The sequence below is a fragment of the Phenylobacterium sp. genome, from assembly GCF_030680185.1.
Classification (GTDB): domain Bacteria; phylum Pseudomonadota; class Alphaproteobacteria; order Caulobacterales; family Caulobacteraceae; genus Phenylobacterium.
Genome location: NZ_JAUXVZ010000007.1, coordinates 1 through 50,346 on the forward strand (window position 1 = coordinate 1; position 50,346 = coordinate 50,346).

Here is a 50,346-nt window from a genome sequence, read left to right on the forward strand (position 1 = left end):
TCTCGTCCTGGGTCAGGACGACATAGCGCCCCTTCTCGATCTCGAAGCCCTTGACGATGTCGGCCCGGTCCACCGGCCCGCTGTCGGGATCGGTGGGGATCATGCGGATGCGGTTGTGGGTGTCCTTGTGCAGCATGTTGAAGCTGACATCGCCGCCCCGGCTGGTGGCGGTATAGAGGGCCACGGGACAGCTCACGAGGGACAGGCGCAGATAACCCTGCCAGGTGGGACGGGCGGCCATGGGAGGAACTCCGGCGAATTGCTCAAGTCAGCTCAACGCCCTGGCCGGTGATTCGTTCGGGGGTTGGGGATTCAGGAAAGAGGGGACAGATCTCCCCCCTCCACCGTCATCCTGGGCCTTGTGCCCAGGATCCCTGTCTCCGCTCGCGCCCGCCTCGACGAGGGACCCTCGGGACGAGCCCGAGGGTGACGGTTGAGAAGGTTTCGCCTACTTCGCCGGCAAGCCGAGCGTCGGCAGGGTGAACTGTTCCAGGGCGTCCAGCTGGCGGCGGGCGAAGCCCTGGCGCACGGCGGTCTCGGCGCCGAACTCCAGGAGCTGGTCGGACACCGGGTCATAGGCCGGCCAGGCCTGGTCCTCGCAGGACGGCGCGCCCGTGCTGGCGAAGGCGACCCAGCAGCCGTGCATCAGGGTCGCCATGGCCCGGTCCTCGTCGCTGACCACGCTGTCGGGCGTCCGGCGGCCCCAGTATTCGAAGACGTACTGGATCTCCGCCGCATGATGGGCGCGGTCCAGGACTCGCCGGAACCGGTCGCCCACATAGGAAAAGTGATAGAGGAAGACCGGCGCCCCGTCGGCGCCCTGGCCGGCGATCCAGCGGGCCGGCGCCCCAAAGGCCCGGTCGGTGAAGACCGCCCGACCAAACGCCTCATCCCCTTCGGCGGCGGCCTCCTCGTAGAAGGCCCTGGCCATGGGCGGCAGGCTGGCGGCGAACTTCGCCCCGCCGCCAGGGCCGCCCAGCAGGCTGTCCTCGCCATTGTTCCAGCCGATGATCATCGGCACATCGATCTCGGCGCCGGCGGCGAAGGCCTGGGTGGCTGTGCGTGGCAGAAGCCGCCCGTCGGGGAAGGGTCCGAACTCGCCGTCCACCTTTGCAATCAGGGTCTCGGCGGGGACGGCGCGTAGCTGGGCCACGGTCGCCTTGGCGAGCAGGCCGAGCTTCTCGGCGGCGGCGAGGCCGACCTTCTCCTGGTCTTTCAGGCTGTCGGGCTCAAACCAGCCGCCGCCCGACTGGACGATGGCCTTGTGAAACAGCCCTTTGGCCTGGGGCGTCGCCAGCAGGGCGAGCGTGCTCATGCCGCCGGCGGATTCCCCGAACACAGTCACATTGTTCGGATCGCCCCCGAAGGCGGCGATGTTGCGCTGGACCCATTTCAGCGCTGCGATCTGGTCCATCAGCCCATAGGACCCCAGCGGGGCCCTGGCGCCGGCGGTCTTGGTCAGCGCCGGATGGGCGAAGTAGCCGAGCGGCCCCAGCCGGTAGTTGATCGACACCAGCACCACGCCGTCGCGGGCGAAGTTCTGGCCGTCATAGACCCAGCCCGCGCCCGTGCGGTGCGATCCGCCGTGGAGCCAGACCATGACGGGGGCCGGCTTGGCGTCAGGCCGGTAAAGGGGGGCGAAGACGTTGAGCTGCAGGCAGTCCTCGCTCATAGGCCCATTGGCGCCGCCGGCGTTGGGGGCGCCGTCCTCGCGCATGGGCTGGGGACAGGAGGGGCCGGCCTCGACCGCCGGCCGCGCGCCGGTCCAGGGCTTGGGCGCGGCCGGCGGCGCCCAGCGCAAGGGCCCGACCGGCGGCGCGGCATAGGGGATGTTGCGGAAGATCCGCGCCCGGTCGGTGGCCTCGCCGGCGAGAATGCCGCTCTCGACGCTGGCCCGCACCGTCTCGGCGCCTGCCGGCGTGGCGGCCAGCGCCAGGGCCGCCGCCATGATCCAAGCCCGCATCCGTGAAGCCTCCATCCCTGTTCGGTAGCGGAGGAGACGGGGCGGCAGGGCCAAGGTCAAGGGAAGGCTGTGTGACATGGGGCGCCTGCGCCGCCCCCCGGCAGCCGCCGCAGTTGTCACGAGATGTGGTAACCAGAAATCCCGGCGCCGCCTTGGCGCGGCGGCGGGCCGACGTGCATCGGCCAAGGTTGCTACCGCTCACCTGATCCGGTGGCTGGGCCGCGGTTTCCGAAAAGGGCTAAGGAATGCATGTCGATGGCTGAGCCGAACGCCCCTGTTTGGGATGAACGGCGCCTGCGGCTCGGCGTGACCGCCGCCGGGGTCGCCCTGTGGTCTTGGAACGTCGACAGCGACGCCCTGACCATGGACGATATCGGCTACGGGCTTTGGACCGTGGCCCGGGACGTGGCCGTCACGTTCGAAGACCTGTCCGCCCATATTCACCCCGCGGACCGCGACCGGGTGCGGGTGGCCTTCAACGCCACGCGCGGCATCGTCGGCCCCTATGAGATCGACTTCCGAATTCTGGTCGGGGACGACGTGCGCTGGATTTCGGCGCGGGGGCGGGGGGATGACGAGGATATCGAGGGCCGCGTCATGTACGGCGTCTTTCTCGACGTCACCGGCCGCAAGCAGGCCGAGGAGTCCAACGAGCTGCTGGCCGGGGAAATGAGTCATCGGGTCAAGAACCTGATCACCATCGCCGGCGCGTTGACCTCGATGACCTCGCGATCTGCGGAGACCAAGGAGGACATGGCGCGGGAGCTGATTCTAAGGCTCGCCGCCTTGGGGCGGGCTCACGACCTGGTCCGCCCGGTGCCGGGCCAGACCGATGAGGCGACCTTGCTTGGCGACCTCTTGTCGGTGCTGCTCAACCCCTATGACGATCTTGGCGCCTTCAGCGGACGCATCCGGGTTTCAGTGCCCCGGATTGGTATTGGCGAAGGCGCCGCCACGGCCCTGGCCCTGGTGATCCACGAGCTGGCCACCAACGCCGTCAAGTACGGCGCGCTCTCGGCGGCGGCCGGATTGCTCGATGTGTCGTGCAAGATCGTACAGGACGAGGCGGTGATCGTCTGGACAGAGCGCGGTGGGCCGGCAGTCAGCGCCCCGAACCCAGGGTCGGGATTTGGCGGACGCCTCCTCGACCGTGTGGTGGAACGTCAGCTGCGCGGGTCGGTGGAGTACCTGTGGCCCGTCGAAGGCATGATCGCGACCCTGAAGTTCAAGGCCGACCGCCTGGCGACCTGAGGACCGCGCCCCCTCAATGAAAGTCCCGGCTGCGGATCAGGCGGCCAGTGACGTTGGAGGCGGCGCGGATTTCGGCCTTGTCCTCCCGCAGGCGGGAGAGCTGGGGGGTCAGGTCCTCGAAGCGCTCGGCGACCACATGGATCACCTCGCCGGCCTTCTGCAGCCGGCCGTGGACCAGCAGGAAGGCCGAGGTCATGACCAGGCGGCGGTTCGCCTCGAAGGCGTCCTTCCAGATCACCAGATTGGCCCCTCCGGTCTCGTCCTCCAGGGTGACGAAGGTGACCCCCTTGGCCGTCCCCGGCCGCTGGCGGACCAGGACGAGGCCGGCCACGCAGACCTTGGCGCCGTGCCGCAGGCTAGCCAGCTGGGCGGCGGGAACTGCGCCCCGGTCCGCCAGCCCCCGGCGGAAGAAGCCGCAGGGGTGGGCCTTCAGGGACAGGCGCGTCGTCCGGTAGTCCTCGGCCACCTGGTGGGGCAGGCTCATCAGGGGCAGGGCGGCCTGGGTCTCCGTCGCGCCCAGGCCGCCCTGGCGGGCGAACAAGGGGGCGGTGTCCTCCACCCGGCCCTCCCCGGTCAGACCCTTGGCCAGCCACAGGGCGGCGCGCCGGTCGAGGGCGAGCGACCGGCAGGCGTCGGCCTCGGCCAGCAGCTCCAGGGACCGCTGCGACAGGCGGGCCTGACGGGCCAGCTGCGGCAGGGTGTCGGCGCCGGCCGCCCGGGCGGCGGTCAGCCGATCCATCTCCTCCCGGTTCAGGCCCTTGATCATCCGCAGGCCCAGGCGCACGGCCTTCAGCCGGCCCTCGGCGTCCGGGGTTTCCAGGGTGCAGTCCCAGGCGCTGGCCAGGATGTCGGGGCCGCGCACCTCCACCCCGTGGTCGCGGGCGTCCCGGACCAGCTGGGCGGGCTGGTAGAAGCCCATGGGCTGGCTGTTGAGGAGCGCTGCGCAAAAGACGTCGGGCCAGCGCTGCTTGACCCAGGCCGAGGCGTAGACCAGCAGCGCGAAGCTGATGGCGTGGCTCTCAGGGAAGCCATAGGAGCCGAAGCCTTCGATCTGGGCGAAGCAGCGCCTGGCGAAGTCGGGGTCATAGCCCCGGGCGACCATGCCCTCGATGAACTTGACCCCATAGTCCCCCACATTGCCGTGGTGGCGGAAGGTGGCCATGGCCCGGCGCAGGCCGTTGGCCTCGGCGTCGGTGAACTTGGCCGCCTCGATGGCCAGGCGCATGGCCTGTTCCTGGAAGAGCGGCACCCCCAGCGTCTTGCCCAGCACCTGTTTCAGTTCGTCGGCCGGGCCGTGGTCGGGATGGGGGGCGGGGAAGTCCACCGGGTCCTTGCCTTCCCGGCGGCGCAGATAGGGGTGGACCATGTCGCCCTGGATGGGGCCTGGCCGCACGATGGCCACCTCGATCACCAGGTCATAGAACCGCCGGGGCTTGAGCCTGGGCAGCATGGACATCTGGGCCCGGCTCTCCACCTGGAAGACGCCGACGGAATCGGCCCGGGACAGCATCTCATAGACCGCCGGGTCCTCCTGAGGGATGTCGGCCAGGTCATGCAGGTGCTGGCCGTGGTCGGCCCGCAGCATGGTGAGGCTCTTGCGCAGGGCGCTCAGCATGCCGAGCGCCAGGACATCGACCTTCATCAGGCCGAGCGCATCGATGTCGTCCTTGTCCCACTCGATGAAGGTGCGGTCCTTCATGGCCCCGTTGCCGATGGGCACGGTCTCGTCCAGCCGCCGCTTGGTGAGGATGAAGCCCCCCACATGCTGCGACAGGTGGCGGGGAAAGCCGATCAGCTCTGTGGCCAGCGTGGTGGCCCGGCGGATCTGGGGGTTGTCCGGGTCCAGGCCCGTCTGGCGGACATGATCATCGGGCGTGCCGGTCCCGTAGCTGCCCCAGACCGTGCCGGCCAGCGCCGCGGTCACGTCCTCGGTGAGGCCGAGCGCCTTGCCCACCTGGCGGATGGCCATGCGCGGGCGATAGTGGATGACGGTGGCGCAGATCGCCGCCCGGTCGCGCCCATAGCGGCCATAGACATACTGCATCACCTCTTCCCGGCGCTCGTGCTCGAAATCCACGTCGATGTCCGGGGGCTCGCCGCGCTCTTCGGAGATGAAGCGGGAAAACAACAGGTCCTGGTCGGGCTTGGTGGGGTCCACCGCGGTGACGCCCAGACAGAAGCAGACGCAGGAATTGGCCGCCGATCCCCGCCCCTGGCAGAGGATGCCCTGGGCCCTGGCCCAGGCGACGATGTCGTGGACGGTGAGGAAATAGTTGGCGTAGTCCAGCCGCTCGATCAGATCGAGCTCGTGGTTCAGCAGCCGCCGCACCTTGTCGGGCACGCCCCGGCGATAGCGCTGGGAGGCGCCGCGCCAGGTGATGTCGCGCAGGTGGGCGATGGGGGTCTTGCCCGGCGGCACGGGCTCGTCGGGATATTCGTAGCGCAGCTCGGACAGGTCGAAGTCGATCAGGCCAGCCACGGCTGTCGACTGCGCAAGGGCCTCTGGGAAGCGGGCGAACAGGCGGGCCATTTCGGAGGGCGACTTCAGGTGCCGCTCGGCGTTGGCCGCCAGGCGCCAGCCGGCCTGATCGATGGTGGTCTTTTCGGCGATGCAGGTCAGGACATCCTGCAAAGGCCGCCGCTCCGGCCCGTGATAGAGCACGTCATTGACCGCCGTCATGGGCGCGCCGCTGGCGCTCGAGAGGGCCTGCAGATGGGCCAGTCGGGGCAGGTCCCGGGCGCCATAGCCCCGCGCTGCCGCCAGCCAGACCTGGCCCCGAAAATCGCCCGCCGTCCTGGCCAGGGCCTGAGCAAAGGCCTCATGCAGCCGCTCAGGCGGCACGACCAGCGCCACCTGACCCTCCGCATGGGCGGCGAAGTCCTCGTAGAAGAGTTCGCAGCCCCCCTTCTTGGCCCGCCGTTGGCCGAGCGTCAGCAGGCGGGTCAGGCGGCCATAGGCCTCCCGGTCCTTGGGGTAGCAGACCAGGCTCGGCGTCCCGTCGGCGAAGTCCAGCCGGGCGCCGGTCAGGACCCTGATGTTGCGCTCGCGCCCGGCGCTCCAGGCCCGCACGACGCCGGCCAGGCTGTTGCGGTCGCAGACGCCGATGGCCGAAATCCCCAAAGCCTCGGCGGTGGCCACCAGCTCCCAAGGGTGCGAGGCGCCCTTCAGGAAGGAGAAGTTGCTGGCCGCCATCAGCTCGGCATAGGCGGGGGAGGGGGTAAGCGACATGGCTCGCCTATCCGAACAGGCCGTGCAGCCACCACCTGGCCGGGGCGCCCGCCTCATAGAGACCGGCGCGGAAGATCCAGAAACGGCCGCCCGCCTGGTCCTCCACCCGGTAATAGTCGCGCACATGGGTAGCCGAAACCGCCCCGATGGGGGCCTTCCACCATTCCTCGGCGATCCGCTCAGGTCCCTCGGCCAGACGGACCCGATGCAGCTGGCCCCGCCAGCGGAACTGCACCGGCGGGTCGTCGGGCACGGGGGCGGTGGCCTCGATGGGTTCGGGGCGCCGGAACAGGCGGATAGGCCTTGGCTGCGCCGGGTCCCAGCGGGCCGGGGGCTCGGGGGACAAGGGCGCCCGCCTGGCCACCGCCCGCTCGGGCACATGGCTCTCCACCGCCTGGCTGGTCCAGACCCGTTCAGCTCCCAGGCGGTTGGCCAGGCGGTCTACCAAAGGCGCGATCTCGATACCGCCGCCCGCGGCCTGCTCCGACGCCAGGGCCGCCTGGCTGGCGCTCAACGCCTCCACCTCGAAGGCCGCGAGCGTCACCTGCTCCACCCCAAAGCCCGGATCCACCTGGTCGAGCCGGGGCAGGAAGAGGCGGGTGATGCGCGGCGCCTCCCGGGCGCCCACGGCCAGGCCCACCTCCACGGTCTGGGGGCGGCCATCCACCCGGTGATAGGCGATCTCGAAACGCCGGGCGCCCTGGCCCTCGGCGCTCAGCCGGGCGCAGAGGCGCTCGACGATGTCGCCGCACACCCGGGCCAGGTCCTCTGGCGTGCTGATCGGCTCGGCCAGGGCCAGGCGGTCAAACCAGGGATTGGCCGGCCGGCGAAAGGCCAGGGCCTCGGGCGCCTCGCCCATGGCCTGATCCAGGCGGGTGATCAGCTCCAGGCCGAAACGCCGGGCCAGCTGGCTGCGGGGCAGGCGGCGGACCTCCCCGATCCTGCGCAGACCCAGGCGCTCCAGCTGGGCGCAGGCGGGCTCAGAAATCCGCAGAGCGCTGGGCGGCAGATGGTCCAGCACCTCGCCCTGTCGGCCAGGCGGGCAGAGGCTGGCGCCGTCCCCGTGGCGAGCCAGGGCCCAGGCCGCGCCGGGCGTATCGGCCACGCCGCAGACCACGGGCAGGTCGTTGCGGGCGAGACGCCGGCGAAAGTCGGCCACCAGGGCGGCCTCGCCCCCCCACAGATGAGCCAGGCCGGTAATGTCCAGGAACAGGCCGTCCGGGGGATCAGGCGCCACGGCCGGCGAAAACCGCACGCACCAGTCGACCAGGGCCCGCAGGGCCTGGGCGTCGGCCTCGGGCTCGGCCTCGGCGGTGACGAGGTCTGGGACATAGGCCAGGGCGTCGGCGGCCTTCTGGCCGGGAAACAGGCCCAGGGCCGCGGCCGCGCGGCCCACCGCGGCCAGCCGGCGGGTTCCGCGGCTCGTCTCCACCAGGGCCAGGGGCGGTTCAGGCGCGGCGGCGACGGGCGGCGTCCTCGCCCCCGACGGGGAATCGGATGGGCGGGCTTGCGGGGCGGGCGGGTTGCGCCGGCGCCAGTTGTCGATCGCCCAGCTCGGCGACCAGGCGCAGAGGATGCGCGTCATCCTGGATCTCCGTATCTGAATAGGCCCCGGGACTTTCAAACAGCCAGGCGCCGGGACGCCCGCCGCGACAGCGCTCCAAGCTCGCCCGCCATCGCGGCGGGCCGAGTCCTGGTCGCCCAGGGGCTGGCGCGCTGGGGGCCGAGGCGATGGACCAGCGGGTGGCCGCCGCCGATCCGCCGGCGATCCCTGGAGCCCCGCCGCCGAAAGGCCGCCGGGCGATCAGGAAGCCGGTGGCCCGCCCCTTCTCGCAGGCCAGTTGCAGCCTGCGGCCCGCCGTCAGGTCGCAGGCCTGGGCCTCCACGATCACCGCCCCTACCCCGGACGCCCCCAGGGCGTCCTCGGCCGCGGCCAGGGCCTGGGCCTCGTCCCGGACCCAGACCTCGATCAGCCCGCCTGCGGGAAAGCCCAGACCCGCCAGGCCGGGCGGGTGCAGGTCGTCCTGCCGGGCGATCCAGACGGCCGGCCCCATCTTCAGCAGAGGCCTGGCCAGCAGGGCGACGAAGGCGGCCGGCGCCGCGGCGGTCTCGGCCTCCATCCCCTCGCCCCCCAGCTCATGCCAGCGGTGAAGGGGCAGGCCCCCGCCGCCGGGGAAGCAGCGGTCGACCGACACGTCGCCGAAGGAGAGTGACTCGGAGTCTCCCCGTCCGCCCGTCTCCAGGGCGGCGATCTTCGCCCGCACGGCGTCCAGACGCCCGCTGCGAAAACCGGCCATGGCTCCTCATCCTCTTGTTCTTCTTTTGTTCTAGTCCGGAGTCCGCCAGAGTCAATCAACCCAGAATGAGTCCCGGGTCTGAGCCCTCGCCGGGGCCGACGAATCTGATACCCCCAGGGACCGCGCGGGCGCCGTCTGGATCGAGAACCGGAGCCCGCGCCCCGCGTTGCGTCCTCATCCAGGCGCCGCATCGCAAGGAAGGGCGCGCATGCTGCGACGATTCATCGACTGGTGGCGGGGGCCAGCGCCAGCCCCCCAGACGCACGAGGCGCCGACCCGTCAGGCCGGGGCCGTGCCCTATCGCGTCACCGACAAGGGCGTCTCAGTCCTGCTGGTCACCTCCCGGCGCACCGGACGTTGGGTCTTTCCCAAGGGCGGGCTGATGAGCGGCCGCACCCCCTGGGAATCCGCGGCCCAGGAGGCCCTGGAGGAGGCCGGCGTCGAGGGCGAGGTGGAGGATGTGGCGCTCGGCGCCTATCCCTCCGTCCGCATCCGCGGTGATCGCCGCGAGGATCTGGAGGTCAGCCTCTATCTCCTGCGGGTGACCCGGCAGCTGGATCGCTGGCCCGAACGCGGCCAGAGGCGCCGCCGTTGGATGACCCTGCCGGAGGCCGCCGCCCGGCTCGGGGATCCGGGTCTGGTCGACCTGCTCAACCGGGCGGCTGAGCGTCTGGAGACTCTGGCGGCGCCGGCGAAACCCGCCAAGGGCCGCCGCAAGGTCAAAGCCGCGTCAGGACGCTGAGCAGACCATACATGCCCGCCGCCAGCAGGCCGGCGGCCGGAACGGTGACCACCCAGGCCGCGGCGATGCTCCAGGCATGGCGCCGGCGCACCAGGCGACGCTTCTCGGTCTTCTCCCGTTGCCGGTCGGTGAGTTCGGTGGGGGGCTGAGGCAGGCTGGGGTCGGTCGGCTCGGGCGCCGCCCCGTTTGGCCGGCGGCGCACCCCCCGATTGGTCAGGATCTCCCGCAGCAGACCCACCCCGAAAATGCCGCCGATGGCGATGTGGGTGGAAGACACTGGCAGGCCCAGGGTCGAGGCGCCCAGCACGGTGATGGCTGCAGCCTGGGCCACGCAATAGGCCCGGATGGCGTCCATCTTGGTGATCTTCTCCCCCACCGTGCGGATCAGGCGAGGGCCAAACAGGGCCAGGCCCAGCGAAATGCCCAGGGCTCCGATGGCCAGCACCCAGAGCGGCAAGGCGACATCGCCGGCCGTGGTGGCCGACCCGGTCTGGGCGGCGCTGACAATGGCCGCCAGGGGCCCCACGGCGTTGGCCACGTCATTGGCCCCATGGGCGAAGGACAGCAGGGCGGCTGCGCAGATCAGCGGCAGGACGAACAGCCGGCTGACCTCCTTGCGCCGGTTCTCCATCACGGCCGACCGGCGGGCCACCCAGGGGCGGGCGGCCAGCCATCCCCCCAGGCTCAGGGTCACGGCCAGGATCAGCGTCGTCTGACCCGAGGGGCTCCAGACCCGGCTCAGCCCCTTGGTCAGCATGTAGAGGGTGAAGACCCCGCTCATCAGGGCGATCAGCAGGGGGACCCAGGTGCGGGCCGCAGCGATCCGGTCCTGGCGGAACAGGATGGTCACCTTGATCAGGCCCAGCAGGCCTGCGGCCACCAGTCCCCCCAGGACGGGCGAGATGACCCAGCTGGCGGCGATGGCGCCGAGCGTCGGCCACGCCACCACCCCGAAGCCGGCGGCGGCGACGCCCGAGCCCAGCACCGCGCCGACGATGGAGTGGGTGGTGGAGACCGGCGCCCCGATCACCGTGGCCAGGTTGATCCAGACCGCGGCGGCGAACAGGGCTGCGGTCATCACCAGGATAAAGTTGACGGTTCCCAGATCGGCGGGCGGGGTGATGATGCCCTTGGAGACGGTGGCGACCACGTCCCCGCCGGCCAGGATGGCGCCGGCGGCCTCGCAGATGCCGGCGATGACCAAGGCCGCGGCCATGGGCAGGGCCTTGCTGCCCACCGCCGGACCCATATTGTTGGCGACGTCATTGGCTCCGATGTTCAGGGCCAGATAGCCGGCGACCACCGCGCCGATGATCGCATAGATCGCCAGGGGCCCGTCGGCCACTACCAGGGTGGCGAAGATGGTCACGGCCACAAGGAACAGGATCGACAGCCCCGGCAGGGCGATCTGACGAGAGATGTCCTGGGTGGCGCTCTGCAGGCGCGTGACCTTACCGAGGTCCTTGTCGAGTGTGGTCTTGGCCAATGGCGGCGTCCGTGGGGCTGATCGTCCGTGGACGGCGCATTACCACAGGCTGGCGCGGGAAACAGGCTCGCCGGCGCCGCATCAGGCTCTTAAGCTCTAAGTCGTGAACGCGCGGCCCATCGAGAAACCGAAGGCGCCCTCAGGGACTATGCGTCGGCGTCGGTCTTGATCCAGTCCGGCTCAGGGGTCTCGACGAAGCGCACGGCGGCGATGTGGCTTCGGCCCTCCAGCCAGGCCTTGGCCAGCCGGTGGCCGCCGTCCATCAGCTGGCCCTCGGCGTTGAGGATCACCGGATAGGAGAGCTCAGCGTTGAAGATCCGCTGCGCGTGGCCCGCCACCTCACGAATGCTGGGCGTGTGGCGACCCTGGAACCAGCAGTCGACGTCAAACTCAGGGATGTCGGAGAGGGCGACCTGCTGCACGGGCAGGTCGGCGGCCAGCGCCCAGAGGCGCTGCGTCCACCAATAGCCGCGGCCGCCAGGTAGGGTGCGGGAGTGTTTTTCGTCAGGGGGGCCGGCCATGGCGGCAGCGTCGCTTTGACGCCGCCGCCTGGCAAGAGGGCTAGAAGCGCAGGGTGCGCGCTTCCTTGACGTGGGGCAGGGCCTGGATATTGGCCATCAGCTCATCGCTGGGGACCTGATCGACGCCGACCAGGGCGATGGCGTCGTCCCCGGCCGAGACGCGGCCGAGGTTGAAGGTGGCGATGTTGACGCCGGCCTCTGCCAGCATGACGCCGAGCGCGCCGATGAAGCCCGGCTTATCCTCGTTGTTGACGTAGAGCATGGTCGGGCCGAAGGGCGCGTCCAGATCCATGCCCTTGACCTCCACCACCCGCGGTGTGCCCGCCAGCACCGAGCCGGCGAAGGAGCGCTTGCCCTTCTCGGTAGTGACGGTGATGCGGATCAGGCTCTCATAGATGGGCGAGTCTTCCTGGTGGGATTCCGAGAGGGTGATGCCGCGCTCCTTGGCCACGGCCGGGGCCGAGACCATGTTGACCGCGTCGCCCAGCATGGGCCGCAGGACGCCGGCGAGCGCCGCGGCGGTCAGCGGCTTGGCGTTCAGCTTGGAGACCTCGCCCTCATAGGCGATGTCGATGGCCGCCACCCCGTAGTCGACCATCTGGCCCGCGAAGACGCCGAGCTTGCCGGCGAGCGCGATGAAGGGCGCCAGGCGCGGGGCTTCTTCGGCGGTGACCGAGGGCGAGTTCAGCGCATTGGTGACCGCGCCGGTGAGCAGATAGTCGCTCATCTGCTCGGCCACCTGCAGGGCGACGTTTTCCTGGGCCTCGTTGGTGGAGGCGCCCAGGTGCGGGGTGGCGATGAAGTTCTCGGCCCCGAACAGCACATTCTCCTTCGCCGGCTCCTCGACGAAGACGTCGAAGGCCGCGCCACCGATGTGTCCCTCGTCCAGCAGCTTGCGCAGGGCGGCTTCATCCACCAGGCCGCCGCGGGCGCAGTTGACGATCTTCACGCCCTTCTTGGTCTTGGCCAGGTTCTCGGCCGACAGGATGTTGCGGGTCTTGTCAGTGAGCGGAGTGTGCAGGGTGATGAAGTCGGCCCGGGCCAGCAGCTCGTCCAGCTCGACCTTCTCGACGCCCAGCTCCACGGCGCGCTCCGGCGACAGGAAGGGGTCATAGGCCACCACCTTCATCTTCAGGCCCAGCGCCCGGTCGGCGACGATGGAGCCGATATTGCCGGCCCCGATCAGGCCGAGCGTCTTGGCGTAGACCTCCACGCCCATGAAGCGGTTCTTCTCCCACTTGCCGGCCTGGGTGGAGACGTCGGCGGCGGGCAGTTGGCGGGCGAGCGCGAACATCATGGCGATGGCGTGCTCGGCCGTGGTGATCGAGTTGCCGAAGGGGGTGTTCATCACCACGATGCCGGCGGCGGTGGCGGCGGGGATGTCGACATTGTCGACCCCGATGCCGGCGCGGCCGATGACCTTCATGTTCCTGGCCGCGGCAATGACGTCCTTGTCGGCCTTGGTGGCCGAGCGGACGGCCAGGCCGTCATAGTCGGCGATGATCTTGAGCAGCTCGTCTTTCGACAGGCCGGTCTTCACATCGGCGTCGACGCCGCGTTGCTTGAAGATCTCGATGGCGGCGGGGCTCAGCTTGTCAGCGATGAGGACGCGGGGCATGGGCGGGTTCTCTTCATCAGAGCCCCTCCCCCTTGCGGGGAGGGGTTGGGGTGGGGGTGTTGGCGATGATCTGGGTCTAGCGGGAGGCGGAGCTTCACCTTCAAACCCTCCCCCGCTCGGGGGAGGGCATTAGGGGGCTCAGGCGGCCTGGAGGTTTTCCGACAGGGTCTCGAAGGCCCAGTCCAGCCAAGGCGTCAGGGCCTCCAGGTCGGAGGTCTCCACCGTGGCGCCGCACCAGATGCGCAGGCCAGGAGGCGCGTCGCGATAGCCGCCGATGTCCAGGGCCACGGCTTCCTTCTCGAGCGCCGCAGCCAGCTTCTTGGCGAAGTCGGCCTGGGCGGCCTCGTCCAGGGCCGTGACCTTCGGATCGACCACCTTCAGGCAGACCGAGGTGTTGGAGCGGGTGGCCGGATCGGCGGCCAGGAACTCGACCCAATCGGTCTTTTCCACCCAGCGGGCCAGGACGTCGAGATTGGCGTCGGCGCGGCGGCGCATCTCGGTCAGCCCGCCGATACGCTCAGCCCACTTCAGGGCGTCGATGGCGTCTTCCACACACAGCATGGACGGCGTGTTGATGGTGGCGCCCTCGAAGATTTCGAGGTTCACCTTGCCGCCCTTGGTCATGCGGAAGAGCTTGGGCATCGGCCAGGCCGGGGTGTGGCTTTCCAGCCGTGCGACAGCCCGCGGCGACAGGATCAGGACGCCGTGCGCGGCCTCGCCGCCCAGCGCCTTCTGCCAGGAGAAGGTGACCACATCGAGCTTGGCCCAGGGCAGGTCCTGGGCGAAGGCGGCGCTGGTGGCGTCGCAGATGGTGACGCCTTCGCGGTCGTCGGCGATGAAGTCGCCGTTGGGAACGCGCACGCCCGAGGTGGTGCCGTTCCAGGTGAAGACCAGGTCGGCGTCCTTGCGGACCTTGCTCAGGTCCGGCAGCTCGCCATAGGGGGCCGACAGCACCTCGGCCTCGATCTTCAGCTGCTTGGTCACGTCGGTGACCCAGTCCTTGCCGAAGCTCTCGAAGGCCAGCAGCTGCACGGGCCGCGCGCCCAGCATGGACCACAGGGCCATCTCGACGGCGCCGGTATCGGAGCCGGGCACGATGCCGATCAGATAGTCGTCCGGAACCTGCAGAACCTGGCGGGTGCGGTCGACGGCGTCCTTCAGCCGCGCCTTGCCCAGCTTGGAGCGATGCGAGCGTCCGAGGACGGCGTTCTGAAGATTTTCGGGGGTCCATCCGGGGCGCTTGGCGCAAGGGCCGGACGAAAATTCGGCGCGAGCCGGCCGCATGGCGGGCTTGGTGTGGTCAGTCACTGCGATGTCTCCCATCCTTGCAGATGAGCAGCGCCCCGTTGGGAGGGCGTGGCCCGCCGCGCACAAACGCCCATTTGCGCGTCAGAACAAGCAGTTTTTTGCTGAAAACCCTGTCAGATCGTCTCGGGCAGGGGCGAATTCGCCTGGGTCTCGGCCGCCCGGCGACGGCGGCTGGCGGCCAGGGTTCCGGCGGTCAGACACGCCAGAATGCCGAAGAAGTCGATATTGTTGACGGTCACATACAGCGTGTCATGCGCCCGCCCTGTGACGAAATAGAAGGCCTGCAGCGAGAACTGGATCGCCTGGAACAGCATGGCGCCCCCCAGCCAAAGGCTGGCATAGCGCACGGCGAGCAGCAGGAAGCCCAGGGCCAAGGCGCCTTCCAGCACCAGACGCCCCACCAGGAAGGCCTCGTGCTGACGCAGTCCGTTGGCATAGGCGAAGAGGTCGCCCGCCGCCGTGACCAGGGTGAGCGCGAGGATCAGGCCAGCGCCCAGACGCTCAGGCGCGCCGCCGCGGCGGAATGCGAAGGCGCAGACCGACAGCAGGAAGGTCCAGAGAAGGACCCAGGTCAGAATATAGGTGGTGCCAGCAGACATCGTTGCGCCTCTAACCGCGATTAGAGGCGCAACGAAGTTAAACTATCGCAATCAGCCGACGTCGCGCATGGCCGGGGCGTTGCGGGCCGGCTCGAAGGGCTTGTCGGGGCCGACCAGCTTGGTGCGCACGCCGAGACGGAGCTTGGCCTCGTTCAGCTCGCCGTGCACGCCGACCATGGCGGTGCGGGCTTCGCCCAGGGCCTTGATGGCTTCCACCAGCTTGGCGGCCGCGTCGTCGCCGAACACGGTGGAGACGCCCACGTCCTTACGGGCCTTGAGCATTTCGGTCATCAGCTCGGTGGCTTCGATCAGGGCCGCGTCGACCGACTCTTCGGTGGCGAACAGCTTGTTGGCGACACGCTGGGCTACAAACGCCTTTTCCATGGGGATCCCTCCTGGGGGTTAACGGAATGCTAACCAAGCTAAACCAAAAGTTAACGCCCGTACCGCCTTGCAACTGTGACAAGTTCACGCACAGGTTGCGTTCGCCTGACAGGCGAGTGGGGAAGCGAATGGTTAGGACTATTGGCCTATGACGGGCTGTTATCCTCCCCAGGAGCCCGCCTCTTCCCCCCATGGACCGCCCCCTCGATTCCGCCGGCGCTCGTCATGAAGCGACCTTCCACGCGAAGGTGGCCGGGGTGGCGCTTGTCACGACGGTGGTGGTCCTGCTGGCGGCGTGTGCGACCTTCATGCTGCAGCAATGGGCGGTGGCTGGAGCGCAGTCCCGCAGCCATTTTGCGGCCCTGGCCGACGTCACGGCGGACCTCGCCACGCCCGCGGTGGCGCGGGGCGATATTTCCCGGGCGGCCATGGTGGTGGAGTCCCTGAGCCGCGTGCCCCAGGTCGAGCGGGTTCGCCTGACCGACGCCACCGGCGCCGTCCTGGCGGAGTTCGTCTCCAGGGACGCCGGCGCGGCTGGCGGTGTGAGCGTCGCCCATCACCTGATCTGGCAGGGGCGGACCATCGGCGAGCTTCGGGTCGAGGCCCGCTCGCCCCCTTTCCTCAGCATGCTGCCCCAGTTCGCCGCCCTGACCGGGGCGCTGTTCTTCGGCGGCGTCGGCGTCGCCCTCTTCCTGTCGCGGGGCCTTGCCCACCAGGTGATCGCGCCGGTGCAGAACCTGTCCGAAGCCATGCGCCATGTGGCGGCCAGCGGCCGCTTCACGCCGGTGGCGCTGGAGGCCCGAGACGACCTGTTCGGCAGCCTCGCCGTCAGCTTCAATCACCTGCTGGAACGGCTCGACGCGCGGGAGCGCGACCTCAACCGCACCCTGGACGAGCTGGTCGAGGCGCGTGATGCGGCCAATGCGGCCAATGTGCTGAAGTCCCAGTTCCTGGCCAATATGAGCCACGAGATCCGCACCCCCCTCAACGGCGTCCTGGCCATGGCCGACGTCATGGCCATGGACCGCCTGCCGGCCAAGCAGCGGGGGCGGCTGGACGTGATCCGCCAGTCGGGCGGCCTGCTGCTGACCGTCATCAATGATGTGCTCGACATCTCCAAGATCGAGGCGGGGAAGCTGACCCTGGTCGAGGAGGACTTCGATCTGGAGCCCCTGGCGGCCAACGCCCGCGCCAGCTACGGCGTGATGGCCCAGGCCCGGGGCCTGGACTTCGCCGTGGAGATCGAGCCCGACGCTGCGGGCGCCTGGCGCGGGGACGCCAACCGGATTCGCCAGATCCTGGGCAACCTGCTGTCCAATGCGGTCAAGTTCACGCTGACCGGCGCCGTGGTGGCCCGCTTCGCCGCCGATCCGCAGGGCGGCCTGCTGCTGGAGGTCTGCGACACCGGCGTCGGGGTGCCGCCGGGCAAGCTGCCGCAGCTGTTCGAGAAGTTCACCCAGGCCGACAGCACCGCCACCCGCCGGTTCGGCGGCACCGGCCTTGGCCTGGCCATCTGTCGCGAGCTGGCCCAGATGATGGGGGGCCAGATCACCGCCGAGAGCCGCGAGGGCGAGGGGTCGGTCTTCCGCGTCCGCCTGCCCCTGGCCCGGGGCCATGCCCCGGTCGAGGCGCCCGCCACGGAAACTCTGACGCCAGGCCAGGTCGCCCTGCCCGCCGAGGCGCGCCAGCCTGACCACACCGCCCCGTCCCCCGCGGAAGAGGCCGGCCGGCCCCTGCGCCTGCTGGCGGCCGAAGACAACCTCACCAACCAGCAGGTGCTGGCTGCGGTCATGGCGTCCCTGGGGGTGGAGGTGGAGATCGTCGCCGACGGCGCGGCCGCCGTCGCCGCCTGGGCCCACGGCGACTACGACCTGATCCTGATGGACATCCAGATGCCCGTGCTGGACGGCATCGGCGCAGCCCGCGAGATCCGCCGCCTCGAGGCCGGGGCCGACCGCGGCCGGATCCCGATCGTGGCGCTGACCGCCAACGCGCTCGCCCACCAGGTCGCCGACTACCTGGCCGCCGGCATGGACGACCATGTGGCCAAGCCCATCGAGATCGCCAAGCTCTATGAGACGATCTGCAAGGTGATGGATCGCCAGGACGCCGCCCAAGCCCAGAATCAGGTGGCCTGAGACCGCCGCAGTCCGCGCCCATGGGGCGGGTGAACGCCGGACAACGCCCCGCTCAGAGAGGCGTCACCGCAGCAGTGCTTTTCTCCTCATCGACGCCGCGGCTCGCGGCTGACCTGCAACGAGGAGTTTGCACATGAAGTCCCTGCTGATCGCCCTCACCGCCGGCGCCGCCCTTTCGGCGGGGCTGGCCACCGCCGCCTCCGCCGCGCCCGGCGGTCATGGATACCAAGGTCACGCTCCGGCCTATAACAGTCCCCAGCACGGCGGGCCGCGCGCCCAGCCGGCTCGCGCGCCGGCCTGGGTCTCCATCGCCCAGCGCAAGGCCGTTCTGGAGCGCCGGATCGATATGGGTCAGCGCAACGGCGCCATCAGCCGCAGCGAGGCCGTTCGCCTTCGGGCCGAGTTCAACAACCTCCAGCGCCTGGAGTATCGCTACCGCCAGGACGGTCTGACCCGCTGGGAGATGGCCGATCTGGACCGCCGGATGGATGGCTTGAGCGCCCGCATCCATGTGGAGCGCCGCGATGGCGACCGTCGCTACGGCCAGGGCTATGGCCAGGACTATCGCCGCTGAGCCCAGCGGCTCGGAAGGCGGACGGGCCGGCGCGAAAGCTCCGGCCCGTTTCGGCGTGCGGCTATAGTCTCAGCCGGCTCTCGATGACGGTGACGGCCTGGCCGCGCAGAACCACCCGATCCCCGGCCAGCTCGCAGTCGAGGTCGCCGCCCCGGCCCGGATAGGCCTGGTGGAAGGCCAGGCGGGACTGGCCGAGCCGTTCGGCGAAGATCGGGCTCAGCATGCAGTGCAGGGAGCCCGTGGCCGGGTCCTCCGGAATGCCCGAACCCGGGGCGAAGAAGCGGCTGACCACCTTGTAGGGGGCCGGGGAGTCCGCCAGGGCGCTGACCCCGACATTGCCACGCCCCTGGGTGGCGGCGCTGGAAATCGCCTTCAGCGCGGCGAGATCGGGGGTGAGGCTGCGCACCTCACCCTCGTCCTTCAGAACCGCCACCAGGAAGGGGCCGGCCCAGACCTCCTGCGGTTCGGCGCCCAGGGCCTGGGCGAGACCCGCGGGCGTCTCGATCCGGTGGACGGGGGCTGCCGGAAAATCCATGGCGTAGGCGTCGGCCTCCCGCGACACGATGAGCAGCCCCGAGACGGTGTCGAAGGTGATGGCGTCGGCCGCCAGGCCAAGCTCGGCGAACAGCATGTGGGCGCTGGCCAGGGTGGCGTGGCCGCAGAGGGGGACTTCCAGGGTCGGCGTGAACCAGCGCAGGCCAAAGCGCGCCGGGTCACAGGTCCGCAGCAGGAAGGCGGTCTCGGCCTGATTGTTCTCCGCCGCCAGGGCCTGCATCCAGTCGTCCGCCGGCCAGGCGTCGAAGGGCTCGACCACACAGGCGGGATTTCCCCGGAAGGGGGCGGTGGCGAAGGCGTCGATGGTCCACTGGCGCATGGAAGGGCTCGCGGCTGGCGTTGGGTCGATCAGTTATGCCCTCGCTCGGCCCCCTTCAAGGCAAGGCTTGCCACTCGCCGAGCCTAGGCGATGGTCAGTTCAGGCCAGCGCGCCTGGGCGGCGGCCGCCGTGCGGGCGAACCCGCGGGTCTGGCGCAGGGGGTTGGGGACCAGCCGCAGGGCGAACAGGTCCGAAAGGCCGAACGGCGCGAAGATGCGAAGGTCGCCGTCTGGCTCCAGCCGGGCGCCGACCGCAAACATGGTGGAGGTAAACCGGGTCAGGGCCTCGGCGCTGGAGCTCAAGGGCGCGTAGGGCTCGCCAAACCGGTCCTCGAACCACAGGTGGACGCGGGCCTGGTTACGCACCTCCACCAGGGCGTCCAGGGGCGGGGGATAGGCCGCCGCGGCCCGCCGGATGGCGAGGTCTTCGGCGCCGTAGCTGAGATCGGCGGCGTCGAAATAGCCCAGGTCGTAGTCGTTCAGCCCATAGTCCGGATCGCGGGCCGTCAGGTGGTTCAAGGCCTTCTGGTAGATGGCGCCGGAGAAGATCATCCAGTCGGGCAGGGCGAGGTCCCGGGCGATCTCCATCACCGCCATCAGGCTGGGCGCGGCCCGCAGGATGGCCGCCAGCCGCTGTTCGAGGTCCGCCTCGCTCCCGCTCACCGGCGCAGGGTCCAGCCGTGGTCCAGGGGGCCATGGCCCTGGCCGAGCCCCGGCGCACTGGCCATGGCCTCCTGCACATAGGCCCCGGCCTGGGCCACGGCGGTGGCGAGGTCGAGGCCCTGGGCGAGGCCCGCGGCGCAGGCTGAGGCCAGGGTGCAGCCGGTGCCGTGGGTGTGGCGGGTGTCCTGGCGATCGGTCTCGAACACGGTCTCGCCCGTGGGCGTGAGCAGCAGATCGACGACCCGGTCGCCGGCCACATGTCCGCCCTTCATCAGCACCGCCTTGGCGCCGAGCTTGAGCAGGGCCTCCCCGGCGCGCCACTGGTCGTCCAGGCTCTCCACCGCCAGGCCGGCCAGGGCCTCGGCTTCGGGGGCGTTGGGGGTCAGGAGACCTGCGCGGGGGACTAGCAGGCTGCGCACGGCGGCGATGGCGTCCGCGGGCAAGAGGGCCGCGCCGCCCTTGGCGATCATGACGGGATCGACGACGGCGGGCAGGCCAGGGGCCTCGTCCAGCAGGCTGGCCACGGCCTCGACCATGGCCGCGTCGCCCAGCATCCCGGTCTTGATGGCGTCGGCCCCGATATCGCCCAGCACCGCCCGGGCCTGGGCCAGCACGATCTCCACCGGGATCGGATGGACGCCGGTCACGCCCAGGGTGTTCTGCACCGTGACGGCGGTGATGGCCGTGACGCCATAGCCGCCCAGGGCCATGACGGTCTTCAGATCGGCCTGGATGCCGGCGCCGCCGCCGGAATCGGAGCCGGCGATGATCAGGACGCGGCCAAGCGGTGCGGTGGAGGAGGTCATGGCCGCTTTTTCCATATCCGTCGCCGCCTGACGAGAGGGTGCGACGGGCTTGCCCACAGACGCCGGCCGCGCGAGGCTGGCGCCATGACGACACGCGCCAAGTTCGCCCTGGTCACCGGGGCCGGTTCTGGAATCGGGCGGGCCTGCGCGCTCGCCCTGTATGAGGCCGGCTATGGGCTCGTGCTTACGGGCCGTCGACGCGAGGCGCTGGAGGCCACAGCCGCAGGGCTGGCGGCGCAGGACGTGCTGGTTCATCCCGCCGACGTCACTGAGGAGGACCAGGTGGACGCCTTGTTCGCCGCGGTGCAGGCCCGGTTCGGCCGGCTGGACGTGCTGTTCAACAACGCCGGGACGGGGGCGCCGCCGGTTCCCCTGGAGGACCTGTCGCTGAAGGCGTGGCGCCGGGCCGTCGACGTCAATCTGACCGGCGCCTTTCTCTGCACCCGGGCCGCCTTTCGCCTGATGAAGGCGCAGGACCCCAGGGGCGGTCGGATCATCAACAACGGCTCGATCTCGGCCCATTCCCCCAGGCCCCGGTCCGTCGCCTATACCGCCAGCAAGCATGCGGTCACCGGCCTGACCAAATCGACCAGCCTGGATGGCCGGGCCTATGGGATCGCCTGTGGCCAGATCGATATCGGCAACGCTGCCACCGAGATGACCGCCGCCATCGCCAAGGGCGTGCCCCAGGCCGATGGCCGCCTGGCGCCGGAACCGGTGATGGACGTCGCCGCCGTGGCCGAGGCGGTGGTCTTCATGGCCGGCCTGCCTCTGGAGGCCAATGTCCAGTTCATGACGGTGATGGCCACCGACATGCCCTTCATCGGGCGAGGCTAGATCAGGTCAGCGTGCGGCGGTGATCGCCGACCAGACGGCCAGGGCCTGGACCGTCTCGGCCACGTCATGGACGCGCACGGCGGCCACGCCGGCTTGAGCGCCGGCCAGGGCTGCGGCGACTGAGCCGGCCAGGCGACGGTCGGGCGCCTCGGCGGCGGGATCGAGGGCGGCGATGAACCGCTTGCGGCTGGCGCCCAGCAAAACCGGAAAGCCGAGGTCGACGATGGCGTCCAGCCGGGCCAGCAGGGCGAGGTTGTGGTCCAGGGTCTTGCCAAAGCCGATGCCGGGATCGAGCCAGATCTTCTCCCGCGCGACCCCGGCCTTCATGGCGGCCTCGGCGCGGCCGGCCAGGAATTCGCAGACCTCGGCGACGACGTCGTCATAGGTCGGGGCCTGCTGCATGGTCAGGGGATCGCCGCGCATGTGCATCAACACCACCTGGCAGCCGAGCTCGGCGGCCACGTCGCAGGCCTCGGGTGCGTAGCGCAGGGCGGCGACGTCGTTCCAGATGGCGGCGCCCGCCGACACCGCGGCGCGGGCGACCTGCGGCTTCATGGTGTCGATCGACAGGGGGATGTCGCTCACGGACCGCAGGGCGGTGATCAGCGGCAGGATGCGGCCGATCTCGTCGTCGGCGCTTACCGGGGTCGCGCCGGGGCGGGTGGATTCCCCGCCGATGTCGAGAATGTCCGCGCCGTCCGCGATCAGCCTGTGGGCCCGGGCGAGGGCGGCGGGTTCATCGGCGAACCGGCCGCCATCAGAAAAACTGTCGGGGGTGAGATTGAGGATTCCCATGACCCGGGGCGAGGCGGACCGCTCTGCTCTCGTTTCAGGCAAGTGACGCCCCCGTAGGTTGCAGTTTCCCCATCGCCTATTCCCTTACCGTTCAAGGGAAGGGGGCGCCAATCGCTGCGGCGCCGAAGGAGAAATACTTAAAGTGCTCAGTTCGAGCGCGACGCTCATGTCACAAGCTGGGCTTAGAGGGGTACGGGTTGGAGAGTTAGCGCTTGGGGGAGCGAAGCAGCGTAAACATGATGAACCCAATACGGTACTTCAGGCGCCGAAAGCGCCTTCAGCGCGAAGCCCTCGATGAGGCCGCCTATCTGCGGCGCCGTTTCGGCGACTCGGCGCGCGCGGCCGCTCTTGAGAAACTCAAGCGTACAGACCTGACTAGCTGGGGACGTCAGGTCGTGACGGAGGCGGTCAAACACCTGGAGCAGCGTTAAGGCTGCTCCAGGCGCCGATTGCGTCTGGCGTCAGGGCCGATCTCAGGCTGGCTCGGGGCCCGGCCGCGGCGAGATCGGCACGGCCACCGCCGGGCCGAGCGCGCGGGGACTGTCGGCCTCTTCGCGCTTGGGTGCGACGCCCTTGATCACATTGATGATCTCATCGCCGGACAGGGTCTCATATTCCAGCAGCGCCTTGGCCAGGATGTGCAGTTCGTCGATCTTCTCCGTCAGGATGCGACGGGCCTCGTCGAAGGCGTTCTGGACCAGGGCCTTGACCTCCTGGTCGATCAGCCGGGCGGTCTCTTCCGAGACGTTCTGGGTGCGCGACACCGAATGGCCGAGGAAGACCTCGTCCTGGTTCTCGCCATAGGAGACCACGCCGAGCTTGTCGGAGAAGCCCCATTTGGTGACCATGGCCCGGGCCAGGCGGGTGGCCTGGTCGATATCGGACGAGGCGCCGGAGGTGATCTTGTCCTTGCCGAAGATCAGCTCCTCGGCCATGCGGCCGCCCATCAGGATGACCAGGCGCGAGGTCATCTGCTCGTAGGACATCGACAGCTGATCCCGCTCGGGCAGCTGCATGACCATGCCGAGCGCACGCCCGCGGGGAATGATCGTGGCCTTGTGCACCGGATCGGTGGCCGGGACGTTCAGGGCCAGCAGGGCGTGGCCGCCTTCGTGATAGGCGGTCAGGCGCTTTTCGTCGTCGGTCATGGCCATGGACTTGCGCTCGGCGCCCATCATGACCCGGTCCTTGGCGTCCTCGAAGTCACGCTGGGTGACCATGCGGCGGTTCTTGCGCGCGGCCATCAGAGCGGCCTCATTGACCAGATTGGCCAGGTCGGCGCCGGAGAAGCCCGGCGTGCCGCGGGCCACGGTCTTGACGTCGACGTCGGCGGCCAGGGGCACGTTCTTCATGTGCACGCGCAGGATGCGTTCGCGCCCGCCGATGTCGGGGTTCGACACCACCACCTGGCGGTCGAACCGGCCCGGACGCAGCAGGGCCGGGTCCAGCACGTCGGGACGGTTGGTCGAGGCGATGACGATGATGGCTTCGGACGGATCGAAGCCGTCCATCTCCACCAGCAGCTGGTTCAGGGTCTGCTCGCGTTCGTCATTGCCGCCGCCCAGGCCCGCGCCACGATGGCGGCCGACGGCGTCGATCTCGTCGATGAAGATGATGCAGGGCGCGTTCTTCTTGGCCTGTTCGAACATGTCGCGCACGCGGCTGGCGCCGACGCCGACGAACATCTCCACGAAGTCCGAACCCGAGATGTAGAAGAATGGCACGCCGGCCTCGCCCGCGACGGCGCGGCCGAGCAAGGTCTTGCCGGTGCCCGGAGGGCCGACCATCAGGGCGCCCTTGGGGATCTTGCCGCCCAGGCGCTGGAACTTCTGCGGGTCCTTCAGGAAGTCGACGATCTCGGTCAGCTCTTCCTTGGCCTCGTCGACGCCGGCCACGTCGTCGAAGGTCACGCGGTTCTTGTTCTCGGTCATCATCTTGGCCTTGGACTTGCCAAAGCCCATGGCCCCGCGGGCGCCGCCCTGCATCTGGCGCATGAAGAAGATCCACACGCCGATCAGCAGCAGGATGGGCAGGCTCTGCAGCAGGAAGCCCACCAGGGTGAAGCCGCCGGCCGGCTTGACCGAGATGTCGGCGTTCTGCGCCTCCAGCCGGGTGACCAGGTCGTCCTGGTTGTTGGGGGTGACGGCGGTGAAGGCCTCGCCCTGGCTGTCACGGACCTCGACGGTCGAGCCACGGATCACCGCCGAGGCCACCTGACCGGAATTGATACGGTCGAGCAGCTGGGAATAGGTGATCTCGCGGGCGTTGGCGGCCTGACCGCCGCCGCTCATCATGCTGTAGAGGCCAATCAGGACGACGACGATAACGCCCCAGATCGCCATGTTTCGCATGTTCATGTGCTTCTTGATCCGTCTCGGGAAAACTCAGGTTCACACTAAGATAGGATGGCCTGAGCGGATTCACCAGCAAGGGTCGGGCCAGGGCGACAGGTGGCCGCGGGCGGAAGCTTGGCCCTAGACGGCAAGGTCTGGGCGCGGCGGCCAGGATCGTGGGCCAGGATCGGGGGGCCCAAACGACAAAGGCCGCGCAGGCAGGCTGCGCGGCCTTATCTTGTCTCGTCCTGACGTGCGGGGCCGACGCAGGGCCGACCCGTACGGCGTCCTAGCGGGCGCGCGGCTTGGGGGCCGCGATCAGGCCCTCGCGCTGGGCGCGCTTGCGGGCCAGCTTGCGGGCGCGGCGCACGGCCTCGGCCTTCTGGCGGGCGCGCTTTTCCGAGGGCTTCTCGTAATGCACGTGGCGCTTCATCTCGCGGAACGAGCCTTCGCGCTGCATTTTTTTCTTCAAGGCCTTGAGGGCCTGGTCGACATTGTTGTCGCGGACGAAAATCTGAACCAGGGGACTCTCTCCTGCCTGCCTGCCGTTGCGCCACCCGGCGCACGTGGCGGTGGCGGTGAAACAAAAATACGAAATAGCCCCGAAAGCGACCGCTCCGGAGCCGAGGGCGGCGAAATAGCAGAAGGCTTGGCCTATGTCCACGGAAGACGACGGCATTCGCCATGGTTAGAATGCGGCCATGACGCAAGCCGCCCCCGACTCCGCCCCCGACCCTGACGCCTGGGCCCGTGAGACCGAGGACAGGGTGCTGGACGCCGCCCTGGCCCATGTGGCCCACGAGGGCTGGACGCGGCGCCTGGCGATCCGGGCCGGCGCCGATGTGGGCCTGTCGGCGGGCGAAACCGAGCTCCTGCTGCCCAATGGCGCCGCCGATCTGGCCGCCCTGCTCGCCCGCCGCCACGACCGCCGGGCGCTCGCCGTCCTGGCCGCGACCGATCCTGCGAGCCTGAAGATCCGCGAGCGCATCCGCCTGGCGGTCGAGGCGCGCCTGGACGCCGCCGCCCAGGATGAGGCCGCCGTCCGTCGCTGGAGCGGTTTCCTGGCCCTGCCGCAGAACCTCGCCCTGGGCGGCCGCCTGCTCTGGGACAGCGCCGACCATCTGTGGCGCTGGGCCGGCGACACCGCCACCGACGAGAACCACTATTCCAAGCGCGCCATCCTGTCGGGCATTCTTTCGGCCGCCCTGGCGCTGCGGCTGCACTCCGGCCGCGAGGCCTCCATGGCCTTCGTCGACGCCCGCATCGCCAATGTGATGAGCTTCGAAAAGTGGAAGGCGACCACCAAGATCCGCCCGTCGCTGGCCCTGAAGGGCCTCGCCGAGACCCTGGGGCGCATGCGTTACGGCTGAGGCGCGGTGCGTCCTTCGAGGCTCGCTTTCGCTCGCACCTCAGGATGAGGGCGGGGGTTGCGGGATGAAGCGTCTCATTCCGTCCTCATCCTGAGGCGCCCGAAGGGCCTCGAAGGCCGAGGGCGGTCGCCCCGCCTAAAGCGCAGAGAGACGGTTGATGTGGCCCATCTTGCGGCCGGGCTTGGCCTGGCGCTTGCCGTAGAGGTGCAGGCGCGTCTCAGCCTCGCTGGCCAGCTTCAGCCAGGCCTCAGCCTCTTCGCCCAGGAGATTGATCATCTCCACATGGGCGCGGGCCTGCGTGGGGCCGAGCGGCCAGCCAGCCACGGCGCGGATGTGCTGCTCGAACTGACAGACCTCGCAGCCGTCCTGGGTCCAGTGGCCGGTATTGTGGACCCGAGGCGCGATCTCATTGGCCAGCAACCGGCCGTCGGCCATTTCGAACAGCTCGATGCCGATGACGCCCACATAGTCCAGGCGGGTGAGGATCTGGGCGGCGATCCGCTCGGCCTGGGCTGAAAGCTCCGGCCCAGCCGGGGCCGGCGCCACGGTGCGCCTCAGGATGCCGTCCTCGTGGTGGTTCTCGCCCAGGGGATAGATGGCCAGTTCCCCGTCGCGGCCGCGCGCGGCGATCACCGACAGTTCGCGCACGAAGTCGGCCGGGGCCTCGAGAATGCAGGGCACGCCACCCAGGGCCTCGAAGACGACAGCCGCGTTGGCCACATGCTCGACCCACTTCTGGCCCTTGCCGTCATAGCCCTCGCGGCGGGTCTTCATCAGGGATGGGACGCCGATCTCGGCGGCGGCCTCAGTCGCGGCCTGCGCGCTGTCGACCTGGGCGAAGGCCACGGTGCGGACGCCAGCGGCGTTCAAGAAGGTCTTTTCGGCCACCCGGTCCTGGGCCACGGCCAGGGTCTCGTCGTTGGGGGCCACGGGCGCGCCCAGGGCCTTCAGCCGCTCGACGGCGGCGGCGGGCACGTTTTCGAACTCATAGGTGATGACGTCGCAGAGCTCGGCCAGGCGGGCCAGCGCCTCGGGATCATCGAAGGGGGCGATCAGGGTCTCCCGCGCCACGCGGCTGGCCGGGGCGTCCAGCTCCGGCGTCAGGATGACCACGTCGAAGCCCAGGCGGGCGGCGGCGAGCGCCAGCATCCGCCCCAACTGCCCGCCGCCCAGAATGCCGATGGTCGCGCCCGGCGCGAGGGGAAAGCCCGGCTCCATCAGTCTTCCACCGTCTCGGCCACGGCCTCGGCCAGATTCTGGGCGAAGGCGGTCAGCCGGGCGGCCAATTCAGGGTCGCCGAGCGCCAGGATGCGCGCGGCCAGGATGCCGGCGTTCTTGGCGCCCGCCTCGCCGATGGCCAGGGTGGCCACCGGAATGCCGCCGGGCATCTGGACGATGGACAGCAGGGAATCCATGCCTTTCAGCGCTTTGGACTCCACCGGCACGCCCAGCACCGGCAGTTCGGTCATGGACGCCGTCATGCCGGGCAGATGGGCTGCGCCCCCGGCGCCGGCGATGATCACCTGATAGCCCTTGGCCCGGGCGGTGGTGGCGAAATCGTAGAGCCGCTGGGGCGTGCGATGGGCTGACACCACCTTGGCCTCCCAGGCCACGCCGAGCGCGTCGAGCTGCTCGGCCGCCAGCCGCATCGTCGGCCAGTCGGAGCGGCTGCCCATGATAATGGCGACGGGCGGACAGCCGCCTGGGCCGGCGGGGTGGGAATTGGCCATCGGACGGGCCCCTCGATCGGAAAGGCGCGGAGTATAGGCGCCGCCTTTGCGCCGGCAACCGATCACCGGTAGGTTTCTTATGGTTAAGGCTGGAAGTGATTCCCTTTCCATGAAGATCACGGGCGCACGCACCGAACCCTTTGCGGCGATCCGCAAACGGGCCCTGGCCCAGGCCGGCGCCCAGAGCTCGGCCGCCCGCGCCCTGCCGGCCGACACGTCCGGCTTCCTGGGCATCACCGAAGCCGAGATGACGCCGGTGGTCCGCGGCGCCCTGCAGACCCTGCTCACCGAGATCGACGACCTGCGGGGCGAGGTGTCGCGGCTCAAGGCCAAGCTGGCCGAGGTCGAGGGTCTGGCCGACCGCGATCCCCTCACGCCGCTGCTCAACCGCCGGGCCTTCATGCGCGAGCTGTCGCGGGTGCAGACCTTTTCCCGGCGCTACGCGTCGCCCGCCAGCCTGGTCTATTTCGACCTGGACGACTTCAAGAGCGTCAATGACCGGTTCGGCCATGCCGCCGGGGACGCCGTGCTCAAGGCCGTGGCCGAGCGGCTGACCGGTCTGGTGCGCGAGAGCGACATCGTCGGGCGGATGGGGGGCGACGAGTTCGCGGTCATCCTGGTGCAGGCCACGGTCCGCACCGCCCAGGCCAAGGCCGAGGCCCTGGCGCGGACCCTGGAGCAGGCCCCCATCCAGTTCGGCGACTGGTCGGCGCCCCTGCACATTTCGTTTGGGGTCTGCGAAATCCCGCACGATGGCGAGCCCGAGGCCATCGTCGCCCAGGCCGATGCGGCCATGTTCATCCGCAAGCGCGAGCGCCAGACCGGCTGATGGCCTGGACGCGCACCTACGAGGAAGCCGAGCCCCAGCGGGTCAATCGCTGGCTGGCCCAGAGCGGGGTCTGTTCCCGCCGCGAGGCCGAGGCATTGATCGCCGCGGGGCAGGTCTCCATCGACGGCGAGACCGTCTCCGATCCCGGCCGCAAGATCGAGCACGGCCAGACGCTGACCCTGGACGACGGCGCCCAGGCCCGTCTCGAAGGCCAGATGACGGTGATCGTCAACAAGCCGGTGGGCTATGTCTCGGCCCAGCCGGAGCCCGGCCAGATCCCGGCCGCCCGGCTGCTGACCCGTCAGGCCCTGTGGGGAGACGACGCCGAGATCCCAGCGGCCGATCGCAGCCTGGCGCCGGTGGGGCGGCTGGACCTGGACAGCCGCGGCCTGTTGATCCTGTCGGAGGACGGGGTGGTGACCAAGGCGGTGATCGGCCCGGACTCGCAGATGGAGAAGGAATATCTGGTGCGGGTGCGCGGCGACATCGCAGAGCCGGTGCTGGCCCGTCTGCGCCACGGCCTGGCCCTGGACGGCCGCCAGTTGAAGCCGGCCAAGGTCACCCTGGCCGGCGAGCAGCGCCTGCGCTTCATCCTGACCGAGGGCCGCAATCGCCAGATCCGGCGGATGTGCGACCTGGTGGGGCTGTCGATCATCGACCTCTACCGCCTGCGGATCGGGCCTTTGAAGGTCGGCGACCTGCCGGAAGGCCGCTGGCGGCCGATCACGGCGCGCGAGCGCGAGGCCCTGCTGACGCCGGGGTTCAGCCCCAAGCCAGCGCGCCGCCGCTAAGCGCGAACCAAACGTCATCTCTTGGCCTTATTGCCCAGCGATCTGCCCGCGCGGAAGATCAATGGAGAGACCCATGTTGAAAGCCCTCGCCGCCTCGGCGCTCCTGCTGGGCCTCACCGCCTGCGCCACGCCTGCCATGGATGGCGGCCAAAGCGCCCAGGGCGAGACGATCAGCCTGGCCGTGGGGCCGTGCTTCGGCTTCTGCCCGGTCTATTCGGTGAGCGTGGCGGCGGACGGGGCCGTGCGCTTCGAGGGCGAGCGGCACACCACGGTGGTCGGCGTGAAGGAAAAGACCGTCTCGCCGGCGGCCTATCAGGGGGTGGCCAGGTCCCTGGCGACCTGGCGACCGGCCAGCGGGACGAGCGCGCAGACCGAGTGCGAGCAGCGGGCCAGCGACCTGCCGACCTATACGGTGGTGTGGACGAACGCAGCCGGCGAGACGACCACGCTCAATCACGACGGTGGTTGCATGTCGGAGACCAACAGCCGGCTCAAGGCCGCGCTGCAGGCCATTCCCGGCCAACTCGGCATTGAGCCCTGGCTGGAACGGCCGGCGAACGACCCTAACGTCCGCTGATCCCGACGCTTAAGCCTTGACCTTGCCGAGTTTGCGGATGGCCGGGGCCAACGGCCGTTCGCCCGCGCCATAGTCGGCCCAGGCGTCGGTCTTCTTCAACAGGTCCGGCACGGTGCGCAGGGTGAAGCGCATCGGGTCGAGGCCCTTGCGCACCTGGCCCCAGGTCAGCGGCATGGAGACCCCGGCGCCTTCGCGGGCCCGTGGCGACAGGGGCGCGACGGCCGTGGCCAGCCGTGAGTTGCGCAGATAGTCGACGAAAATCTTTCCCTCACGCTTGGCCTTGGACATCACCGCCACATAGCGATCAGGCTCGTCGGCGGCCATCTGGCGGGCCACGTCGTGGGCGAAGGCCTTGGCCGTGTCCCAATCCAGCCCCCGGGCCTTGGCCAGCGGGGTCACCACATGCAGCCCCTTGCCGCCGGTGGTCTTGCAGAAGGCCACGAGGCCTAGCGCCTCCAGCCGGTCCTTCACGTCCTTGGCGGCGGCGACCACATCGTCGAAGTCGAGGCCCGGCCCGGGGTCGAGGTCGAAGACCAGCCGCCCGGGCGTCTCCGGATCGCCCTCGCGACAGTTCCAGGGGTGCAGCTCGATGGCCCCCATCTGGGCCAGCGCCGCCAGGGCCTCGACGCGGTCGATCTGCAGATAGGGCTGCTTGTCGCCGGCCACGTCCACCTGCTCCAGCAGGTGCGAGGCGCCCTTGCCCGCATGTCGCTGGAAGAAGGTCTGGCCGCCGATCCCGTCCGGCGCGCGGATCACCGAGCAGGGCCGACCGCGGATGTGGTCGATCATCCAGGGGCCGACCGCCTCGAAATAGCGGGCCAGATCAGCCTTGGTCACCGGCGCATCGGTGTCGGCGGACCTGGGCCACAGCGCCTTGTGGGGGCTTGAGATCGTCACCCCCATGACCACCACGGCGCCGGCGGGGCGCGCCTTGCCCTTGTGAGATGTGGCCTTGGCGGCGGACGGCTTGGGTTGGGCGAGTTCGACCTCTTCCACGGGGGCAGGCTTTTCGACCTCCACCTCGGCGGCCGGCTTGTCGGCCCGCAGGCCCTTGAACGAACCCTGGCGGACCATGCCCTCGCCCGTCCAGCCGGCGAACTCGATCTCGGCCACGAGGTCGGGGTTCGCCCAGTTGATGTCGCCCACCTTGCGCGGGGCTCCAGGGCCGCTGAACGGGCTCTTGTCCGCGGCGTGCTCGACGAGCTTGGGCAGGACGCGGCCCACCACGGCGGCGCCAAAGCCGGTACCGACCCGGCCCACATAGACCAAGTGATCGCCCCGGTGGACGCCCACCAGCAGAGAGCGGAGCTGGCCCTTGGCGCCGGTCCAGCCGCCGATCACCACCTCGTGGCCGGCCCTGCACTTGGACTTGGCCCAGTCCTGGCTGCGGCCTGAGCGATAGGGGCCGTCCATGCGCTTGGAGATGACCCCTTCCAGAGACAGGCGGCAGGCCGATTGCAGGACTGCGTCGCCGGCGGTCTCGAAGTGCTCCACATAGCGGATCTGCCCGGCCAGGGCCTTGGCGTGGCGGTCCAGGACGGCCTTGAGCCTGACCTTCCGCTCGCGGAGCGGCAGGTCCCGCAGGTCCTCGCCCTCCAGGAACAGGGCGTCGAAGGCGAAGAAGATCAGATCATCGCTGTCGCCATCGGACAGGGCGGCCTGCAGGGCGGGAAAGTCCGGGGCGCCGTTGTCGTCCAGGGCCACGGCCTCGCCGTCATAGAGGCCGTCGGGCAGGGGGGCGGCATGATCGGCGATGGCCTGGAACTTCTCGGTCCAGTCCAGGCCCTTGCGGGTCTTCAGCGTGGCCTTGCCGTCCTTGACCCGGAGCTGCAGGCGATAGCCGTCGAACTTGATCTCGTGGGCCCAGCCGCTCCCCTGCGGCGGCCGGTCCACCGACTTGCAGAGCTGTGGCGCGACGAAGCCGGGCAGGGCGGCGGTCTTGGCTGGGGGCGGCCTGGCGGCTTTCGCCTTCGCCCTGGTCGGCGGTTTGGCCTTGGGCGGTTCGCCCTTGGCCCGGGTCTCCCAGACGTCATCAGCCGGAGCGGTCGCCTTGGCCTTGCCGCGCATGAAGGGCTTGGGACCCTTGCCGGTCCCCGCCGCGATGGCGTCCATCGCCCGGCCAGACGCGACCGAGGTGTCGTTCGTCTCCAGCAGGTCGTCGTCCTCGACGGCCGCCTCGTCGCGGTGCTTGATCAGCAGCCAGTTCTCCCGCTTGCCGCCGGTCCGGTCGCGCTTCATCCGCACCAGCACCCAGCCGCCGTGCAGGCGCTCGCCCTCCAGCACGAACTTCAGCTCGCCCTTCTTCAGGGCCTCTTCCGGATCAAAGCCCGGCTCCGGCGCCCAATAGCCCCGGTCCCACAGCATGACCGAGCCGCCGCCATATTCACCCTTGGGAATCGTCCCTTCGAAGTCGCCATAGCCCAGCGGGTGGTCCTCGGTGGCCACGGCCAGGCGCTTGTCGGCAGGATCGCGGGAAGGGCCGCGGGTCACCGCCCAGGACTTGAACACCCCGTCCAGCTCCAGGCGGAAGTCGTAGTGCAGGCGGGTGGCGGCGTGCTTCTGGATGACGAAGCGCAGGCGCTTTGAGGGCGTGACGTCGTCGGCGCCGGATGGCTCCTGCGTCTTGGCGAAGTCGCGCATCTCCCGATAGCGCGTCAGTTTCTCCGCCATGGATGTCTCCTCCCGTCAGCTGGCCAGGGCGGACGCCTCCTGGACCGGGGCCTCACCGGCCAGGGCGCCGACAAAGGCGTCGCGCCAGGCGCCCACATCCTCGCCCTGAACATTGCTGAACAAAGCGCGCCAACGTTCGATTCGCTCCGCGAGCGGCATGGTCAGGGCGCGCTTGAGCGCCTCGGAAATCTCTTCGGGGCTGTTGGGATTGACGATCAGGGCGGCGGGCAGCTGATTGGCCGAGCCGGCGAAACGCGACAGGATGAGGACACCGGGGTCGCGGGGGTCTTGCGCGGCGACATACTCCTTGGCCACCAGATTCATGCCGTCGCGCAGGGGCGTCACCAGCCCCACCTTGGCCGCCCGATAGAGACCGGCCAGCTCGTCGCGGCGATAGTTGCGGTTCACGCAGCGCAAGGGATTCCAGTCCAGGTCGGCGTGTTCGCCGTTGATGCGGCCCGACAGGGCGTCCAGCCGCCCGCGGATCTCCTGGTAGGAATTGACCGACTCCCGGCTTACCGGCGCCACCTGCACCATCAGCACTTCCCGGCGCAGTTCGGGATTGTCGGCCAGGAACCGCTCGAAGCCGAGGAACCGCTCCTCCAGGCCCTTGGAATAGTCCAGCCGATCGACGCCGATGATCAGCTTGCGAAACACCGTATGGGCCGCCATCCGGTCATAGGTCTTGGCCGCCCGCTCGGACGCGACCATCTCGGCGAAGTCCTGGGCGTCCACCCCGATGGGAAAGGCGCCGGTCTGCACCGTGCGGCCAAAGGCCCTCAACCGGTCATCGTCCAGGATCTCGCCGCCGGCCTCGGCCTCGACATACTCCTGGAAGGCGGTGACGTATTCCGGCGTCTGGAAGCCGACTAAGTCATAGTCGAACAGGGCCTCCACCAGGGCCTTGTGGCTGGGCAGGGTGACCATCAGCTGGTGGGCCGGCCACGGAATATGCAGGAAGAAGCCGATCCGGTTCTTGACCCCTAAGCGCCGCAGCTCCCGGGCCATGGGGATCAGGTGGTAGTCGTGGACCCAGATGAGGTCATCCGGCTCGATCAGCGGCCGCAGGGTCTCGGCGAACCGGCGGTTCACCCGCTGATAGCCCTCGTCGAAGGTGCGGTCATAGGCGGTCAGGTCGACCCGGTAGTGGAACAGCGGCCACAGCGTCTTGTTGGCGTAGCCGTTGTAATATTCCTGGTAGTCGCTCTCTTCGAGATCGACGGTGGCGACCGTGACCCCCTCGATCCGGCGCATCGCCAGCTGGCCGGTGAACATCGGCGTGGTCCGCCCGCTCCAGCCAAACCAGATGCCGGAATATTCGCGCAGGGCCGCGGCCAGGGCCATGGCCAGACCGCCGACGCTCTCCTCGCCCTTGCCGCCGGGCGGATTCACCCGGTTGGAAACGACGATCAGACGACTCATAGGGCGGCCTCCAGCCAGTCCAGCACGGCATTCACATCTTCCAACCGATGGGTGGCCGCACTGTTCCGTATGTCGCCCACCAGCACGCCGGCGCCGCCCAGCCGGCGGGCGGCGGCGAAGGCCGGCTCGTCGGTCTGGTCATCGCCCACGAAGACCGGGATCGCCCCGCGGAAAGGCGGGGCTTCCATGAAGGTGACGAGCGAATCCCCCTTGTCCGGGCCAGGGGTGCGCAGCTCGACCACCATGTGACCAGGCTGCATCTTCAGCCCCGTGCGGGCGGCCCATTGTTCGGCCAGGGCGCGGACGGCCTGGGCCTGGTCCGGCGCCTGGCGATAGTGGAGGGCGACGCTGAGCCCCTTGGCCTCCACCAGCAGGCCAGGCGCTGCGGCGGCCAGCCCGTGGAAGGCGTCCGCCACCTCGGGCAGGTCCGGGTGAGGCTCGGGGGGGCTGTGGGCGCCGTCGGGCTCGCGGCGATCCAGGCCGTGGACGGCGGCCACGGGACGCACGGCGCCGTCGAGAATGTGATCGATCTCGGCCAGGGTGCGGCCCGACAGGATGGCCACCCGCCCTTCCATGCGGCGGACGAGCTCCTCCAGGATGGCGGTGCGGCGAGGCTCGGGCCCGACGTCCTGCGGCCGCGCCACCAGCGGGGCCAGCGTGCCGTCCAGGTCGAGAAACAGGGCCGAGCGGGTGAGGTCCAGGGCCGGCGGCGCCAGCTCTGCGGGTGTCTGTTCGATAATCGTCATGCCGTGGAATTCGCCCCTATGGGCGCAGAACGCACCTGGGCGAGGTTGGCTCCTTCTTCTGACGGCTAGGCGGGTCGATGCGAACCGGGCCATGGCCTTGACGTTGCCTCAATGGAATTAAGGCTAACTCGCCCCGACCTCCACCGCCGCCCGACCGATTTCCAGCCCAGGAAGGTGATTCCATGCCCAAGGCGCCTCAAGCCGATGCGATCGTCCTGTTCGGAGGCGCCGGCGACCTCGCCCTGCGGATGCTGTTTCCGTCCCTCTATTTCCTCGACGCCGACGGATTCCTGCCCGAGGGGTTCAGGATCGTCGCGGCCGCCCGCGCCGAGATCGAGCCCGAGGCCTTCCAGGCCATGGTGCGCGACGCCGTCACCGAGCGGGCCAGCCCCCAGGCCCTGGACAACGACGTCTGGGACCGCTTCGCCCAGCGGCTGGACTATCGCGCGGTGGACGCCACCAAGGCCGACCGGCTGTCGGCCATCACCGAGGCCCTGGGGGAGGCCAAGGCGCCGATCTTCTACCTGGCCCTGTCGCCCAGCCTCTATGTGGGGGTCTGCGAGGCCCTGGCGGGCGCGGGCCTGATCACGCCGCAGAGCCGTATCGTGCTGGAAAAGCCCATCGGCCGCGACCTGGAGAGCTCGCGAGGGATCAATGGGGCGCTGGCCCAGGTGTTCGAGGAGGAGCAGGTCTTCCGCATCGACCACTATCTGGGCAAGGAGACGGTGCAGAACCTGATCGCCCTGCGGTTCGCCAACACCCTGTTCGAGCCCCTGTGGAACAATCTGACCATCGACCACGTGCAAATCACCGTGGCCGAGACCGAAGGGGTGGGCGACCGCTGGCCCTATTATGACGAGCACGGCGCCCTGCGCGACATGGTCCAGAACCATGTGCTGCAACTGCTCTGCCTGGTGGCCATGGAGCCGCCCTCGGACATGGAGGCGGAGTCCCTGCGCAACGAGAAGGTCAAGGTGCTGCGATCCCTGCGCCCCTTCACCCGCCAGGATGTCGCCCAGGCCAGCGTGCGCGGCCAGTACGTCGCCGGCGTCGCCCAGGGCCAGTCGGCCGCCGCCTATGAGGAGGAGCGCGGCCAGGCGAGCGAGACCGAGACCTTCGTGGCGCTGCGGGTGGATATCGACAACTGGCGCTGGGCCGGCGTGCCCTTCTTCCTGCGCACCGGCAAGCGCCTGCCCGAACGGCGGACCCAGATCGCCATCCAGTTCAAGGGCGTGCCCCACTCGATCTTCGGCGGCCAGGCCGAGGGCGACCTGGTGGCCAACCGGCTGGTGATCGACCTGCAGCCGGACGAGGACATCGAGCTGCTGCTGATGAACAAGGCGCCGGGGATTTCCCAAGGCGGCATGCGGCTGCAGTCCCTGCCCCTGTCGCTATCCCTGCTGCGGGCCTATTCGGGACCCAATGCGCGCCGGCGGATCGCCTATGAGCGGCTGATCCTCGATGTGATCCTGGGCAACAGCGCGCTGTTCGTCCGCCGCGACGAGGTCGAGCAGGCCTGGCGCTGGGTGGACGGCGTGGCCGAGGCCTGGGCCGAGGCCGGCATGGCGCCCAAGCCCTATGCGGCCGGTAGCTGGGGGCCGGCCGGGGCCTTCGCCCTGATCGAGCGGGCCGGCCGGGCCTGGTACGACTAAGCCAGGTTAGCTCGCGCCGGTGGAGCCGAAGCCGCCCGCGCCGCGGGCGGTTTGGTCCAGGCCGCCCACCTCTTCCCAGGCGGCCTGGATCACCGGGGCGATCACCAGTTGGGCGATGCGGTCGCCGCGGCGGACGGTGAAGTCCTCTTCCCCCAGATTGACCAGAATGACCTTCATCTCGCCGCGATAGTCGGCGTCCACCGTGCCCGGCGAATTCAGGCAGGTGATCCCGAACTTGGCCGCCAGGCCCGAGCGCGGGCGCACCTGGCCTTCGAAGCCCGGGGGCAGGGCCATGGCGAGGCCGGTGGGGATCATGGCGCGCTCCATGGGACGCAGCACGATGGGCGCGTCATCGGCCACGGCGGCGCGCAGGTCCATGCCGGCGGCGAGCGCGCTCTCATAGGCCGGCAGGGGCAGGTCGGCATTGTGGGCCAGGCGGGTGATCTTGATCGTCGGGGTCATGCCAGGGCCTCCGCCATGCGCTGGGCGAGCTTGGTCGCCACGTCGGATTTTGCGGTCTTGTCCCAGCGCTCGACGCCCTCTGCGCTGACGATGGAGACGGTGTTGTCGTCGCCGCCCATGACGCCTGCGACGCTGACGTCATTGGCCACGATCCAGTCGCAGCCCTTCCGCGCCAGCTTGGCCTGGGCGTAGGCCTCCACATCGTTGGTCTCGGCGGCGAAGCCAACCACCAGCCGGGGACGGTCTGGCCCGGCCGCCGACAGGGTCGCCAGGATGTCGGGGTTCTCCACCAACTTAAGGGCGGGCGGCGCGTCGCCGGTCTTCTTGATCTTCACCGTCCCCTCGTCGGCCGGCCGCCAGTCAGCGACGGCGGCGACGCACACGGCGAGGTCGGCGGGCAGGGCGGCCTGGCAGGCGGCCAGCATCTGCCGGGCCGTCTCCACCTGCACCCGGATGACGCCGGCCGGGGCGACCAGGGCCGTGGGACCTGACACCAGGGTGACCTCGCAGCCCAGGGCCGCCAGGGCTTCTGCGATCGCATAGCCCTGCTTGCCGCTGGAGCGGTTGGTCAGGTAGCGCACCGGGTCGATGGGCTCGGCGGTGGGGCCGGCGGTGACGATGGCGCGGCGGCCGGCCAGCGGCCTTTTTGCGGCGACAGGCGCCGCCTTTCCCCCCAGCATTCCCATGATGGCTTCGAAGATGGCGGCGGGCTCGGCCATCCGGCCGGGGCCGTATTCGCCACAGGCCATGGCGCCCTCGTCGGGGCCGACAAAGGCCACGCCATCGGCCTTGAGGGTCTCAAGGTTCCGCTTCGTGGCCGCGTGCTCCCACATGCGGACATTCATGGCCGGGGCCATCAGCACCGGCTTGTCGGTGGCCAGCAGGGTCGTGGACGCCAGATCGCCGGCCAGGCCATGGGCGGCCTTGGCCATCAGGTCGGCGGTGGCGGGGACCACCACCACCAGGTCGGCCGAGCGGGAGAGCTGGATATGGCCCATCTCGGCTTCGTCGGTCAGCGAGAAGAGCTCGGAATAGACCTTGTCTTCGGCCAGAGCCGCCAGGGACAGGGGCGTGACGAACTGGGCGCCGGCGCTGGTCAGGATCGGCCTCACGCCCACGCCCGCCTTGCGCAGCAGCCTCGTCAGCTCCAGGGCCTTATAGGCGGCCACGCCGCCGCCCACGATCAGGAGAACTCGCTTATCCGCCAAGGCCCGATGTCCCTTCCGTCAAGGTCGCAACGCTATAGCCGCATATAGGCGCTGGACAAACCGCTGCATCTGTTCTTTGTTCGTTCCGCTACAGCTTGAAGCTGAAACTCTGGAGAGGAACACCGTGATGATGCGGTCAGCTTGGGCGCTCGCGGCGGGCGCCAGCCTTTTCATTCTTGCCGCCTGCGACAACGGGCCATCGGCGGTGACGCCCGCACCCAGCGCAGGCGATGCGGCACAGGACGCCTCGGCCTCCGCGCCGGCGGCGTCGACGAGCACGGCGCGCGCCCCGATCCCCAAGGTCGATGGCCGGCCCCTGTGGTCGGAGACCCAGCGCTATTCGGCCCAGGAGAACGCCGAGCGCGCCTATGCCCGCAACGGCGAGGCCTTCGGGGCTACAGATCTGGACGATTTCGTCCGCAAGGCCCACGCCTTCGTCAATGATCCCCCGGCCAGCGCCGAGACGATCAAGCGCGGCAATGGGGACACGCTGATCTACGACCCGGCCGGCAATGTCTTCGCCGTGGCGACGGCGCAGGGGGCGCCGCGGACCATGTTCAAGCCCGACAATGGCGCGGCCTATTGGGAAGAGCAGAAGGTTCGCGAGGCCGAGCGCGGCGACGACTGAGGCCGCTCAGGCGAGCGCGCCGAGCAGGAAGGCGCCGCCGGCGGTCAGGGCGCCGAGGAAGAACCACAGCCAGCTTGAGTCCCGGTCGGGATCTGCGACCACCGCGATCCGGGGCTCGGGCGTCTGCAGCCGACGCTTGAGGCCCTGGAGGATGTCCAGGCTCTCCTGGGCCAGGCGCTTGGCCTGGGCGGGCGGGGCCAGTTCCCGGGCGATCCAGCGGCGCACTACGGGGTCGGCGGCGGCCCAGATGTCGTGGTCGGGGTCGATGCGGCGGGCCACGCCCTCCACGGTCATCATGGTCTTCTGCAGCAGCACCAGCTCGGGGCGCAGGTGCATGTCGAAGAGGGCGGTGATCTCGAACAGCTGGATCAGCACCCGGCTCATGGAGACCTGGCTGGCGGCGCGGCCGAACACCGGTTCCCCCACCGCCCGCAGGGCCTGGGCGAAGGCGGCCCGGTCATGGTGGGCGGGCACGTAGCCGGCGCGGAAATGCACCTCGGCCACGCGGGGATAGTCGCGGTCGAGGAAACCCCAGAGGATCTCGGCCAGATAGCGCCGCTCGTCGGGGCCAAGGCGTCCGACGATGCCGTAGTCCACCGCCGTGATCTTCGCCGGCGCCTCGACGAACAGGTTTCCCTCATGCAGATCGGCATGGAAGACCCCGTGATCCAGGGCCTGGGAGAGAAAGGCCCGCAACAGGTTCGAGGCCAGGGTCGGGCGGTCCAGGCCCGGCAGCTCCAGGGCGGCCGGATCGGAGAGCGGCGCGCCCGCCGCCCATTCCAGGGTCAGGACCTGCTTGCCGACACCTTCCCAGATCACGGCTGGGGCGGCCATGTAGCCGTCGCGGGCCATCACCTCGCCCAGTTCGTCGCAGCCGGCGGCCTCAAGGCGAAGGTCGAGCTCCAGCTCGGTGGCGCGGATCACCGTCTGAGCGAAGGCCAGGGGCTCCAGGCGCCGGGCGGCCGGCACATAGCGGGCCACCAGCTGGGCGGCCAGGGCCACGGCGGCGGAGTCCTGAGCGACCCGGACGCCGATATTGGGCCGCAGCACCTTGACCGCCACCCGGCGGCCGTCGCGCAGGCGGGCGTCATGGGCCTGGGCGAGCGATGCGGCGGCGACCGCCTCGCCGAACTCGGAAAACTGGGTCTCGATCGGCGCGCCGAGCGCGGCCTCGACCTGGGCGCGGGCGATCTCGGCGGGGAAGGGCGGCAGCCGGTCCTTCAGCCGCGACAGGTCCTCGGCGAATTGAACGCCAAAGATGTCGGCCCGGGTTGAGAGAAGCTGACCAAGCTTGATGGCCACAGGGCCGAGCTGCACGAGCGCGCGGGCCAGGCGCTCGCCCGGCCGGCCGTCGCGGGCCTGCTTGCCGCCCAACAGGCGCAAGGCCCGCCCCAGGTCGCGGATCGGGCCGGGATACTGGGCCTCCAGCTCCACAGGCAGCAGGGCGTCGTGGCGGGCCAGGGTCCAGGCGGCGGCGAAAAGCCGGCCATAGGCGGCGGGACGCGCCATGTCAGATGGCCCAGCCCTGGTGCAGGGCCGCCACCCCGGCGGTGAAGTTGGTGTAGCTCACCCGGGAAAAGCCGGCCTCGCGCATCATCTGGGCGAAGCGCTCCTGGTCCGGGAAACGGCGGATGCTCTCCACCAGATACTGGTAGGACTCCCGATCCTTGGCCACCAGTTCGCCCACGGCGGGGATGACCTTGAAGGAATAGGCGTCATAGGCCTTCTGCAGGGGCTCAGTGACCGGCCGGGAAAACTCCAGGCACAGGAACCGGCCGCCGGGCTTCAGCACCCGCCGGGCCTCCCGCAGGGCCGCGGGGATGTCGGTGACATTGCGGATGCCGAACGAGATCACATAGGCGTCGGCGCAGGCGTCTGGCAGGGGAAGAGCCTGGGCGTCGCCGACGTTCCAGCAGATCTCCGGCTCGGAGCCCTTTTCGCGGCCCGCCGTGATCATCTCGGCATTGTAGTCCATCAGCAGGATGGTGGCGTCGGGTCCGCCTCGGCGCTGCTGGGCGCGCCTGGCCATCTTTGCGAACCGTCTGGCCATGTCGCCGGTGCCGCCAGCGCAGTCGATGATCACCTCGCCGGGCTGAGGGTTCAGGCGGGCGGCGACGGCGTCCTTCCAGAGGCGGTGGACGCCGCCGCTCATCAGGTCGTTCATCAGGTCGTAGCGGCGGGCGACGCGGTCGAAGACCCCACGCACCAGGCGCGGCTTCTCGTCGGCCGCAACGTCGCGAAAGCCGAAGGTGGCGGCAGGTCCGGTCATGGCTCGCCTCATAGCCTCCTGCGCGGCCGCACGCCAGCACAAGGCCACGGCGTGCGGTTGAAGTTGATCGCGCGCCCGGCCTCTGCCAATCGATGGACCATGCCTGAACTTCCCGAGGTCGAGACCGTGACGCGCGGCCTGGCGCCCGTCCTGGACGGCCAGCGCCTGACCCGCGTGGAGGCGCGGCGGCCAGACCTGCGCTTTCCGTTCCCCGAGGACTTCGTCCAGCGGCTGGCCGGGGCGCGGATCGAAACGCTCTCACGGCGGGCCAAGTACGTCCTGGCCCCCACCGACCGCGGCGACACCCTGGTCATGCATCTGGGCATGAGCGGCCGCTTCGAGATCGCCCGCCCCGAGGGGACGATCCGACCGGGCCAGTTCGTCTACGCCGCCGATCCCGATCCCAAGCACGCCCACGTCGTCTTCGAGACCGAGGACGGCGGCCGGGTCACCTATTACGACCCCCGGCGGTTCGGCTATATGGGCCTGATCCCCACCGAGGCGCTGCCCAGCCACCCCTGGTTCGCCGGCATGGGGCCAGAGCCCCTGTCGGACGAATTCGACGCGGCCCACCTGTTCCGCGCCTTCGAGGGCCGCAAACAGGGCCCCAAGACCCTGTTGCTGGACCAGAGGATCGTGGCGGGGCTGGGCAACATCTATGTCTGCGAAGCCCTGCACATGGCGCGGATCTCGCCTTTCCGGCCGGCAGGCAAGATCAGCCGGCCGCGGCTGAAGGCCCTGGTCGAGGCCATCCGCCAGGTGCTGGAAGCCGCCATCGCCGCAGGCGGCTCGACCTTGCGGGACTACGCCGCCGCCGATGGAGCGCTGGGCTATTTTCAACACAGTTTCCGCGCCTATGGGCGGGAGGGCGCGGCCTGTCCCAACGCCGGTTGCGCCGGAACCATCGTTCGCCAGGTCCAGGCCGGGCGGTCGACCTTCTATTGCCCTGTCTGCCAGAAGGCTTGAGCCGATGACCCGACTATTGGGCCTGCTGGCCCTGCTGATCGCCCTGGGGGCTTGCGCGCCGCAACCGGCCCGCGCCGAGCCAGCAATGTGGATCGTGCGCGACGCCGATTCAGAGATGGTGCTGTTCGGCTCCATGCATCTTCTGCCGCCCGGTCTCCCCTGGAGGCCCAAGGCGCTGGACGACGCCCTGGCCCGCGCCGACGACCTGTGGTTCGAACTGCCGGTGGATCCCGAAACCGAGGCGCAGGCGGCGCAACTGGCCATGCGCTACGGCGCCCTGCCGCCGGGCCAGTCCCTCTATGACCAGTTGCCGCCGGAAAGCCGCGAGCGCCTGACCCGCCTGGCGGCCCTGCACCGCCTGCCGCCCAACCTGCTCGACCGGCTGAAGCCCTGGTTCGCCGAGGTGCTGCTGGCCTCGGCCGCCTTCGCCGCGGCCGGCGCCGATGTGGAGCAGGGGGTGGAGAAGCAGGTCAGCCTGACAGCGCCCCCTGGGCTGGAGCGCCGGGCCCTGGAGAGCGCCGAGCAACAGATCGCCCTGTTCGACGCCGTGCCCATCGACGAGCAATGGGCCAACCTGATCGACACCCTGGAGCAGCTCGAGGACGATCCCCAGGGGTTCGACCGGCTGATCGCGGCCTGGATGTCCGGCGACCTGGACGCCCTGGAGGCCGAGGCCCTGGACCCCATGCGCGAGGCGGCGCCGGGCCTCTATCGCAGCATGGTCGTCGATCGCAACACCGCCTGGCTCGAGCTGCTGGAGGCGCGGCTGGAGGGCGCTGGCCGTTCGGTGGTGGTGGTCGGCGCCGGCCACCTGCTGGGCCAGGATGGCCTGCCTGAGCGCCTGCGCGCCCTTGGCTACGAGGTCGAGGGGCCTTAAGCGGCAGGGACGTGTCCGAACAGGAGGCCGCCATGCCCGCGCCCAGCTACGAGACCCTGCTCATCGAGGCCCACGGCCCCGTCACCCTGATCCGCCTCAACCGGCCAGAGGCGCTGAACGCCCTCAACGCCCGGCTGCTCGCCGACCTGGAGGCGGCCCTGGACGCCGCCGAGGCCGATGCGGACGTCCGCTGCCTGGTGCTTACCGGCTCGGAACGAGCCTTCGCCGCCGGCGCCGACATCAAGGAGATGGCCGACAAGTCCTATGCCGACATGTTTCTGGCCGACACCTTCGCCCGCAGCGCCCGGCGGATCGAGGCCTGCCGCAAGCCGATCATTGCCGCGGTCTCGGGCTTCGCCCTGGGCGGCGGCTGCGAGCTGGCCATGATGTGCGACTTCATCATCGCCGCCGACACGGCCAAGTTCGGTCAGCCGGAGATCAATCTCGGCGTCATGCCCGGCATCGGCGGCACCCAGCGCCTGACCCGCTATGTGGGCAAGTCCAAGGCCATGGACATGATCCTGACCGGCCGGATGATGGACGCGGTCGAGGCCGAGCGGGCGGGGCTGGTCTCGCGCATTGTCCCGGCCGAGGCCCTGGTGGCTGAGGCCCTGGCGGCGGCGGCCAAGATCGCCGGCCAGTCGCCCGTGGCGGTGATGATGAACAAGGAACTGGTCGAGACCGCCTATGAGACCACGCTCAGCGCCGGCGTAGCGGTCGAGCGGCGGCTGTTCCACTCCCTGTTCGCCTTCGACGACCAGAAGGAGGGCATGGCGGCCTTCGTCGAAAAGCGTAAGCCCGACTTCAAGGGGCGCTAGGCCTTGCGGCTCCTCGCCTTCGGGGACTCCTTCGTGGCCGGCGTCGGCGATCCCGCCCACCAGGGCTGGCTGGGGCGGGCCCTGGCTGGCCGGCCGGAGGTGACCGCCTACAATCTCGGCGTCCGGGGCGACACCAGCGCCGACGTGCTCGCGCGCTGGTCGGCCGAGGCCGAAGCCCGGCTGACCGAGGTTGAGCCCTGCGGCCTGATCTTCGCCTTCGGGCGCAACGACGCCAATGCCGGGGCGGGAAGGCCGCGGCTGTCGGCGGCCGAGAGCCTGAAGAACGCCCACCAGCTCCTGACCCAGGGCGCGGGCCGCGCGCCCGTGCTGATGATCGGCCCGCCGCCGGCCGAGGAGCCGGCCCTGGCCGCCCGGCTGGAGAGCCTGAACGAGGCCTTCAAGGCGCTCTGCGTGCGGCTGAGAGCGCCCTATATCGATGTCCTGCGCCCCCTGGCCGTCAGCGGGACCTGGCTGGCCGAGGCCCGGGCCGGCGATGGCGCCCATCCCGGCGCGGGGGGCTATCAGCAGATGGCCGAGCTGATCGCGGCCCATCCGGCCTGGCGTCGGTTCACCGGCGCCGATGGAATCCCGGCATGAGGTCCAGGCGCCATTGACCGGCTCTCCGCCATCCCGTATATCCGCGCCTCCGATTTTCACCGCCCGGACCTGAGTTCGAGCGCGCTACTATTCGAGAGCTTTTAGAATGGCCAACACGCCCGGCGCCAAGAAGGCGATCCGCAAGATCGCCCGTCGCACCGAAGTCAACACCGCTCGCCGCTCGCGCGTTCGGACCTATCTCCGACGCTTCGAAGAGGCCGTTGCGGCCGGCGACGCCGCCGTCGCCAAGACCGCCTTTGTCGAGGCGCAATCCGAGGTGATGCGGGCCGTCACCAAGGGCGTGATCCACAAGAACACCGCCTCGCGGAAGGTCTCGCGCCTGGCCGCCCGGCTGAAGAAGCTGGCCGTTGCCTAAAGCTTGACCTGCGCCGCCTCCGGGCGGCCTAGTCGGTTGAATTTTCTAGACAAATAATGAAGCCCGCGCGCCGTTTCGGTGTGCGGGCTTTGTCTTGCCCGAAGCTTGGCCCTGCGACTCCTGCGACCAATGTTCTCAGTCGGCGGAGGGTCATTTGGGGATTTCCCTTGTGGCGTGAGGGCGCGCGCTTGAGTCAACGAAAATATCCGCGGACGCCGCGAAGAATCACCGTTGACCCCCCCCCGTCCCGGACTAGTCTCTGGCCTTCAGCACAGACGTGTTTTCCATCTGAATTCGGATGAAAAAACGGGGGGCGGGACTCTATGCGCCCTCCGACTAAGAGCCTGTGTTTGTTCGATAAACGTGGCCGCGGCGTGGGGTTGCGACCAATGATGGCGGATGTTGGGGGTATTGGCGAAATGGCTTCTGGAGGATTGGCGGACAGAACGGCGGCGACGCCTGCGGGCGCGGTCTGGACCAAGACGTGCCAGACCCTGAAACGCGAGCTGGGCGACGCCACCTTCGGCTCCTGGCTGGGCCATGCGGCCCTTCGGGAGCGGTCCGATCAGGAGGTCTGTCTGGTGGCCGCCACCGGCGTGGCCCGTGACTGGATCCGCCGCCACGCCTGGCGCCGTATCGGCGAGCTCTGGGCGCAGAATGACCCCGAGGGCCGCGCCCTCGATCTGAAATCGCGCATGGAGTTCGAGGCCGACGGCGCGTCGGAGCCGGTGATCGCCGAGATCACCCTGGCCGCCGCCCCCGTCCTGGCCATGCATCATGGCGCCGCGCCCGCCGCCGTCGCCGAGCCGGCGGCCGCGTCCTCGGCGGTTTCGCGGGCGCCCCGCCCTGGAGCCGGCCTCCAGGAGCGCTTCACCTTCGACACCTTCGTGCCTGGCCCGGCCAACGAGTTCGCCTTCGCCGTCGCCCGGCGGGTGGGCTGCTGGGCCGACGGCCACTTCAATCCGGTGCTGTTCCACGGCCCCTATGGCTTCGGGAAGACCCATCTGCTGAACGCGCTGGGCTGGGAAGCCCAGCGGAACTGCCCGGACAAGAAGGTGGTCTATCTGACCGCCGAACGCTTCACCCAGACCTTCGTCAAGGCTGTCCAGGATCGCCAGACCGCGGCCTTCAAGGACGAGCTGCGCGACGCCGACCTGCTGCTGATCGACGACGTGCACTTCGTGGCCGGCAAGACCTCGACCCAGGAAGAGCTGTTCCACACCCTGATCGCCCTGGTTCAGGACGGCCGCCGGGTGGTGATGACCGCCGATCGGCCGCCGCACGAGCTGTCGGACCTGGAGCCGCGCCTGCGGTCTCACCTGCAGGCGGGCCTGGTCTGCGGCATCGAGCCGGCCGACCGGGATCTGCGCCAGGGCATATTGGAGCGCAAGCTGGACATGCTGGCCCGCCAGGGGGGCTTCCCGGCCACCGTGCGGCCCGAGGTGCTCCAGTTCCTCGCCGACCGCTTCAGCGACAGCGTGCGGGAGCTGGAAGGGGCCCTGAACACCCTCGTGGCCCGTGTGGGGGCCGAGCTGACCCATCTGAGCCTGGACGAGGCTCAGAGCATCCTGAGGCCCCACCTGTCGGCGCCGGAGCGCAAGGTGACGGTGGACCACATCCAGAAGGCGGTCGCCGAGCACTATGGTCTCACCCAGGCCGACCTGCTGTCGGAGCGCCGCGCCCGGGCCGTGGCCCGTCCCCGTCAGGCGGCCATGTGGATCGCCAAGCAGATCACCACCCGCTCCCTGCCCGATATCGGCCGGCGGTTCGGCGGTCGTGACCACACCACTGTCCTGCACGCCGTCCGCCGCATCGAAGCCCTGAAGGCCGATGATCCGGTGCTCGCCCGCGACCTCGACGTCCTGCTGCGCAAGCTGCGCGGCTGACCTGCCCTAGCCGACCCCAAGGTCCGCAAGCCTGAAGGCCCGCCACCCCCGGCGGGCCTTTCGCTTTTTCGGCAGACAGGCGGCTGACGTCTCTCTCTGCCCATCCCGGTCATGGTCGGACTTGATCCGACCATCCATGAACACCTCGGGCCGGCCCGGTGTGCATGGACCCTCGCGTCAAGCGCGAGGGTGACGGGGGGAGGGGGGCTGGATTTCGACCGGCTCCAACGCCTAAGGCGCCGTCCGGCCCCGCAGCCGCCGGATCAGGGCCTGGGCGTCGGCGGGCGGCCGCTGCTCGATCCGCCGGTAGTCGCGGCAATCGGAGGTGCGCGAGACCAGGCCGGCGCTGACCATGGACCTCCGCAGGATGGCCGGGTCGCCAAAGGCGTGCAGGGCGTTGAGCCGTCCGTTGAACACCGCCTCGCTGACGGCGTCGCCGGCCGGCAGGGCCGCCCACAGGCCCCAGAGGGCCAGGGCCTGGTGCGACGGCTTGGCGGGCCACTGCAGCAGCCGCCCCTGGGGGTCGAACTGGCGGGCGACCTTCTCCACCCGCGCCAGGTCGGCGGCGGGCGCTGGCGGGGCCTCCAGGGGCTCGGAGCGGGCGCGATAGTGCTGGAAGTTCTTCGCCCCGGCCGCCCGGGCCAGGATGTTCAGCATCTCCACATGGCCGGGCGCCGGCCCCTGGCGGGCCAGCTGGTCGCGCAGCGACTTGGCCAGGGCCGAGATGTCGGGGGTCGTGTAGGGAATGGCGGTTCTGGGCATCACTCATCCTCGTGAAGCGCCGATCCCCTCATCAGGGGCGTCGAGGTCACCGACTTTCGACCCGGCGCTTGGCAGGACAAGCGGGGCGAGACGTCTCAAGGGCAGGTTTAGCTCCCCGATGTGCGGGGCGGTGACGCCTGGGTGAACTGCAGACCCTGGAAGCGCTTCTATCAGCCCTTTGGCCGCAGACAAGGGCCGTAGCGCAGCCACGAAAAAGGGCGGCCGCATCGCTGCGGCCGCCCTCGTTCGTCTTCAGGATGGTGCGGAAGCCTTTAGGCCTCGGCCCCTTCCTTCTGGGACAGGTCTTCGCCGGTCACCTGGTCGACGACCTTCATGGACAGGCGGGTCTTGCCGCGATCGTCGAAGCCCAGGAGCTTGACCTTCACTTCCTGGCCTTCGGTCAGGACGTCGGACACCTTGGCCACGCGCTCGTTGGAGATCTGGCTCACGTGAACCAGGCCGTCCTTGGCGCCGAAGAAGTTCACGAAGGCCCCGAAGTCGACCACCTTCACCACCTTGCCGGTGTAGATGGCGTTCAGCTCGGGCTCCGAGGCGATGGACTTGATCCAGTCGCGGGCCGCATCGATCTTGGACTGCTCGGACGCCGCGATCTTGATCGTGCCGTCGTCGGAGATGTCCACCTTGGCGCCGGTTTCGGCGACGATCTCGCGGATCACCTTGCCGCCCGAACCGATGACTTCGCGGATCTTGTCGACCGCGATCTTCATGGTTTCGATCTTGGGCGCGTACTCACCGAGCTCGGTGCGCGGCGCGTCCATGGCCTTGGTCATCTCGTTCAGAATGTGCTGGCGGCCTTCCTTGGCCTGCTCCAGCGCCTTCTTCATGATCTCCTCGGTGATGCCGGCGATCTTGATGTCCATCTGCAGCGAGGTGATGCCATCAGCGGTGCCGGCGACCTTAAAGTCCATGTCGCCCAGGTGGTCTTCGTCGCCCAGGATGTCGGAGAGCACGGCGAAGCCGTCGGACTCCAGGATCAGGCCCATGGCGATGCCGGAGACCGGCTTCTTCAGGGGCACGCCCGCATCCATCATGGCCAGCGAAGCGCCGCAGACCGTGGCCATGGAGGAGGAGCCGTTGGACTCCAGGATCTCCGAGACCAAGCGGATGGTGTAGGGGAAGTCTTCCGTGGCCGGCAGGACCGGACGGACGGCGCGCCAGGCGAGCTTGCCGTGGCCGATTTCACGACGGCCGGGCGAACCCATGCGGCCAGCTTCCCCGACGCTGAAGGGAGGGAAGTTGTAGTGGAGAAGGAACTTCTCCTTGTAGGTGCCTTCCAGGGCGTCGATGAACTGCTCGTCGTCGCCGGTGCCCAGGGTGGCGACCACAAGGGCCTGGGTTTCGCCGCGGGTGAACAGGGCCGAGCCGTGGGCCCGGGGCAGGATGCCCACTTCCGAGACGATGGGACGGACCTTGTCGACGGTGCGGCCGTCGATGCGCAGGCCGGTGTCGAGGATGCCGCGGCGGACGACGTCAGCCTCGAGCTCCTTGAACACGCCGCCCAGCTTCTGGCTGTCGGCGCCGTCGGGATTGGCCTCGGACTTGGCCATGGAGGCCATGGCCTTCTGCTTGGCCTGGCTGAGCGCCTCCTGGCGGTCCTGCTTCTTGGTGACCTTGTAGGCCGCGGCGATGTCGGCCCCGACCAGGGTCTTCATCTGCGCCTTCAGGGCGTCGGTGTCGTCGGCGGCGAAGTCGAAGGGCTCCTTGGCCGAATGCTCGGCCAGGTCGATGATCGCCTCGATCACCGGCTGGATCGACTTGTGGGCGAAGGAGACGCCGCCCAGGACCTGCTCTTCGGTCAGTTCCTGGATTTCGGATTCCACCATCATCACCGCATCGGCCGTACCGGCGACGACGAGGTCCATCTGGCTGGTCTTCAGCTCTTCCAGGGTCGGGTTGAGGACGTACTCACCCTCGATGAAGGCCACGCGGGCCGCGGCGATCGGACCCATGAAGGGGGCGCCGGAGATCACCAGGGCGGCGGAGGCCGCGACCATGGCGACGATGTCGGGATCGTTCTCAAGGTCGTGGGCCAGGACGGTGCAGACCACCTGGACTTCGTTCTTGAAGCCCTTGACGAACAGCGGTCGGATCGGACGGTCGATCAGGCGGGAGACCAGGGTCTCCTTTTCCGACGGACGGCCTTCGCGCTTGAAGAAGCCGCCGGGGATCTTGCCCGCGGCGTAGGTCTTCTCCTGGTAGTTCACGGTCAGGGGGAAGAAGTCCTGGCCGGGCTTGGCGGACTTGGCGAACACGGCGGTGGCGAGCACCACGGTCTCGCCATAGGTGGCCAGCACCGCGCCGTCGGCTTGACGGGCCATGCGGCCGGTCTCGAGGGTCAGCGTCTTGCCGCCCCACTCGATGGTTTTGCGTTTGATATCGAACATGATTTTTCTTCTTTCATATCCCGGCAGGCGTATTCCTGGCGGGGGCGGACAGGGCGTCGGACTTCCGAAATCCTCTCCAGGTGAACAGGCTTGATGAGGATTTCGTCGCAACCCTCAGCGTGCGTCTTGGGGGCCTTGACCCCCGGCCGCCATATCGTCCCCGGCCTGTCGCGGAGGGGAGGCGGTCGTCCATGGGCGCTGCCGCGATAGGGCGGCGCCAGTGTCTGAGACCCTTAAAATCAGAGGCCCCATATGCGACGCCCCCGCTTTCGCGGGGGCGCTGAACATCCTAGCGGCGCAGGCCGAGGACCTCGATGAGGGCCTGATAGCGAGCCTGTTCGGACTTCTTCAGGTGATCGAGGAGCGACCGGCGCTGGGAGACCATCTTGAGCAGGCCCCGGCGCGAATGGTTGTCCTTCTTGTGGGTCTTGAAGTGCTCGGTCAGGTTGATGATCCGTTCGGTCAGGATCGCCACCTGGACTTCGGCGCTTCCGGTGTCACCCTCGCTGCGGGCGTGGGTCTTGATAATTTCGGCCTTACGGTCCGGGGTAACCGACATCGTGCATCTCCGCTCTATTCGAGATGAAAGACGCGGGACGGCTCGAGCTTGCCGGCGCGCATCTCGCAGAGGGCCACCATCACGCCACGACACATAGCCGAAACGGTTCGAGCGCCCGGCGCAAGCCCGGCTCTCAAGGTTTCGACCTGTCGGGGAACGAGAACGATCGACCGTCCCTGCTTAAGTCTGAAAGCGTCTTCGTCGGTCACGGCCAACGCCGGGATGTCGTCCAGCGCGGTCTCGACCGGAAGCAATGCCTCCGACTGCCGGGCCTTATGCCCCAATTCCTCAAGTAAATCCAGCCCGATCGCCCGGGCCTCGGTGAAGGC

Annotated in this window: 46 protein-coding genes and 1 pseudogene; 17 read left to right on the forward strand and 30 right to left on the reverse strand. The window is 69.5% G+C overall.

Features of this window, described 5'->3' with window-relative positions:
• A partial coding sequence (locus tag Q8L83_RS00795; RefSeq protein WP_305284209.1) for a Ku protein occupies positions 1-241 on the reverse strand: 241 nt, incomplete at its 3' end.
• Positions 242-448: 207 nt separating this feature from the next.
• The gene (locus Q8L83_RS00800; RefSeq protein ID WP_305284210.1) at positions 449-1,963 is read right to left on the reverse strand and encodes a carboxylesterase/lipase family protein; all 1,515 of its coding nucleotides are present in this window, start codon (positions 1,961-1,963) and stop codon (positions 449-451) included.
• A gap of 255 nt (positions 1,964-2,218) precedes the next feature.
• Here Q8L83_RS00800 and Q8L83_RS00805 point away from each other — a divergent pair, with 255 nt between their 5' ends.
• The gene (locus Q8L83_RS00805; RefSeq protein WP_305284211.1) at positions 2,219-3,214 is read left to right on the forward strand and encodes a sensor histidine kinase; all 996 of its coding nucleotides are present in this window, start codon (positions 2,219-2,221) and stop codon (positions 3,212-3,214) included.
• Positions 3,215-3,227: 13 nt separating this feature from the next.
• On the opposite strand, the gene Q8L83_RS00810 is transcribed toward Q8L83_RS00805, so the two are convergent.
• The 3 genes from Q8L83_RS00810 to Q8L83_RS00820 are packed head-to-tail and all read right to left on the reverse strand — an operon-like array spanning position 3,228 to position 8,740.
• A complete protein-coding gene (locus tag Q8L83_RS00810) occupies positions 3,228-6,443 on the reverse strand; it encodes an error-prone DNA polymerase (protein ID WP_305284212.1) in 3,216 nt (1,071 codons plus the stop codon).
• 7 nt (positions 6,444-6,450) lie between these two features.
• Positions 6,451-7,875 carry a DNA polymerase Y family protein gene (locus tag Q8L83_RS00815; protein ID WP_370868333.1) on the reverse strand — a complete coding sequence of 475 codons (1,425 nt, stop codon included), beginning with the start codon at positions 7,873-7,875 and terminating at the stop codon, positions 6,451-6,453.
• Between the two features lie 16 nt (positions 7,876-7,891).
• The gene (locus Q8L83_RS00820) at positions 7,892-8,740 is read right to left on the reverse strand and encodes an ImuA family protein (protein WP_305284213.1); all 849 of its coding nucleotides are present in this window, start codon (positions 8,738-8,740) and stop codon (positions 7,892-7,894) included.
• Between the two features lie 208 nt (positions 8,741-8,948).
• Between Q8L83_RS00820 and Q8L83_RS00825 the strand changes: the two genes are divergently transcribed.
• Positions 8,949-9,482: an NUDIX hydrolase gene (locus Q8L83_RS00825; protein WP_305284214.1), complete on the forward strand. Its 534-nt coding sequence runs from the start codon at positions 8,949-8,951 to the stop codon at positions 9,480-9,482.
• On the opposite strand, the gene Q8L83_RS00830 is transcribed toward Q8L83_RS00825, so the two are convergent.
• The 6 genes from Q8L83_RS00830 to Q8L83_RS00855 form a co-directional block, all read right to left on the reverse strand.
• Positions 9,460-10,968: an inorganic phosphate transporter gene (locus Q8L83_RS00830; protein ID WP_305284215.1), complete on the reverse strand. Its 1,509-nt coding sequence runs from the start codon at positions 10,966-10,968 to the stop codon at positions 9,460-9,462. The two genes, Q8L83_RS00825 and Q8L83_RS00830, sit on opposite strands and share 23 nt — an antisense overlap.
• A gap of 146 nt (positions 10,969-11,114) precedes the next feature.
• The gene (locus Q8L83_RS00835) at positions 11,115-11,489 is read right to left on the reverse strand and encodes a hypothetical protein (protein WP_305284216.1); all 375 of its coding nucleotides are present in this window, start codon (positions 11,487-11,489) and stop codon (positions 11,115-11,117) included.
• A 40-nt stretch (positions 11,490-11,529) separates the two neighbouring features.
• Entirely contained in the window at positions 11,530-13,107 is a 1,578-nt protein-coding gene (serA, locus tag Q8L83_RS00840) for a phosphoglycerate dehydrogenase (protein ID WP_305284217.1), read from the reverse strand.
• A gap of 138 nt (positions 13,108-13,245) precedes the next feature.
• Complete coding sequence (locus Q8L83_RS00845; protein ID WP_305284218.1) at positions 13,246-14,430, reverse strand: phosphoserine transaminase; 1,185 nt, start codon at positions 14,428-14,430, stop codon at positions 13,246-13,248.
• Positions 14,431-14,528: 98 nt separating this feature from the next.
• Positions 14,529-15,014 carry a hypothetical protein gene (locus Q8L83_RS00850; RefSeq protein WP_305284219.1) on the reverse strand — a complete coding sequence of 162 codons (486 nt, stop codon included), beginning with the start codon at positions 15,012-15,014 and terminating at the stop codon, positions 14,529-14,531.
• 51 nt (positions 15,015-15,065) lie between these two features.
• Complete coding sequence (locus Q8L83_RS00855) at positions 15,066-15,398, reverse strand: hypothetical protein (protein WP_305284220.1); 333 nt, start codon at positions 15,396-15,398, stop codon at positions 15,066-15,068.
• A gap of 257 nt (positions 15,399-15,655) precedes the next feature.
• Here Q8L83_RS00855 and Q8L83_RS00860 point away from each other — a divergent pair, with 257 nt between their 5' ends.
• Positions 15,656-17,536, forward strand: coding sequence for an ATP-binding protein (locus tag Q8L83_RS00860; RefSeq protein ID WP_305284221.1), 1,881 nt, complete (start codon positions 15,656-15,658; stop codon positions 17,534-17,536).
• Between the two features lie 133 nt (positions 17,537-17,669).
• Entirely contained in the window at positions 17,670-18,110 is a 441-nt protein-coding gene (locus Q8L83_RS00865; protein WP_305284222.1) for a hypothetical protein, read from the forward strand.
• A 61-nt stretch (positions 18,111-18,171) separates the two neighbouring features.
• On the opposite strand, the gene Q8L83_RS00870 is transcribed toward Q8L83_RS00865, so the two are convergent.
• The 3 genes from Q8L83_RS00870 to thiD all read right to left on the reverse strand — a co-directional run bounded on the left by Q8L83_RS00870 (position 18,172) and on the right by thiD (position 20,452).
• On the reverse strand, positions 18,172-18,984 hold the full coding sequence (locus Q8L83_RS00870; protein WP_305284223.1) for a PhzF family phenazine biosynthesis protein: 813 nt from the start codon (positions 18,982-18,984) through the stop codon (positions 18,172-18,174).
• An 83-nt stretch (positions 18,985-19,067) separates the two neighbouring features.
• The gene (locus Q8L83_RS00875) at positions 19,068-19,580 is read right to left on the reverse strand and encodes a nucleotidyltransferase family protein (protein ID WP_305284258.1); all 513 of its coding nucleotides are present in this window, start codon (positions 19,578-19,580) and stop codon (positions 19,068-19,070) included.
• Between the two features lie 62 nt (positions 19,581-19,642).
• Positions 19,643-20,452 carry a bifunctional hydroxymethylpyrimidine kinase/phosphomethylpyrimidine kinase gene (gene thiD, locus Q8L83_RS00880; RefSeq protein ID WP_305284224.1) on the reverse strand — a complete coding sequence of 270 codons (810 nt, stop codon included), beginning with the start codon at positions 20,450-20,452 and terminating at the stop codon, positions 19,643-19,645.
• An 84-nt stretch (positions 20,453-20,536) separates the two neighbouring features.
• Between thiD and Q8L83_RS00885 the strand changes: the two genes are divergently transcribed.
• Positions 20,537-21,289, forward strand: coding sequence for an SDR family oxidoreductase (locus Q8L83_RS00885; RefSeq protein ID WP_305284225.1), 753 nt, complete (start codon positions 20,537-20,539; stop codon positions 21,287-21,289).
• 6 nt (positions 21,290-21,295) lie between these two features.
• On the opposite strand, the gene folP is transcribed toward Q8L83_RS00885, so the two are convergent.
• The 3 genes from folP to rpsU form a co-directional block, all read right to left on the reverse strand.
• Positions 21,296-22,084, reverse strand: a complete 789-nt coding sequence (folP, locus tag Q8L83_RS00890; protein WP_305284259.1) for a dihydropteroate synthase — start codon at positions 22,082-22,084, stop codon at positions 21,296-21,298.
• Between the two features lie 473 nt (positions 22,085-22,557).
• The gene (ftsH, locus tag Q8L83_RS00895; protein ID WP_305284227.1) at positions 22,558-24,441 is read right to left on the reverse strand and encodes an ATP-dependent zinc metalloprotease FtsH; all 1,884 of its coding nucleotides are present in this window, start codon (positions 24,439-24,441) and stop codon (positions 22,558-22,560) included.
• 265 nt (positions 24,442-24,706) lie between these two features.
• Positions 24,707-24,940 (reverse strand): 30S ribosomal protein S21, encoded by a 234-nt coding sequence (gene rpsU, locus Q8L83_RS00900; protein ID WP_300574753.1) that lies wholly within the window; start codon positions 24,938-24,940, stop codon positions 24,707-24,709.
• Positions 24,941-25,118: 178 nt separating this feature from the next.
• Between rpsU and Q8L83_RS00905 the strand changes: the two genes are divergently transcribed.
• Entirely contained in the window at positions 25,119-25,787 is a 669-nt protein-coding gene (locus Q8L83_RS00905; protein WP_305284228.1) for a COQ9 family protein, read from the forward strand.
• 135 nt (positions 25,788-25,922) lie between these two features.
• Here Q8L83_RS00905 and Q8L83_RS00910 read toward each other — a convergent pair whose 3' ends face one another.
• Both Q8L83_RS00910 and purE read right to left on the reverse strand, forming a co-directional pair.
• Positions 25,923-27,005, reverse strand: coding sequence for a 5-(carboxyamino)imidazole ribonucleotide synthase (locus Q8L83_RS00910; protein WP_305284229.1), 1,083 nt, complete (start codon positions 27,003-27,005; stop codon positions 25,923-25,925).
• Positions 27,005-27,517, reverse strand: coding sequence for a 5-(carboxyamino)imidazole ribonucleotide mutase (gene purE / locus Q8L83_RS00915; protein ID WP_305284230.1), 513 nt, complete (start codon positions 27,515-27,517; stop codon positions 27,005-27,007). The genes Q8L83_RS00910 and purE overlap by 1 nt, the downstream gene beginning before the upstream one ends.
• Positions 27,518-27,626: 109 nt before the next feature.
• Here purE and Q8L83_RS00920 point away from each other — a divergent pair, with 109 nt between their 5' ends.
• From Q8L83_RS00920 to Q8L83_RS00930, 3 genes are all read left to right on the forward strand, one after another.
• A complete protein-coding gene (locus Q8L83_RS00920) occupies positions 27,627-28,346 on the forward strand; it encodes a GGDEF domain-containing protein (RefSeq protein WP_305284231.1) in 720 nt (239 codons plus the stop codon).
• Positions 28,346-29,137: a pseudouridine synthase gene (locus Q8L83_RS00925; protein WP_305284232.1), complete on the forward strand. Its 792-nt coding sequence runs from the start codon at positions 28,346-28,348 to the stop codon at positions 29,135-29,137. The genes Q8L83_RS00920 and Q8L83_RS00925 overlap by 1 nt, the downstream gene beginning before the upstream one ends.
• Before the next feature lie 73 nt (positions 29,138-29,210).
• Positions 29,211-29,714 carry a DUF6438 domain-containing protein gene (locus Q8L83_RS00930; RefSeq protein WP_305284233.1) on the forward strand — a complete coding sequence of 168 codons (504 nt, stop codon included), beginning with the start codon at positions 29,211-29,213 and terminating at the stop codon, positions 29,712-29,714.
• Between the two features lie 9 nt (positions 29,715-29,723).
• On the opposite strand, the gene ligD is transcribed toward Q8L83_RS00930, so the two are convergent.
• From ligD to otsB, 3 genes are read right to left on the reverse strand one after another with little or no spacing between them, the layout of a single operon-like run.
• Positions 29,724-32,384, reverse strand: coding sequence for a DNA ligase D (gene ligD / locus Q8L83_RS00935; RefSeq protein WP_305284234.1), 2,661 nt, complete (start codon positions 32,382-32,384; stop codon positions 29,724-29,726).
• Between the two features lie 15 nt (positions 32,385-32,399).
• The gene (gene otsA, locus Q8L83_RS00940; RefSeq protein ID WP_305284235.1) at positions 32,400-33,806 is read right to left on the reverse strand and encodes an alpha,alpha-trehalose-phosphate synthase (UDP-forming); all 1,407 of its coding nucleotides are present in this window, start codon (positions 33,804-33,806) and stop codon (positions 32,400-32,402) included.
• Positions 33,803-34,552: a trehalose-phosphatase gene (otsB, locus tag Q8L83_RS00945; RefSeq protein ID WP_305284236.1), complete on the reverse strand. Its 750-nt coding sequence runs from the start codon at positions 34,550-34,552 to the stop codon at positions 33,803-33,805. The genes otsA and otsB overlap by 4 nt, the downstream gene beginning before the upstream one ends.
• A 182-nt stretch (positions 34,553-34,734) precedes the next feature.
• Here otsB and zwf point away from each other — a divergent pair, with 182 nt between their 5' ends.
• Positions 34,735-36,204, forward strand: coding sequence for a glucose-6-phosphate dehydrogenase (zwf, locus tag Q8L83_RS00950; RefSeq protein ID WP_305284237.1), 1,470 nt, complete (start codon positions 34,735-34,737; stop codon positions 36,202-36,204).
• Positions 36,205-36,210: 6 nt separating this feature from the next.
• Here the strand turns inward: zwf and dut are convergent, their stop codons facing one another.
• The gene (gene dut, locus Q8L83_RS00955; RefSeq protein ID WP_305284238.1) at positions 36,211-36,666 is read right to left on the reverse strand and encodes a dUTP diphosphatase; all 456 of its coding nucleotides are present in this window, start codon (positions 36,664-36,666) and stop codon (positions 36,211-36,213) included.
• Entirely contained in the window at positions 36,663-37,874 is a 1,212-nt protein-coding gene (coaBC, locus tag Q8L83_RS00960; protein WP_305284239.1) for a bifunctional phosphopantothenoylcysteine decarboxylase/phosphopantothenate--cysteine ligase CoaBC, read from the reverse strand. Before coaBC ends, dut begins: the two co-directional genes overlap by 4 nt.
• A gap of 127 nt (positions 37,875-38,001) precedes the next feature.
• Here coaBC and Q8L83_RS00965 point away from each other — a divergent pair, with 127 nt between their 5' ends.
• Complete coding sequence (locus Q8L83_RS00965) at positions 38,002-38,502, forward strand: hypothetical protein (RefSeq protein ID WP_305284240.1); 501 nt, start codon at positions 38,002-38,004, stop codon at positions 38,500-38,502.
• A gap of 6 nt (positions 38,503-38,508) precedes the next feature.
• On the opposite strand, the gene ubiB is transcribed toward Q8L83_RS00965, so the two are convergent.
• Positions 38,509-40,011 carry a 2-polyprenylphenol 6-hydroxylase gene (gene ubiB, locus Q8L83_RS00970; RefSeq protein WP_305284241.1) on the reverse strand — a complete coding sequence of 501 codons (1,503 nt, stop codon included), beginning with the start codon at positions 40,009-40,011 and terminating at the stop codon, positions 38,509-38,511.
• Position 40,012: 1 nt separating this feature from the next.
• Positions 40,013-40,771 (reverse strand): class I SAM-dependent methyltransferase, encoded by a 759-nt coding sequence (locus tag Q8L83_RS00975; RefSeq protein WP_304713822.1) that lies wholly within the window; start codon positions 40,769-40,771, stop codon positions 40,013-40,015.
• Between the two features lie 99 nt (positions 40,772-40,870).
• Between Q8L83_RS00975 and mutM the strand changes: the two genes are divergently transcribed.
• The 6 genes from mutM (at position 40,871) to dnaA (ending at position 46,291) form a co-directional block, all read left to right on the forward strand.
• Positions 40,871-41,737, forward strand: coding sequence for a bifunctional DNA-formamidopyrimidine glycosylase/DNA-(apurinic or apyrimidinic site) lyase (gene mutM, locus Q8L83_RS00980; protein ID WP_305284242.1), 867 nt, complete (start codon positions 40,871-40,873; stop codon positions 41,735-41,737).
• 4 nt (positions 41,738-41,741) lie between these two features.
• On the forward strand, positions 41,742-42,614 hold the full coding sequence (locus Q8L83_RS00985) for a TraB/GumN family protein (protein ID WP_305284243.1): 873 nt from the start codon (positions 41,742-41,744) through the stop codon (positions 42,612-42,614).
• 32 nt (positions 42,615-42,646) lie between these two features.
• Positions 42,647-43,432: an enoyl-CoA hydratase gene (locus Q8L83_RS00990; RefSeq protein ID WP_305284244.1), complete on the forward strand. Its 786-nt coding sequence runs from the start codon at positions 42,647-42,649 to the stop codon at positions 43,430-43,432.
• Positions 43,433-43,435: 3 nt separating this feature from the next.
• A complete protein-coding gene (locus Q8L83_RS00995; RefSeq protein ID WP_305284245.1) occupies positions 43,436-44,029 on the forward strand; it encodes a GDSL-type esterase/lipase family protein in 594 nt (197 codons plus the stop codon).
• 106 nt (positions 44,030-44,135) lie between these two features.
• Positions 44,136-44,405: a 30S ribosomal protein S20 gene (rpsT, locus tag Q8L83_RS01000; RefSeq protein ID WP_293321062.1), complete on the forward strand. Its 270-nt coding sequence runs from the start codon at positions 44,136-44,138 to the stop codon at positions 44,403-44,405.
• Positions 44,406-44,797: 392 nt separating this feature from the next.
• Positions 44,798-46,291, forward strand: a complete 1,494-nt coding sequence (dnaA, locus tag Q8L83_RS01005; RefSeq protein WP_370868332.1) for a chromosomal replication initiator protein DnaA — start codon at positions 44,798-44,800, stop codon at positions 46,289-46,291.
• Between the two features lie 231 nt (positions 46,292-46,522).
• On the opposite strand, the gene Q8L83_RS01010 is transcribed toward dnaA, so the two are convergent.
• The 4 genes and pseudogenes from Q8L83_RS01010 to Q8L83_RS01025 form a co-directional block, all read right to left on the reverse strand.
• Positions 46,523-47,053 carry a DUF2087 domain-containing protein gene (locus tag Q8L83_RS01010; protein WP_305284249.1) on the reverse strand — a complete coding sequence of 177 codons (531 nt, stop codon included), beginning with the start codon at positions 47,051-47,053 and terminating at the stop codon, positions 46,523-46,525.
• A 272-nt stretch (positions 47,054-47,325) separates the two neighbouring features.
• Positions 47,326-49,458: a polyribonucleotide nucleotidyltransferase gene (pnp, locus tag Q8L83_RS01015; RefSeq protein WP_305284251.1), complete on the reverse strand. Its 2,133-nt coding sequence runs from the start codon at positions 49,456-49,458 to the stop codon at positions 47,326-47,328.
• 289 nt (positions 49,459-49,747) lie between these two features.
• Entirely contained in the window at positions 49,748-50,017 is a 270-nt protein-coding gene (rpsO, locus tag Q8L83_RS01020) for a 30S ribosomal protein S15 (protein WP_305284254.1), read from the reverse strand.
• Between the two features lie 14 nt (positions 50,018-50,031).
• Positions 50,032-50,346: pseudogene (locus Q8L83_RS01025) on the reverse strand (tRNA pseudouridine(55) synthase TruB); the annotation flags it as partial.

Bases quoted from the DNA above. Each gene is read 5' to 3' on its own strand.
- Q8L83_RS00975 (WP_304713822.1), bottom strand. From the start codon at position 40,771: ATGACCGGACCTGCCGCCACCTTCGGCTTTCGCGACGTTGCGGCCGAC.
- Q8L83_RS00920 (WP_305284231.1), top strand. From the start codon at position 27,627: ATGAAGATCACGGGCGCACGCACCGAACCCTTTGCGGCGATCCGCAAA.
- ftsH (WP_305284227.1), bottom strand. From the start codon at position 24,441: ATGAACATGCGAAACATGGCGATCTGGGGCGTTATCGTCGTCGTCCTG.
- mutM (WP_305284242.1), top strand. From the start codon at position 40,871: ATGCCTGAACTTCCCGAGGTCGAGACCGTGACGCGCGGCCTGGCGCCC.
- Q8L83_RS00875 (WP_305284258.1), bottom strand. From the start codon at position 19,580: ATGGCGGTGATGGAGATCGCCCGGGACCTCGCCCTGCCCGACTGGATG.
- Q8L83_RS00865 (WP_305284222.1), top strand. From the start codon at position 17,670: ATGAAGTCCCTGCTGATCGCCCTCACCGCCGGCGCCGCCCTTTCGGCG.
- Q8L83_RS00965 (WP_305284240.1), top strand. From the start codon at position 38,002: ATGATGCGGTCAGCTTGGGCGCTCGCGGCGGGCGCCAGCCTTTTCATT.
- Q8L83_RS00985 (WP_305284243.1), top strand. From the start codon at position 41,742: ATGACCCGACTATTGGGCCTGCTGGCCCTGCTGATCGCCCTGGGGGCT.
- Q8L83_RS00855 (WP_305284220.1), bottom strand. From the start codon at position 15,398: ATGGAAAAGGCGTTTGTAGCCCAGCGTGTCGCCAACAAGCTGTTCGCC.
- Q8L83_RS00805 (WP_305284211.1), top strand. From the start codon at position 2,219: ATGGCTGAGCCGAACGCCCCTGTTTGGGATGAACGGCGCCTGCGGCTC.
- dnaA (WP_370868332.1), top strand. From the start codon at position 44,798: ATGGCGGATGTTGGGGGTATTGGCGAAATGGCTTCTGGAGGATTGGCG.
- rpsT (WP_293321062.1), top strand. From the start codon at position 44,136: ATGGCCAACACGCCCGGCGCCAAGAAGGCGATCCGCAAGATCGCCCGT.
- thiD (WP_305284224.1), bottom strand. From the start codon at position 20,452: ATGACCTCCTCCACCGCACCGCTTGGCCGCGTCCTGATCATCGCCGGC.
- purE (WP_305284230.1), bottom strand. From the start codon at position 27,517: ATGGCCAATTCCCACCCCGCCGGCCCAGGCGGCTGTCCGCCCGTCGCC.
- rpsO (WP_305284254.1), bottom strand. From the start codon at position 50,017: ATGTCGGTTACCCCGGACCGTAAGGCCGAAATTATCAAGACCCACGCC.
- ligD (WP_305284234.1), bottom strand. From the start codon at position 32,384: ATGGCGGAGAAACTGACGCGCTATCGGGAGATGCGCGACTTCGCCAAG.
- serA (WP_305284217.1), bottom strand. From the start codon at position 13,107: ATGCCCCGCGTCCTCATCGCTGACAAGCTGAGCCCCGCCGCCATCGAG.
- Q8L83_RS00820 (WP_305284213.1), bottom strand. From the start codon at position 8,740: ATGGCCGGTTTTCGCAGCGGGCGTCTGGACGCCGTGCGGGCGAAGATC.
- Q8L83_RS00910 (WP_305284229.1), bottom strand. From the start codon at position 27,005: ATGGAGCCGGGCTTTCCCCTCGCGCCGGGCGCGACCATCGGCATTCTG.
- otsA (WP_305284235.1), bottom strand. From the start codon at position 33,806: ATGAGTCGTCTGATCGTCGTTTCCAACCGGGTGAATCCGCCCGGCGGC.
- Q8L83_RS00930 (WP_305284233.1), top strand. From the start codon at position 29,211: ATGTTGAAAGCCCTCGCCGCCTCGGCGCTCCTGCTGGGCCTCACCGCC.
- Q8L83_RS00905 (WP_305284228.1), top strand. From the start codon at position 25,119: ATGACGCAAGCCGCCCCCGACTCCGCCCCCGACCCTGACGCCTGGGCC.
- pnp (WP_305284251.1), bottom strand. From the start codon at position 49,458: ATGTTCGATATCAAACGCAAAACCATCGAGTGGGGCGGCAAGACGCTG.
- Q8L83_RS00800 (WP_305284210.1), bottom strand. From the start codon at position 1,963: ATGCGGGCTTGGATCATGGCGGCGGCCCTGGCGCTGGCCGCCACGCCG.
- Q8L83_RS00845 (WP_305284218.1), bottom strand. From the start codon at position 14,430: ATGGGAGACATCGCAGTGACTGACCACACCAAGCCCGCCATGCGGCCG.
- Q8L83_RS00990 (WP_305284244.1), top strand. From the start codon at position 42,647: ATGCCCGCGCCCAGCTACGAGACCCTGCTCATCGAGGCCCACGGCCCC.
- otsB (WP_305284236.1), bottom strand. From the start codon at position 34,552: ATGACGATTATCGAACAGACACCCGCAGAGCTGGCGCCGCCGGCCCTG.
- Q8L83_RS00825 (WP_305284214.1), top strand. From the start codon at position 8,949: ATGCTGCGACGATTCATCGACTGGTGGCGGGGGCCAGCGCCAGCCCCC.
- Q8L83_RS00925 (WP_305284232.1), top strand. From the start codon at position 28,346: ATGGCCTGGACGCGCACCTACGAGGAAGCCGAGCCCCAGCGGGTCAAT.
- folP (WP_305284259.1), bottom strand. From the start codon at position 22,084: ATGGGAATCCTCAATCTCACCCCCGACAGTTTTTCTGATGGCGGCCGG.
- Q8L83_RS00850 (WP_305284219.1), bottom strand. From the start codon at position 15,014: ATGTCTGCTGGCACCACCTATATTCTGACCTGGGTCCTTCTCTGGACC.
- Q8L83_RS00835 (WP_305284216.1), bottom strand. From the start codon at position 11,489: ATGGCCGGCCCCCCTGACGAAAAACACTCCCGCACCCTACCTGGCGGC.
- dut (WP_305284238.1), bottom strand. From the start codon at position 36,666: ATGACCCCGACGATCAAGATCACCCGCCTGGCCCACAATGCCGACCTG.
- ubiB (WP_305284241.1), bottom strand. From the start codon at position 40,011: ATGGCGCGTCCCGCCGCCTATGGCCGGCTTTTCGCCGCCGCCTGGACC.
- Q8L83_RS00810 (WP_305284212.1), bottom strand. From the start codon at position 6,443: ATGTCGCTTACCCCCTCCCCCGCCTATGCCGAGCTGATGGCGGCCAGC.
- Q8L83_RS00870 (WP_305284223.1), bottom strand. From the start codon at position 18,984: ATGCGCCAGTGGACCATCGACGCCTTCGCCACCGCCCCCTTCCGGGGA.
- Q8L83_RS00885 (WP_305284225.1), top strand. From the start codon at position 20,537: ATGACGACACGCGCCAAGTTCGCCCTGGTCACCGGGGCCGGTTCTGGA.
- Q8L83_RS01010 (WP_305284249.1), bottom strand. From the start codon at position 47,053: ATGCCCAGAACCGCCATTCCCTACACGACCCCCGACATCTCGGCCCTG.
- zwf (WP_305284237.1), top strand. From the start codon at position 34,735: ATGCCCAAGGCGCCTCAAGCCGATGCGATCGTCCTGTTCGGAGGCGCC.